The sequence below is a fragment of the Mediterraneibacter sp. HA8405 genome (assembly GCF_056148955.1).
This window is the reverse complement of record NZ_CM148758.1, coordinates 2,016,305-2,073,975: the sequence shown is the minus strand read 5'-3', so window position 1 is coordinate 2,073,975 and position 57,671 is coordinate 2,016,305. Positions and strand designations below refer to the sequence as shown.

Below are 57,671 nucleotides of genomic sequence, written 5' to 3'. Positions count from 1 at the left end.
CCAGACCATCAATAATCTCCTGATATCTTTCTTTGATTTTGTCAAGCAGCTCTGTGAACTTCTTCTCTTTCACTGCCGCGGCATAACAGCTGTACAGCATATCCGTCACCTTTGTATCGTCTGAAAAACGTTTACCGGGCGCGGAGGGAACCACATATCTTCTGGACGGATCCTTCCGGATAATATCCCCGACCTTTTTAAACTGCTCAGCACTGGCAAGGGAGCTTCCGCCGAATTTTACTACTTTCTTCATCTTCCATCTTCCTCCAATGTAAATTATCATTCATTATTCTATACCGTATAGTTTTCCGGCTTATGTCCGGAAAATACAGCTTCCCGACATACTTTCGAAACCATATTATAACGCCTGAAGGGCGGGTTGTAAATGATAATTTCCGGCAAAATGCACTTATTTGCAGCAGATTCGGATGTTTATATCCACAACAACATTTCTATTTCGGATAAGCCGTCAGCATTTTCTGTTTCAGGCTGTTCCAGGCCTCCAGCCCTTCTTCATCCGCTGAAAAGAATTCATTATCCTTCACCTGGGAATAAGGTACATAGGTCGGGCCTTCCCCTACGGGAATAATTACATTTTCCATATTTTCATAGCAGAAAACCGGTGTGATCATGGAATTGCTGTAAAGTCTGTATACCGGCAAGACATCTGATTCCGTTCTGACCTTTTCCGTTAAGAATACCAGATACTCCTTCCCTTCTTTCATTATATTAACAAAGGAACACTCCAGAGCCGAAGGCTGAAGCCCGACGACGATTCTCCACTGACTGGAAGTCAGATATATTTCATCCCCTTTCTGCAGCCCATTCCCGGCATAAACCTCTTCTACCTGTACTTTCTGACGGCTTGTTGCAAAAAGATTCTCAAATTCGCCGGCCGGAGATACACGCAGGATATAGGGGACGTCCGGAAGTAACTGTTCAAGATCGCTGCAGCTGTTTTCTGTAAGGGGTGATATGGCCTCAGCGACATACAGGCTGTCAAGATAATTTTCCTCACTGCACAGATCAGTATAGGTCTGACGTTTTACCAGGCCAAACGCTGCAGCTCCTATAAGAATGACTACTGTAGCTGCCGTTAATATCCGCATTTTCATCTTATCTCCCCCTTTCCCTTCACTTCCCGTAGCGTACCATTGTTGATCCGGTATACAATGTCCGTCAGAAGGCTGATATCACTGCTGTTATGACTTGCAAGCAGGATCAGGGCACCTCTTTCTTTTTCTTCCAGAATCAGTCGGCGGACAATTTCCACGCCTTCATCATCCAGTCCATTTGTCGGTTCGTCCAGCATAATGACATCCGGTTTTTCCATTACGGCCTGTGCAATGGCAAGCCTCTGCTTCATGCCGAGAGAATACTTCCGGTACGTTCTTCTGTCGTCCGGGTCAAGACCGACCCGTTTCAGAGCTTCCCGTATTTCTTTATTATGAATTTTCCCTCTGATGTCGGCCAGATATTTCAGATTCTGAAAACCTGTCATATTTGGATACAGACTGACATTTTCAAGAATAATTCCCAGACTGGGCAGAACGGAAAAATCCCGGCGAAGCACTCCGCCGTTCCAGCGGATTATCCCTGAATCAACAGACATCAGACCGGACAATGCACGGAACAGCATGGTCTTTCCGGAACCGTTAGGACCTGTAAATCCGTAGATTTTCCCGCCTTCTAACTCAAGGCTGATTTCTGATAAGATCTTTTTTCCTCTGATTGTTTTACTGATATTTTCTGCAATTAGTTTCACATTACACACCTCCCTCGGAATCTGCTGTTAAAAAATCATGATGTTTTACGATAAAGGCCCCTGCCACAGCCGCCGCCAGAGCAGTTCCTGCTGTTACCAGAAAGGAAACAGCGAAATAAAGTCCTTCATAAGGCGCCTGAACAGTTTTGTCAAGCATTGGGACAACACTGCTGTGCCATCCGATTACCAGATGAGCCATAGGATTCAGATTAAGAAATCGTGTTACAAAAGGCCTGTTTTCTTCAAACATATTAATAAAAATCAAAAGCGATGTGAAAACCAGCTGCGCGCCGCAGACAACAAAGAAAGCAGCGTTGCTTCCCAGATAAACAGCAAGCAGATTGATGATAAGCGACATAGCGAACAGCCAGAATGTATAAAGAATAATATGATACACAGCCAGAACCACCCCGGCCTTATCTATATAAAACGGATGCATAAGCGCAGCCGCTGCTGACGCAGACACGACAAGAATAACCTGGAACAGCAGCGCCGCTCCGGCCAGGCTGGTTATCTCTCCCAGATACCATCGGATCCGTCTGGGTGTACGGGAGAAGATATAGATGCTTGCTGTACAGAAACTGCGGTAAACCTCGATTCCCATATAAATCTGAAATACATAACAGGGAACCAGTACAAGCGTAAGCGACAGCAGCTCTGAAATTACAGGAGTAAGCGGAAATCCCGGCGCCCTGCTTCCGCTCAGACGCATGACCAGATCTGACAATCCGATATTTCCCAGTACTGTAGGCTGCATATACATCACAGCAAGATATATTCCGCCTGATATACCGGTTACTGCGGAGACTGTAATCCGGCTGTTTATCGTACGCAATCTTTTCTCCCTCCTATATATGCTCCCGCAGCAGTCAGAAGGATAAGCAGAAGAACGGCGAGAGCAAATACCGGTCCATATAGTGTTTTACTGTCAGCAAACAGCAGAAAATAACTGTACCAGGCGGCCGAAACAGACGAATTCTGCATATGGAACCAGTCCGATATCATAATGGTAACATTCAGAAGTGCAAATACGGGAAGAAACAGCAAAATCCGGAACTTTATGTAGAACAGGGATGAAACTGCTGCTGTAAAAGCTCCCAGGATGCCGGAAAGTATGCCAAATAAAAGTGTGAGAACCAGAGCATATATATACGGTGAAACCTGATACAATCCTGTAAACAGATAGCTCTCGGTCATTCGGAAATATTCCTCCTGATAGCAGTTCAGATTCATCAGATCTCCTGTTGCAGTCAGCGGAAACGCCAGACAGTTCAGAATAATTTCGATGAGAAACGGAATCGTAAAAACGATCATTGTTACTGCAAATGCAGCCAGTATTTTACTGAAACGATACCGGATATTCCCCAGCTTTGCCGCCAGCAGAATATCTTCACCGGTCTGTCGTTCCGAAGCCAGTGCAAAGCCTGCCGGACATACGACCAGAAGGGGATACAGCTGGATTAAGAACAGCGTCCGGTCCGGCGTCAGATAGGTCTGATTCCAGCTGAGCAGAAGAAGCTTCATCGGGTGATACATTTCAATTACATCTTTCCCCTGAAAGACAAGTACGTTTGAAATGAAATTAAAAAGTACCATTGCCAGAAGAATAAAAAAAGTTATAATTGCGCCGTTTCGTTTTAAAAGAAAGCGAATCTGCGCGGCAGTAGTTTTTATAAACATGTTTTGTTCACCTCCCTGTATGAAACAGATATTATAAAACCGTGCATTTTGTTATTGATAGAATAAAATGGAAAACTAAAGAATAAATTCTGAAAAATATAAAGAAAAACTAAAGAAATCAGAAAAAAGAATGTAAAAAAGTCGTCCTGATACCGCGGCATCAGGACGGATCTTTAGCTAAGATAAATCCGATGAAGTGTTCTGTATATAACTCTGATCAGCAGTTTTCTTTTTTACCTGTTCGTACAGTGGTTTATGGACTTTCTTCCGTGTTACTTCTACCAGATTGAGAGGGGTAATATCTACCAGTGTTGTCTGGATCGGGTCTTTTGCAAGACAGGTGCGGAATTCCCGCATGAGGCATTCTACATTTTCCTCTGCGTCCATATTGATAAAATCTATAATGATTATGCCGGAGAGGTTTCTGAGGCGGATCTGCCGGGCTGCTTCTCTGGCAGCCTCCAGATTGATCTTCAGGATTCCTTCTTCGTTTTTCCCTTTTCCTGTAATGCTCTTTCCTGAATTTACATCGATTACAGTAAGAGCTTCTGTAGGCTGTATAATAAGATAACCGCCGGTTTTCAGCCAGGCCTTTTCACGCAGAGCTTTTTCCAGTGCTGTTTCAGTGCTGTACAGCTTCCCGAGAGGGAAGCCGGCGTCGTCATACAGTCGGAGAAGCCCGCTTCTTTCCGGCATTTCCATGTCAAAATAGGAGTGTATCCGTGTATACAATTCCTTATCTCCTATCAGAATTTCTTCCATGCCTTCCATATAAACGTTTTTCAGATCTGATATGTAAGAAGGTGGCGCTGACTTCAGACAGGAAAAGCAGGTCCTTGTGGGAGCGATGGCGGCAATATGCTGATATTCGCTGCGGAGCGTCTCGATCTCATCCAGCACGTCCTGAAAGGAAGCATCTTTCGCGTTTGTCCGGACAATGATACCAAAGCTGTCGTTCTGGTATTGACGCAGCTTTTCTTTATAATCATCCCGCAGGCTTTTCGGAAGTTTGGAAGATACGCCGATTCTTGTATTTCCGTGGGTCAGCACAGCATATCTTCCGGTAAAACTGATATTGCCGGTTACAGTAGGTGCCTTTGTCTTTACAGCCTCTTTGCTGATCTGTACAACCAGTTCGTCACCGATGCAGAGCGGCTTTTTTCCGATCTTATTCGTAAAAAGAGCCTGAGAGACATCTTTCATATCATAGTAACAGCTGATTCCGTTTTCAATCTCAACAAAAGCAGCGCCGATATTGGGGACAATATTTTTTACCTTTCCGATATAGATATCGCCAAGACGGTGGGCGCCCGTCCGGTCTCCATCTGCATCTGCGCAGTGGATCTCTGCGATATCCCCGTCCTCCAGAAGAAAGGTCCGTATCTGTCCTTCCGCTTTTTCAATCAATATCTTTCGTTTCATTTCCCGTCCTCATTTCTCTTTTCTGTTTCTCCGGCAGAAAGCTGTATATAGAAGCCTATGATTTATTATTCAATTTCTGTTCCGAGAGATTCCAGTGTAACCAGTTTTTTCTCCGTATCTGTTCCTGCGTCTGCATACATTTCAAGACGGTGGTATGAAAAATCTTCCGGACCGGCAGGAGCCTCCGATGTGTCTGCCGCAGGATCCAGATACCGGCAGAACGCTTCCATTACCAGATCCGGTTTCAGATTCTGTGAGCTGCCTGCCGCAAGCTGCAGATAAACAGTATCATCCTGAACAGACCAGCTGTAGATCATGGGGCGAATGTCCACTTCCTTTTCGCTTCGCTTTGTCTGCTTGATAATCCGGATTTCCGGCTGAGCAAGAAATGCCTCGAAACGGGAAGTCCAGTCTTCCGGAAGAATGCAGCGCCGGTTATGGGGCTGTACCAGATAGTCGGCGGCTGCCAGAATGGTCATGCCTGTCATTTTCTTTTCTTCTGAAATCTGCCGGAAACTTAAAACTTCTATCCCTTCCACACAGGCTTTGTTCATTCTTCGCATTGCCTCACTGCTGCTGATGGGGGCGGTGAGTTCGATATCAAAGTATTCCCCGTCGCTGCTCAGCCCGATTCCCAGAGGGCTGGCAAAGGACATAATCATATGGGGACTGTAGCCTCCGGTGAAGGCGATGGGAATATCGGCTCTTCTCATTACCTTCTGGAAAAATCGCATTACATCCAGATGGCCGATAAACCGCAGAGCGCCGTATTTTCTGAATTTAATTCTTGCCTTCATAGCAGACACCTCCTCCGAAACGCGCGGCACCGCAGCCGGAACACTGCTGACGGCAGTTGGGGGTTACGGTTTCTTTCATGGCGTTTTCCCACTCACTGCGCAGAAATTTTCTGGTTACGCCTGTGTCGATAAAATCCCACGGAAAGAGCTCGTCCTCTCCTCTTTCCCGCAGGTTATAAAAGGCAGGATCAATGCCGGTATTTTCAAAAGCCTGCATCCACAGATCGTTGTGAAAACTTTCCGTCCAGGAGTCAAACAGACATCCCAGCCGGTATGCTTCTTCTACAACTTTTCCTATTTTCCGGTCGCCCCGGGCCATAACGCCTTCCAGTACGGTAATCTGTGCGTCGTGCCAGTTGTATTTCAGGCTTTTCCGGTTAAGCTGTGCATGAAATTCGTCTTTTACAATTTCTGCTCTTCGCATATATTCCTCTGCAGTGCACATGGAAGCCCACTGAAATGGAGTAAAGGGTTTTGGCACAAAAAAAGAAGAGCTTGCCGTGATCTGGCATTTCCCGTTTCTCCGGTCTTTTGGGATTTCATAATATCTGCGGGCCACCCGGTCAGAAAGCCGGGCTATCTCCCGCATATCTTCCTCTGTCTCGGTGGGCAGACCAAGCATAAAATACAGTTTGACCTTTGTCCAGCCGCCTTCAAATGCCTGTCCGGCGCCGTCCAGGATGTCTTCCTCGGTAAGCCCTTTGTTGATCACATTTCGCATGCGCTGGGAGCCTGCCTCCGGAGCAAAAGTAAGACTGCTCTTGCGGATATCCTGTACTTTGCTCATTACATCCAGGGAAAATGCGTCGATCCGCAGAGAGGGCAGGGATATATTAATTCCCTTTCCTTTAAATTCATTAATCAGAAATGTCACCAGTTCTTTCAGTTCAGAATAATCACTGGAGCTGAGGGAACTGAGGGAAATTTCTTCGTGGCCGGTAGTTTTCAACATCGTGCGGGCATATTCCTTTAACTTATCCACATTCCGCTCTCTTGTAGGACGGTATATCATTCCTGCCTGGCAGAAACGGCAGCCGCGGATACATCCCCGCTGAATCTCAAGAACGACCCGGTCCTGGGTTGCTTTGATAAAGGGAACGACAGGTTTCATTGGATAGGATGTGTCCGTCACATCCATGACTACCTGCTTTTTTACTGTGTCCGGGGCGTGCATGTTGTTCGGTGTAAAAGACTTCAGTGTACCGTCAGTATTGTACTCCGGGTCATAAAAGGCGGGCACATAGAGGCCTTCGATCTGTGCCGCTGTTTCAAGAAATTCTTTCCGGCTCTTTCCGGAATTTTTCCAGACCTTGTATGCGTCCAGAAGTTCATCATAAACAGTCTCCCCTTCTCCGATATAAAAGATATCAAAAAAGTCTGCCAACGGCTCCGGATTGTAGGTACAGGGACCGCCTCCGATCACAATGGGGTCTGCCTCCGTCCGTTCCGATGCATGCAGGGGGATCTGACTCAGATCCAGGATCTGCAGAATATTTGTATAGCACATCTCAAACTGAATGGTAATGCCGAGAAAATCAAAATCCTGTATCGGATCCTGAGATTCCAGGGCAAAAAGAGGGATATTTTTCTCATGCAGTATTTTATCTAAGTCAGTCCATGGAGAATAGACCCGTTCACACCAGGTATCCTTCCGCCGGTTAAACATATCGTAGAGGATCTGAATACCGAGATGGGACATACCGATTTCGTACACGTCCGGGAAGCACATGGCGAAGCGGATGTCTACCTCTGACGGGTCTTTCATGACTGAATTGACTTCTCCGCCGATATACCGGGCCGGCTTTTCAATCTGCAGTAAAATATCATCGCTTAAAGCAAGTTTTCTCATTTTAAAACACCTTTCGATTGTAGGATTTATGCAACTATAAAGTCCTGTATTTTTTACTTTTTATATGAAAGCTGAAAATATTTGCGATAATTCCTATAAATTGTACTATACGGTATTTAAAATGTCAAAATGTAATCATCTTATATAACTGCAAACTTCTTTTCTATATATGCCTGTTTTTTCAACCTATCAGCTGTTATGTTTAATTCCGATTACAACTGCAATAATGCCGATATATTATAATAAATAAAGCGTGTCACATATGGGGTAAAAATTTTCCCTATGTATAACACGCTTTTTACTTTACAATGCTTTCCACACTTCTTTAATTGTATCGGCATCCATATTTTTTTCAATCTGGTTGACAATGGCCCTGCTGTCTACATCTGCTACTTTTACCTTGCTCTGGTCCATATAGACAAAGCAGACAAAACAGAGAATGCCGATTGCAAGCCGTATGTAAAAGCTGCCGCCGGATGATCCTTCCGGTTTTTCATTGTCTTTGTACAGATCCTGATATATTCTGCCGTATCTGGGATGAATGGCCGGAATCTCTCTTTTTTCATCATAAAGCTTCCGGGTCTGCCGGAGCAGTTCCCTTCTGCGAGCTTCGGAATCATTCATAAAAATACCACCGCATAATACTTGTTTGTGATATCTTATGATTCGTCCGATCAGGATATGTCCTGTTTGCAGGCAGAAAATATCAGCGGTCTGCCAGCTCGTTCGTAATGTCTTCCCAGGTCACGCCCCGCTCTACCATAAGCACCATTGCGTGATAGAGGAAATCCGAGATTTCGTATTTGATCTCTTCCGGATTCGGATTCTTTGCGGCAATAACAATTTCAGTTGCCTCTTCTCCCACTTTCTTCAGGATCTTGTCAATTCCTTTTTCAAAAAGATAATTTGTGTAAGACCCTTCCTTGGGATGGATTCTCCGGTCTTCGATTGTGCTGTACACGGATTCGAATACCTGGAGCGGATTTTTCGCGTCGTAATCTGCACCCACAATTGTGGTGTAGAAGCAGGAACGGTTTCCTGTATGACAGGCAGCTCCTACCTGGTCTACCTTTGCCAGCAGAGTATCCTTGTCGCAGTCAATGGCAAGGGATTTGACATACTGGAAATGTCCGGATGTTTCTCCTTTTACCCACTGACACTGTCTGCTTCGGCTGTAGTAAGTCATTCTTCCGGTCTTGACCGTATTATCAAAAGCCTCTTCGTTCATATAAGCCATCATAAGCACTTCGTTTGTTTTGTAGTCCTGAACAATAACCGGAATCAGTCCGTCGGAATTCAGCTTAAATTCACTGAAATCCATCATACTTTCAAAGGAAGTCATCTGAATGCCTGCGTCTGCACAGATTTCCTTAAATTCATTGAAATCCATATTCAGGCTGCTTACAAACATTCCGGATACGCCTTTAACGCCGCTGCATTTCAGAATTCTCAGAATTTCACTCTGCTCCATCGTATCAGTCAGCACAACACAGGGAAGCTCCGTTATATTCATAACAGAAGCCAGGTCAAGTCTGTGCATAAATACGATTTCCGTACTGAATTCTTCAATCAGATGCTGCTGTTTGAAAAGTGCGTCAAAATCGTTCAGTGATACGGCGATCCGCTCTTTTCCGAAGCGTTTGGATACCTCTTCAATGAGATCAATAGAAAGAGGCTTGGAAAAATTCAGAATCGCTCTTTTTGCTCCTGCATACAGGATTTTCTTTACATCTTCTGTCCTGCGGATATTTCCTCCCGCAATCATCGGGATACTGATTACCCGGTTAATCTTTTTAATCAGGTCAATGGCTTCGTCATGTTCTTCGTCCGAGTCTGACAAATCAAAGACAATCAGTTCATCGGCTCCCCGGTCACTGTACTGTTTGGCCAGTCCGACGACATCAATGGACAGAACTGTGCTGTCGTCAAACCATTTTACTGCTTTGCCTCCGTCAATAAAAATGCACGGAGTCAGTCGTTTATAACTCATTGATATTTCTCCTTCTCTATCGTGCGGCCGGCTTCATGCGTCTGTGATATAAGACTATAAGGTTCCTTTTGTAGACCACACTTCTTTTATCCTGGGTTCCTCTGAGGAAGCCATGTCAAGGGCTTTCCCGAAGGCTTTAAACAGCGCTTCTGCCATATGGTGATTGTTTCCGCCGTCCAGAATCTTCAGATGCAGATTCATAGAGGCGCTGTAAGAAACAGCATAGAAAAAGTCCTGTATCATTTCTGTATCCAGGCCGCCGATTCTGGGAACCGTAAATGCGGCGTCATACTTAAAATAGGGTCTTCCCGACAGATCTGCCGCGCACAGCGCCAGTGTTTCATCCATAGGCAGAATAAAATATCCGTATCGTTTTATCCCTGCTTTGTCTCCCAGCGCCTCTGCGATGGCCTGTCCCAGTACAATTCCTGTATCTTCTACTGTGTGGTGGCAGTCCACGTCCAGATCTCCCTTTACTTTTACACTTAAGTCAAATAGTCCGTGGCGGGCAAATCCGTCCAGCATATGATCAAAAAACGGGATTCCGGTATCAATCTGGTTGTTTCCGTTTCCGTCCAGACAAAGAGTCAGCGTAATATCCGTTTCCTTCGTTTTTCTTGTGCAGACTGCAGTTCTGTTTTCCATACAGGCACCTCCTTTTACTCTTCCGGGAAACGAACCCGGATAGAATTGGCATGAGCAGTCAGATGTTCTGCTTCGGCAAAAGCCTCGATATCTCCGTGAATTGCTTCAAGGGCCTCTCTGGAATAAGAAATGATGCTTGATTTCTTGATAAAATCATCTACAGAGAGCGGGGAGAAAAACTTTGCGGTGCCGTTTGTCGGCAGCACATGATTCGGTCCCGCAAAATAATCGCCCAGAGGCTCGCTGGAGTACTCGCCGATAAAAATTGCTCCCGCATTCCGGATACGGGTCATTACATCAAACGGATTGGCGGTCATAATCTCCAGATGTTCCGATGCAATTTCATTTGCTGCGTCAATCGCGTCCTGCAGCGTGTCCGCTACCAGAATATGTCCATAATTATCCAGAGATTTCTGAATGATCTGACCTCTGGAGAGTTCCCGGACAAATTCATCCACCTGTGCAGATACTTTCTCTGCCAGTTCCATACTTGTTGTCACCAGAATGGCGCTTGCCATTTCATCATGCTCTGCCTGAGAAAGAAGATCGGCCGCTACATAGCGGGGATTTGCCGTATCATCAGCCAGCACCAGAATTTCACTGGGACCCGCAACTGAGTCAATGCTGACATAGCCATAAACGGATTTCTTGGCAAGAGCCACATAAATATTACCCGGTCCTACAATTTTATCTACTTTTGGTATGCTTTCTGTTCCGAAAGCAAGGGCGGCAATTGCCTGGGCGCCGCCCACTTTGTAGACTTTATCAGCGCCGGCTTCATTTGCGGCCACCAGAGTAGTCGGGGTAACTTTCCCGTCTTTTCCGGGAGGGGTAACCATAATAATTTCTTCCACTCCGGCTACTTTTGCCGGCATGATATTCATAAGAACAGAGGAAGGATAAGCGGCCTTGCCTCCGGGCACATAGACGCCTACTCTGGCAAGAGCTGTGACTTTCTGCCCCAGAATCGTACCGTCCGGTTTGCTGTCAAACCAGCTGTACTGGCGCTGCTTTTCATGGTATGCTTCAATATTTTTCTTTGCTTTCCGGATGACGGCAAGAAGAGAATCGTCCACAAGACTGTAGGCTTCCTTGATCTCCTCCTCTGTCACCTGAATATTGGAAGCATTAATATCCGCTCCGTCAAACTGCTTTGTATATGCAAAAACAGCCTCATCTCTTCTGTTCTGTACATTATCCAGTATTTCTTTTACACTGGCTTCATATTTCCCATAGCTGTTGGGGCTCCTTTTGAGGAGATCTTCCAGCAAATTCTTTTTTGTACTGCTGTCCAGTTTTTCTATATGCATATCTAATCCTCCCTGAGCAGATCCCGCAGGCTGCTGATCAGTTCGCGGATCCTGTCATTTTCCATTCTCATGCTGACCGGATTGACAATCATCCGGGCAGACAGCGGACACACTTCGTCCAGAACCACCAGGCCGTTTTCTTTCAGTGTAGAGCCTGTTTCCACAATATCCACAATAACTTCAGACAGACCTACGATAGGCGCCAGTTCAATAGATCCGTTCATTTTAATAATTTCTACAGTCTGATGCCGTTTGTTGTAAAAATAGTCTTTTGCGATATTCGGATATTTTGTGGCGACCCGGATCAGTTCATGATGTTTCAGAAGCTCTGCCGCGTCTTCGTATCCGCAGACACACATCCTGCATTTCCCGAACTTTAAGTCCAGAACTTCATGTACTTTTCTCCCGGTTTCAATAATCGTGTCTTTGCCCACGACACCGATATCCGCCGCGCCGTATTCTACGTAAGTGGGCACGTCAGGGCCTTTGGCAAGGAAAAATTTCAGCTTCAGCTCCTCATTTGTGAAGATCAGTTTTCTTGAACTTTTATCCTTCATTTCATCACAGGTAACACCCAGTTTTTCCAGCATTGCAAGGGTCTTTTCGGCAAGTCTGCCCTTTGTGAGGGCAAATGTCAAATATCTCATAAGTAAGCCTCTTTTCTACTGTTTTTTTGCAGTCACAGTTTTTTCTTCTCCGGTAATCAGATTGAGCATTTCAATCTGATAGTTATCCTGAAGATACAGCATGCTCATGATCGAAGAATTTCTGGCATAATCTTCATATTTCTTTCTGTCATCTTCCGGTTCCCGTTTTATGATCTCTATATTTTTGCCTTTCGATCGGAAATTCATGGCAAGAGAGACCGCCCACTCTTCTGTAGCCTGTGTATATACGATCAGATTGCGGTAACTTGTCTCAACCCGGATCTTCTGGCGGTTCAGAGCGCTCATCAGTTCATCCACAATAATGGCAAATCCAATGGATGGCGTGCTTTTTCCGAATTTTTCCAGAAGATGATCATATCGTCCGCCTCTTACAACGGCATCTCCCGTACCATAGGTATAGGCGCGGAAAATAATGCCGGAATAATAGCCGTAGCTTCCGATCATGCTCAGGTCAAAAGTAATATGATCTTCTGCATGATATAATTTCAGCAGTTTGTAGATCTGCTGAAGCCTTGTAATTGCGAGTCTTGCATTTACATTCGGCGCCAGCCGGGCAGCCTGCTCCAGAATCTCAGGCCCGCCCATCAGCTCAGGAAGAATGTGAAATGCTTCTTTTACACTTCCCTTTACGTTTTTATTGTCCAGAATCTCATCCACGCCAAAGTAATTCCGGTTTGTAATGAGAGTGCGGAGTTCCTCCATCTCCTCTTCTTCAAATCCGGTTGTCTCCAGAAGACTCTGGATAAAGTCTACATGTCCGATGTTTACCTGAAATTCTTTCAGTCCGGTCTGTTTCAGTCCATCCACAACCATTGCAAGCATCTCGGCGTCCGCTTCAATGGAATCCAGACCGATCAGCTCTGCGCCGAGCTGTGTGTTTTCCTTTAAACGTCCCTGATAGCTTGTATGGTTAATAAAAGTATTACCTGCATAACAGAGGCGAATCGGCATATCTTCTCCCTCGAACAGCGTTGCCGCGGCGCGGGCCACTGAAGGGGTAATATCAGGACGCAATGCCAGAATATTGCCGTCTCTGTCAAAAAACTTATACAGTTCACGGGTAGAAATCGACCCGATTTCTTTTCGGAAAACGTCATAGTATTCAAAGGTCGGCGTCTGTATATCCTGATAACCATACAAATGAAGTACGGTGCTCAATTTTTTCTGCAGTGCAAGTTTGATTTCACATTCTTTGCTGTAAATATCCCGGACTCCTTCCGGAGTATGTAATTTTTGTTCCATTGAAAATCTCCCTTCACTTTACCGTGCTAACACGTTAAAATCCTTTTGTCATTATACAAAGTTTCTCTCTCCCTGTCAATCTCTGTCCGGCAATCCCGTTTTCCTAATCTTCACAAGAGGAATCTCTGCGGTCCAGGTCCTGCTGCAGACATTCCAGATAGGGAACAAAATATCCGTTTTTCAGAGAAAAAAACCATCCCGGTTCCAGCTCGTCATAGCGGAAGCTTTTCCGTCCTCCTTTTACAGATCTGTCCCAGAATTTTCTGATCTGAGTATAGGTCATATAATAGAGTTCCTCCCTGCCGGTATAATATATAAGGAGGAAGGAAATTCCGCCCTGCTGTTCGAACTTCTCCATAAAGCGGACCTGATGTTCATGAATATTCTGAAGCGGAAAGGTGTCGGCACTGCATTCTTTTGCGTCAAAGCAGACGGGAATTCCCTGAACTGCTCCGATATAATCCACAGTACTGATTTTATCAAAGTATGCAAGTGTAATATGTCGATGCTCTTTATCAATTTTTACCGGAGTTATGGGCGTAGGAATCTTCTGAATCAGAGCAAGCCCCATTTCCGAATACCGCTCATTTGTCCGGTTTATCAGTTCTTCCAATGTGGATCCCCGCAATCCCCGTGAATTCCATGTAGCCATCTTACATCACTCCCCTGTCACGGCAGATTTTTACAAACAGATCCGGCGCGTCAGCCAGCAGTTCTTTTTCAGAAAGGAGCGCCAGTTCGCCGGTACACCTGGGAAAACAGAGCCTGTAAGAATGGAGCATCTGGGACTGAAGTCCGTAGGAGCGTTTGAACCTGTCATTTATCTTCCGGTCTCCATATTTATAATCCCCGATCAGGGGATGGCCTTCCGCGGCCAGATGCGCCCGGATCTGATGCGTTTTCCCGGTGATCAGATGAACTTCAAGGAGAGTCGTTCCGCCTGCGGATCTGAGCGGACGGTACTCTGTCTCTATAAAGGCCCCGGAATGGTCCGGAACTGCTCCCTCTTTTCTGACTGTCACACGGTTTGTCCGTTGATCTTTTTCCAGATATCCTTTTAGTCTGGCTTTATGCGCCACAGTTCCACTGACAAGGCACAGATAGTATTTGCGTATGCTTCTGTCCCGGAACATCGCGCTTAATTTCTGCAGCGCGGCCAGGGATTTTCCGGCAGCCACAATACCGCTTGTATTTCTGTCCAGCCGGTTGCACACCGCAGGATGAAAGGTACGGAGTTCATCCTGCGTAATCTGGCCTGTGGACAAAAGATAAGACGTCAGATATTCCACCAGAGAAACGTCGTCAGGCCGGGCTTTCTGGGAAAGCATTCCGACAGGCTTGTTAATAAAAAGTGTATGCGCGTCCTCATAGATTATGTCCGGCTTCAGCGGATTTCCGACAGATGAGCTGTCCGGCCCCTGACCTGTAAATTCTTTGTGTTCCGAAAAGCTGTGAATGGTATCATCGGAGAGAAACAGTTTTACCGTGTCACCGGGGGCAAGAATTTCTCTGCCTTCCGCTTTTTTTCCATTGAGTGTAATGTTCTTTTTCCGCAGCATTTTGTAAAGGAAACTTTTTGGAGCGCGGTTCATGTATTTGGTCAGAAATTTATCCAGCCGCTGACCGGCCTCGTTTTCACGGATTGTCAGTTCTTTCATCCATACTCTCCTTTTCTGATATTTACCTTTCGTGTTTCTCTGACCGGTGAAGAACATTTTACGGAATGTTAATTACAGAGAAACATTCAGAAGTATGGCGCAGATTTTTTTATCCTGCGCGACAGTGTCGGCTTTTTCTACAGCGGCAATGTGATCCAGGCCTTCTGCTCTTGCCAGAAAGGGTTTGTATTCTCTGAGAATACGGACTGTAAATCCGGTAAAGCCGTTCTCATCCAGAATGTTTTTAATATGCTTCTGCGTTTCTTCCGGATCGGTTTTCGCATAATGTGTATAACCGAAAATTGTGCTGCCGGACACTACAATGCAGTCGACGGCCATAATTTTCTCCGTGCTGGTAAAGACCAGGTCGTAGCATGCAGTAAGATTTCCGGCTTTTTCGGAAAGATCCGATACGATTTTTTTGTCCACAGACCGGTAAGGAAGGCGGACGATTACGCCGACCAGCGCTTTGGCGGCAGGCAGACAGCCGAGAACGGCTGCTACAGTAAACAGATTCAGCCGGGTTTTGGTCTGAAAATAACCCAGAAGAAAAATAGCTGCTACAATTCCAAAATATATAATGGTACGGATAATCTCGATTCTTTTTTTATAAGAGAGATATCCGGGCGTTCCTTTTTCTGTTTTTTTCATGCTTTTTCAGTATCCTCTCATATATTGCCGGGTATGGTCCGGCTTTTTCAGAAATCCTGTTCAGGCAAACAGCCGGATAATCAGTCTGTGGGGAAGTATTTTTGCGCCCAGCCTTGCGGCTTTTATGGCTGCTCCGTAAACAGACAGTTCTTTTTTCGCCAGACTGTCTTTTAATGCTTTCTTTACAACTGCCGATGCATCTTTTGCAAAACGTTTTTTCAAAGGGCTGGAAGGCCCGCCGCTGATCCGGAAAAACTCTGTATTTACCGGTCCCGGACAAACAGCGGTTACAAAAATTCCCCGTTTCCTCAGTTCTCGGTTCAGCGCTCTGGAAAAGCTCAGCACATAAGCTTTCGTTGCGGCATAAACGGCAAAAGAAGGCTGCGGGCAGAACGCTGCCGCAGAGGCCAGATTAATAATCCGGCTGCCTCTGTGCAGAAACGGCAGGCAGATTTCTGTTATGCCGGTCAGAGCGCGGCAGTTTACGTTTATCATGTCTGTCTGCGCATTTTCTTCTTCTGCGGCAATTTCTTCCACAGTTCCGGTTTTCCCGAACCCTGCCGCATTGATCAGTACCCGGATGGCCGGTCTTTCATTCTGCAGCGCGGTTTTCAGAGAATGCCGGATTTTCTTTTTCGTAATATCTCCTTCAAAAATGCGTAAAGGAACCGGACACTTAACCGCCAGCTGTTCCAGACGTTTCCGTCTTCTGGCCAGAACCCAGATCTCTTCCAGATCCGGGCAGAATGTATTCAGCTGCATTACAAACTCTCTGCCCATGCCGGAGGAAGCGCCGGTTACAACGGCAATCCGCTTCATTTCATTCACTTCTTTCTGTGGATATTTCGTATGGTTTTCTTTTTCCGTTTCCCGGTTCTTTTCTGCCCTGTTCTGTCCCTGTCTGCTGCTGGCCCGCTGTTTTCAGGTCTGTTTCCGGTCCTGTTTTCCGGACGTATCAGGCATTTCGGCCCGTATCCGATCAGGTCCGTTCTTCCGGCTTTCTCCAGAGCTTCGTACACCAGAGGACGAAGCTTCGGGTTCCGGTACTGAATCAGCGCTCTCTGCATCGCTTTTTCATGAGGATTCTTCGGCACATAAACCGGTTTCATTGTCCGCGGATCCAGACCGGTATAATACATACAGGTGGACAGTGTGGAAGGCGTAGGATAAAAATCCTGTACCTGTTCCGGCATGTAGCCCAGATCCCGGCAGTACTCCGCCAGTTTTACCGCCTCTTTCAAAGTAGAGCCGGGATGGGAGGACATCAGATAAGGAACAAGATACTGCTTCTTTCCGATGGACTGATTCATCTTGTCAAAGGCACGGACAAAGGATTCATAAACCTGATGTTCCGGCTTCCCCATAAGAGACAGAACCGGAGCGGCCACATGTTCCGGTGCCACCTTCAGCTGGCCGCTGACATGGTACATGCACAGTTCCCGCAGAAACTCTTTGCTCTTGTCAGCCAGGAGATAATCAAACCGGATTCCGGAGCGGATAAAAACTTTTTTTACACCCGGCAGTGCCCGCAGTTTTTTCAGCAGAGCAACATAGTCGGAATGATCTGCGTTCAGATTGGCGCATGGTTTCGGAAAAAGGCACTGTCTGTTCCTGCACACTCCCCGGGACAGCTGTTTTTCACAGGAAGGATGCCGGAAGTTTGCAGTGGGCCCGCCCACATCATGAATATAACCTTTGAAATCTATCTCTTCAGTCATGGCCTTTGCCTCTTTCAGAAGAGATTCATGGCTTCGTGTCTGTACAATCCTTCCCTGATGAAAGGTAAGGGCACAGAAACTGCATCCGCCGAAACATCCTCTGTTGCTGATCAGACTGAATTTTATCTCAGAGATGGCGGGAACTCCGCCCAGCTTTTCGTAAGAAGGATGAAAAGTACGGGCATAGGGAAGATCGTAAACATCGTCCATTTCTGTCTGCGTGAGCGGTTTGGCCGGCGGATTCTGTACCACATACAGGTGATCGTTATACTGTTCTGCCAGCCGGCGTCCGGTATAGGGATCTGTATTCTGGTACTGTGTGTAAAAACTTTCGGCATAGGCTTTTTTTGACTGTTTCAGCTCTTCAAAGGAGGGCAGGAATTCAGCGTCGAAAATATCTTCCCGGTTTTTTATTTTGACAACAGTCCCGTCAAGATAAGTCAGATCTTTCACAGAGATGCCGGAGTCCAGGGCTTCAGCGATTTCTACAATGGAGCGCTCTCCCATTCCATAAGAAATGATATCGGCTCCGGAGTCCAGAAGCACCGAACGTTTCAGACGGTCCGACCAGTAATCATAGTGGGCAAGCCGGCGCAGGCTGGCTTCAATGCCGCCCAGAATAACCGGAACATCTCTGTATGTCTGACGGATCAGATTGCCGTAAACCACACAGGCATAGTCGGGACGTTTTCCCATTTCCCCGCCGGGGGTATAGGCATCGGTTTTTCTCTTTTTCTTTGAAACGGAATAATGATTTACCATGGAATCCATATTGCCGGCTGATACGAGGAATCCCAGGCGGGGCCTTCCGAAAACGTCAATGCTTGCGGGATTTCTCCAGTCGGGCTGGGAGATAATTCCCACCCGGTATCCGTGGGATTCCAGCACCCGGCTGATTACTGCATGTCCAAAAGAAGGATGATCTACATAGGCGTCCCCGATAATATAGGCGAAATCCACCTGATCCCATCCTCTTGCCTCCATATCCTTCCTGCTCAGGGGCAAAAATGTCTGTTCCATGAATTAATGTCTCCTGCATCTTTCATAAGTATTGTCTCTGATTTCATAATAATCATGAATAAAATAATCAGCCAGCCTTTTCTTTTCTTCTTCGTCCGGCCGGGAAAAGGCATCGTCCACGGCACATACTTCCATGCCCGCGTTTTTTCCCGCCAGGATCCCGTTTGGCACATCCTCAAAAACGAGACATTCTCCCGGTGAGACCCGGAGATCATCGGCCACTTTCAGATACACATCCGGGGCGGGTTTCCCGGCAGCCACTTCGCAGGATGTACGCACGGAATCAAAAAAGCCGGCCAGATTCCGGGCGTTCAGAGCCGCTTCGGCAATCTCCCGGTTATTGCTTGTAGCGATGCCAAGCTTTACTCCTGCGCGCCGCATGGATTCCAGAAATTCCACGGCTCCGGGTTTGGGGAAGACTTTTGTCGCATAGAGCCGGATGGTCATATCCCGCCACTCCTTCATTACCTGTTCTACCGTACGGTCCAGAGTAGAAAATGTATCCACGAAGTACTGAGCTGTTTCCGTATAGCTTCGTCCTTCGATATCTTTATGAAACGTCTCCGGCGGAGACAGATGATATTTTGTCATATAAATCCGGTCCACTTCCGGCCAGATCCACATCGAATCCACAAGGGAACCGTCCATATCAAAGATAACTGCCTTTTTGCCTTTTAACATAATTTTTCAACCTCTTCCTTTGTCAGCCTTCTGTATTCACCGGGGCTGAGCTTTTCATCCAGCTTCAGGGAACCCATCTGAATCCGCTTCAGAAAAAGCACTTCTTTTCCCGCCGCATGAAACATTCGTTTCACCTGATGGAACCGGCCTTCCCGGATCGTCAGCAGAACTCGGGACCGGTCTGCCGATGAGAGAATCTCAAGGACTGCCGGCATGGTCTTTTTCTCATCTCCGATGTCTACTCCCGCAAGAAAATGTTCTGCATCTTCCCGGGTTACTTTTCCGTCGATTTCTGCATAATATACTTTATCTACATGTTTTCCCGGAGCCAGGAGACGGTGAGCCAGATTTCCGTCATTTGTAATCAGAAGAAGACCTTCTGTATCTTTGTCCAGCCGCCCTACCGGGAAAAGGTCTTTCCGTTTTCGCTCCTGGAGCAGATCCAGCACGGTGCGCTCCTTTTTGTCTTCGGTTGCGGACACCACCCCGGCCGGTTTATTGAGCATAAAATATTCATACGGCTCATACGCTGCCTTTACGCCGCAGTAAAAGACCGTATCACTGTCCGTCTCGATTTTCAGCTCCGGACGGACGGCAGAAGATCCGTTTACTGTAACACTTCCTCTGGCAATCTGCTGTTTAACCTGAGATCTTGTGCCGAATCCCATGTCTGCCAGATATTTATCCAGTCTGATTTTCATGCTGACATCCACCGCCATCCGGGAAGATATTTGTTTTTCAGCGTCTGGTTTACAAGTTTTCCGAATCCCAGCGGATAACCGTCTACGCAGACCAGATACCATCCCTTTTCCTTTGGAGAAACCAGGTCTTCCACATCCAGAGTCTCTCCTTTCAGATATTTGATTACCCGTTCATCCCGGACGGAAAAATCCAGAGTATGGCGGTACTCCTCCTTTTTCAGATTCATGGCGAGCGCCTGACTGGGCTCAAAACGGTTCTTTTTCAGTTCTCCGAGGAGAAGTCCGGTTCTCAGGAAACGGATGCCTTTCATGGACGGCAGTCCGTCCGGCATAAAGTATACTTTTCCTCCCCTGATCTCTATCCGTGCAGGATCAAAATCCCTGGAGACAAGAGAAAGAAAATCCGCCAGTTCTTCGGGAAGTCTGTCTTTTCCTTTTCCTGAAGAAACCTGCTCTGCGCGCAGAGGCTTTTCGCCCTCTTTTTTCAGCAGCGCCAGATAATGGCCCTCGCCCTCCATCCGGTGGGGAAAGATACGTACCGTTCTGGCAAGCTCGGGGTTTTTGCTGTCGGATTCCTCCGGAATGCCGGAAGAAAATCCGCTGTAGGGCCGGATATCGCAGATCCTGAATTCGGGATATTCGCGAAGTAGATACTCGACCGTCTTTTCATTTTCTTCCGGATCAAAGGTACAGGTGGAATACAGAAGCATACCGCCCGGCGCAAGCATCTGCGCTGCCTGTGTTATGATGCTTTTCTGAATTTTGGAAAAATATTCCGGCCCATGTTCTTCCCAGGCCCGTATCATTTTTTTGTCTTTGCGGAACATGCCCTCGCCGGAACAGGGAGCGTCAATAAGAATTTTATCAAAGTATTCCGGAAAGCGGGACACCAGTTTGCCCGGTTCTTCGCTGAGCACCAGCACATTTCCGATTCCGAACAGTTCCAGATTCTTCAGAAGTCCTTTTGCTCTGGAACTGCTCAGATCATTGGCCGCAAGGATTCCGGTCCCATTGAGTCTGGCTCCCAGTTCTGTTGCTTTGCCGCCCGGAGCAGCACATACGTCAAGTACTCTGTCACCGGGATCAACAGGCAGGCGGTCGGCGGGAGTCATGGCACTGGGTTCCTGGAGATAGTATAAGCCTGCAAAATAGTAAGGATGTCTGGCAGGCTGATAAAGCTCCCCATCAAAATAAAAACCATTTTCAATCCAGGGTACAGGGCGCAGCGGCCAGGGAGCGATTTCCAGAAATTTTTCGACCGAAATTTTCGCTGTGTTTACACGGAGGCCGTAATGGCGCGGCAGATCAAAACATTTTTCGTAATTCTCATAATCGCCGCCAAGCAGCCGTTTCATCTTATTGACAAACGTCTCCGGTAAATTCATCTTATTTCCTCCGATTAAATATGTAATGTATGTTTCTCTGACGATGCAGAAAAAACTCAATGTAGCTAGTATATCACGATTTGCATTTGCGGAAAACCCTTCATTGCGAAAAACGGTACCGGATCCTGTGCTGCTCTGTATACTTCAGAACAGGATAGGGATTTACGCTGATTTCCTGTCCGCTGTCATACAGATAAATCCCAAGGTGAAGATGAACGGGGAAATTCCCTGTTGTACCCTCCACAGTACTGTAACCGCTGTCTCCCATATATCCCAGCAGATCTCCTGCTTCTACCCGGTCCCCTTCTTTCAGATCCGCATAAGAAGCAAGATGCGCATAATAGAAGTAAGCGCCGCCGGGGGCGTCAATACCGATGCGCCATCCGCCCAGTTCCAGCCAGCCCATACTTCTTACAGTCCCGTCCGTCATGCTGACAACGGGATACAGCCCTCTTTCATCAACAGAGGGCATAATATCTGTCCCTTCATGCTGTCTGCTTCCGCCATAATCTCTGTCAAACATCCAGGAATTGACAAAAGATACCGTCATATCTGTACGGTTGGACGCCTCTGCCACCGGAAAATACTCCAGATCATCCCAGACTGCCCTGCAGGCAGACACATAGCTGTCCCATCCGGGACGCTGTTCCCACCTGTTCTTTCCCTCCCGCATCTGTTCCAGTGTTTTCCTTCTGTCTGTTCTGCCGAAATCTGTCTCCAGCATACAGATACCGAGCATTTCGCCCGGAAAATCCATTTCTTCCGCTTCCTGAAGTATTTCCTCGTCCAGAGGCTGGCTGCGGAAATCCATGGAAAATACAGTGTCTTCTGTCAGCCGTGTAATCTGGGCGGATTCTCGCAGCCGGCCGAGAAAAATACCGGAAAACAGGAGGACAGAAAACAGAAAAACCGAATATCTTTTTATTCGTTTCAAAAAAACCCCCTTTTTCTTTTACTATATGATTCGTACATAAAAGGCATGCGCGGATCATATAACTGAAATAATCATGCAGGAAAAGGCAGGTTTCTCCTTTGAAACATTTTTCAACTACTGTGCTGATCACACTGATATTCGGGACAATGCTTTTGTTCCCGAGAGCTGTGTTTAACGGGGCAAGCGAAGGGCTGCTGCTGTGGTTTCAGATTGTTTTCCCCACCTTATTTCCCTTTATGCTGATTACGAATCTTTTGATGGAATCCGGAGGTCTTGCATGTATCTCCCGTATATTACGCCGGCCTTTCCGCCGGATATTCGGTGTGTCGGGAAACGGCTCTTTTGCGGTTCTGGCAGGATTTCTGTGCGGTTATCCCATGGGAGCAAAAGTAACTGCGGATCTGCTGCGGACAGGCAGAATTACCGGAAATGAGGGACAGTACCTGCTTTCTTTCTGCAATAATACAAGCCCTGTCTTTATTATAAATTTTATTGTATGGAAGACACTGGGGAAGGACCGGCTCCTTCTTCCCTCTCTTATTGTACTGATGGGAGCGCCTGTTCTGCTGAGCTTCATTTTCCGGAAATTTTATCTGGAAAAAGGGAGCCGCTTTTTCCAGGAAACTGCCGCTTCAGAAAACGGTCCGGGACGGCAGCAGGACTTTTCTCTGATAGATACCTGCATGATGAACAGCTTTGAGTCTATTGTAAAAGTAGGAGGTTATATTATACTGTTCTCCGTTATTCTTTCTCTCCTGTCAGAATCCGGACAGCACAGCCCGGTTTTTACAACACTGGCAGCCGTCCTGGAAATGACGAACGGAATTCTTATCATAGACAGTCTTGATGTGCGGCTGTCTCTGTCCTGGGCTCTGATTATGGCGCTTACATCTTTCGGCGGACTGTGCTCTGTGGCGCAGACACAATGTATGATACAGGATACCGGTCTGAAAACATCTCACTATATTATACAAAAACTGGCTGCCGCAGGGGCAGCCAGTCTTCTGGCAGTTTTTTATCTGAATTTTTTGCAGCCTGTTTTCTAGAAATTTTCATCCTCTGATGAAGAATAGTCATCATCTTCCGGGATATCCAGCTCTGCACGATTGGAACGTACAGTATCATAGCACTCCTGAAGAGAATTGATCAGGCCGTCATATTTTGTTGTATAACTGTCCAGTGTATGTCCGATAATACTCTCGGCATTTGCAAGAAGATCATCCGTGTACTGAATTGCTCCGATGCGAATGGCATTTGCGTCAGACGTGGCGTTGTCGATTATTTCCTGCGCCTGAGCGGTAGCCTGAGTTACGATCTCATTGGCCTGGGCATAAGCCTGCTGCATAATCTCATGCTCACTGACAAGCTCTGTTGTCTGTACCTGAGCCTCCTCAATCATGGAATCCGCCTTTGCCTTCGCGTCGGCAAGAATGGCGTCCCGGTTTGCGATAATCTTCTGATATCTCTTGATTTCTTCCGGAGTCTTCAGACGGAGTTCTCTCAGCAGTTCCTCCAGATGCTCCTTATTAACAACAATCTTAGTCGTAGACAGCGGCTGATATTTACAATCCCTGTCGATGTACTCTTCGATCTCATCAATAATCTGTTCAATGCGGCTGCTCATGATTACACTCTCCTTTTGTATTCATCTTTTTCTTAAGTTCCACAGCGACCGCTTCCGGCACAAACTGTGACAAATCTCCCCCAAAAGCGGCAATTTCTCTTACTGTGGTGGAACTCAAATACGAATATTGTATACTTGTAGTTAAAAACATGGTTTCAACCTTTGGTTCCAGTTTGTGATTCGTCTGTGACATCTGAAGTTCATATTCAAAATCTGTGATCGCTCTCAGTCCTCTGATGATCAGCCGGGCATCCATGCAGGATGCAAAATCAACGAGCAGGCCGTCGAACGGCACAATTCTGACATTTGGCAGACTTCCCGTCACTTCCTTTAACATTTTAACACGTTCTTCTACAGAAAACAACGGCATTTTCGCTTTATTATTCAGCACTCCGACGATTAATTCATCTACGATTTTGCAGGATCTCTGTATAATATCACAGTGCCCGTACGTAACCGGGTCAAAGCTTCCCGGATAGATTGCTCTTAACATATTTCTTCCTTCCCTGCCTTCTCAATAAAGACATGTTTATTTGTCTTATATACTTTTTCTCGGAAGACGTGCAGTCCCAGTTCATTTACATAGGAAAAATCCGTATCTTTCGATGCCTCGACAATGATCATCGTATCTTCATATATAAGCCCGGATTCTGCCAGATATATGAGCACGTTCTTTTCATAGTCTCTGTCATAAGGAGGATCCATGAAAATGATATCAAATACTTTTTCTCCTTCCAGTCTGTACAGTGCATCCATCACATCTCTGGTAATCGTAACAGCCCTGGTTTCCAGGCGTGTGAATTTCAGGTTTTCTTTGATGCAGGACATAGCTCTGGGATTTTTTTCCACAAAGAAAGCTTCTTTTGCTCCTCTGCTTAAGGCTTCAATTCCGATTCCGCCGCTTCCGCTGAAAAGATCGAGAAAAACACTGTCGTATACAGACGGTCCGATAATATTAAAAAGCGTTTCTTTTATCCGGTCGGTGGTAGGTCTTGTCTCCATGCCGTCCAGGGTCTTTAACCGCAGGCTTCTGGCACTTCCGGCGATTACTCTCATATGGCGACACTCCTTTTACTATAACTATGCTGAATTTTAGCAGAAAAAAGCACTCAGGTCAATCCCGAGTGCTTTTCTCTCATTTTCTGTCAGACAATGGTTATTTGCCTGCCATCTGTTTTTCCTGCTGTTCGATCATTTTCTTGACCATATATCCACCTACAGATCCGTTCTGCTTGGACGTAAGGTCTCCGTTGTAACCGTCAGTCAGCGGTACACCGAGCTCATTTGCAACCTCGTACTTGAATTTGTCCAGAGCGCCTTTTGCCTCCGGCACTGCTGCTCTGTTGGATGAACGACTTGCCATGATCTTTTTCCTCCTTCTGCAACTTTGTAACAGTACTGTTACTTTTTCTGTGTTCTGTAACATATTCTTCCGGCTGCATCTGTATGTAATCTGCCGCTTTGAATGCAGCCGGTTACGATACATCTGCTTCCGTTTCTTCATGTTACGCTCTTAGTATATGGAGGATTTGCAGCTTTAGTCTGGAAATTCATAGCAAAAATACAGACTGTCCGTCTTCATTTTTATAATGCATTTAAAATATATAATCTTGAATCAAAATCACGGCAGGGAACATCTGTTTCCGCCATTTCTCCACAGGATGCATCCGAAGTAATCAGGCCGATGTTCATCAGCTCATCGCCATAGTGAGTATTGCTGTCTCCTTCGATACAGTATCTGGTTCCCTCGTCCAGCCCTTTCAGAAGAAGACGGGTGTAAGGCGCGTTTGTTTCACTGAGCGTCCGGTAACATCCTACAAGAGCCTGCTTTTTGTCCGGTCTGACGACCATCCATGCCGACCGGTTATTTTCAAAAGGACTTAATAATCTGTAAAATGTACCGAACTGGATCAGTTTCCTGTACTGTTTCATAAACGCAACCTGAGCTTTTACTTCCTCCTGTTCCCTTCCGGAGAGTTTATTCAGATCCAGTTCGTAGCCAAAGGTTCCGAAATAAGCCACATTTGCCCTTGTGGAAAGAGGTGTGCTGCGGTTAAGCTGATGGTTTGGCGACACAGATACATGACTTCCCATGCTGCTTACCGGATAACAGTAAGAACTGCCGTACTGAATTTTAACCCGCTCTACGGCGTCCGTATCGTCACTGGTCCATGCCTGGGGCGCGTAATAAAGCATTCCCGGATCGAATCTTCCGCCTCCGCTGGCGCAGGATTCAAAAAGGACTTCAGGAAAACGGCCGGTCAGGCGCTCATACAGATTATATACTCCAAGGATATAGCGGTGGTAAACTTCTCCCTGCCGGTCAGCCGGAAGAGCTGCAGAGTAACATTCTGTAATACTGCGGTTCATATCCCATTTTACATATGATATCGCTGCATGGCTGAGAATATCCGCCATCATCTCATAGATACAGTCCACCACTTCTTTTCTGGAGAAATCAAGAACATACTGAAATCTGCCCTGGGAAGAACGGCGTCCCGGCGCGGAGAGAATCCAGTCCGGATGACGGCGGAACAGATCTGAATCCCTGTTCACCATTTCGGGTTCGAACCAGAGACCGAACTTCATACCGATTTTATTAATTTTTTCAGCAATTCCGGCGATGCCTTCCGGAAATCGATTCCGGTTTGCGGTCCAGTCGCCAAGCCCGGCATGCTCGGAGCTGCGTTCCCCGAACCATCCGTCATCCAGAACGAAAAGCTCAATTCCGCTTTCCTTTGCTTTCTCTGCAATTTTAAGCAGACGTTCCTCGGTAAAATCAAAATAGGTTGCTTCCCAGTTATTAATAAGAATCGGGCGTTCTCTGTCTCTCCAGTATCCCCGGGCAAGCCGTTTCTGATAGAGCCGGTGAAATGTCTGGCTCATCTCATTCATTCCTCTGTTGGAATAAACCATAACTGCTTCCGGAGTCTGGAATACCTGCTCCTTTTCCAGTTTCCAGTCAAATCCTGACGGATGGATTCCGGCCAGGATCCGGGTTGTATTATAGGTGTCAACCTCTGCCTGTATGAGAAAGTTTCCGCTGTAAATCAGACTGAAACCGATGACTTCTCCCTGAAACTCGTCGGCTGTCGGACGTTTCAGTATAACAAACGGATTGTGATTATGGGAGGAATGGCCCCGCAGGCTTCCGACAGACTGGATGCCCTGTTCCAGGATCCGTTTTTTCGGATACCGTTCCCGCGCCCATGCACCGGAAAACTGAATCCATTCATAATTGCTGTCCGGAAGGTCCATGCACAGACTCATGGCAGTTGTCAGATGAAGGGTTTCCTCTCCCTGATTTATAAACCGGACGCTTCGGGAAAGAATTCCTTTTTCCGCAAAAATCGTATAAAGAAGTTCCGCCGCCAGTCCGGTTACCGGGTCTTTTACGGTTACAATCAGTGTCCGGGCCTCATCATCGGACTCAGTATAGGTGGCAGGAAGTCCTTCCAGTCCGGGTTTGCCCGGAAGAATTCTGTATGTCTGATACTGAAAATCACTGATCCGGCTGCCATTTTCCTGTACTACTTCTAGGGCAGGAGATCTGAAATCCGTTGTGCCGAAAACGGCATATTCCTGTTTGATGTGCTCCAGAGAAAATTTTTTATCTGTATCAAAAACACAGGAAGCCATCGGCCGGCTGCAGGTTTCAAGAAGGAAGGAAAAGTCGTCACGATCCCGGACTGCTTTTCCAAAATAGAGCTGCCCCAGCTGGCCGTTGGGAAGAACTGTCAAAATATAGCTGATCTGATCATTATAAAGATGAAATGTTCTGCATGATTCATGGAATACAATATTCATATCATTCCCTCCTGTATGCGGTTGGCTTATTCTTTCCACTATTATAGGGAAAAAGTATAAAAGCAACAGGCGGAAATGTTTTATAAAACAGTCAAAATGTTTACTGATTTACTTTCCGGTACCGGGTGGGCGACATCCCCGTACGGCGTTTAAATGCTTTTGAAAAGACAAGCGGATCTTCGTATCCGCAGGACTGGGCAATTCCTTCTACGGGAAGGTCACTGATGACGAGAAGCTGGGAAGCTCTGGTTATTCTGTAACTGATCAGGTATTCCTGCGGTGAAAGACCAAGCGTTTTCAGAAAAAGGGTGTAAAGGTAACTTCTGCTGACCCCTACATAGGCTGCCGCGTCAGCCACATTGATGCCGTAAGAATAATTGTTCTGAATGTATTCTACGGCTTTCCTTACATACATATTCTCGCTTTTCTGTCTGACCGGAGCGTTCAGTTCCATACTGTGCGCAAGCACTGCGAAGAAAGAACAGAGGAAGCTTTCGCTCAGAAAATCATTTTCCACACTGTAGGTGCTGTTTTCCAACTGCTTCTTCATCATTTCTTTCAGTTTCGCGCCTTCTGTACAGCTGAAAGTCAGGCGATTGCCGCCAAGGCCGATCTCTTTTAGATAGTCCCCTGCCCTGGCGCCGTTAAAGCCGATCCAGAGATAAGTCCATGGTTCCTCAGCATCTGCCTGGTAGAAAGTTCTCACCTCCGGCTCAATCAGAAATCCCTGACCGGCCTCCAGCTTATAACGGTCTTCTCCCACCTGGTATATGCCCCTGCCTTTTACAATATAATGCAGAATATAGTTAGGCCTGACTGCAGGACCGAAACTGTGAAGCGGCCCGCATTCTGAATAGCCGCAGAAACATAAATAAAAGTCAGGAAATTTTCTGTTTTTCATCTGAAATACATTTGCATTTTCCATTTTGCCGCTTCCTCCTGAATCAATTTGTCTCTCCGTATATCCGGCTTTCCTGCTGTATGCTGCCGTTCTTATAACGGAACCGGCAGATCACAAAGTAGTCTCCAGCATGATCTGCTGCAGTTTATTTTCAATGCATCTCTTTAATCCGGCATGTTCAGGTAAGGCGAGATCCGGATCCTCAGCAAGAATCTTGTCTGCCGCCGTACCGGCTTCCTGGAGAAGCCTTGCATCCTGAAACACATCAGCGATCTGAAAATCCAGAATTCCGCTCTGGCGGATGCCGAACAGGTCTCCGGGTCCCCGCAGGCGCAGATCTTCTCCCGCAATAAAAAATCCATCGTTGGAATGGTTCAGTATTTCCAGACGTTCCTTCGTTTCTTTTGATTTTGAAGGGGACATAAAAATGCAGTAAGACTGATGCCTGCCTCTTCCCACACGGCCCCGGAGCTGGTGCAGCTGGGCCAGACCGAAACGCTCTGCATTTTCAATCAATATAACGGTAGCATTCGGCACGTCGATTCCGACTTCCACTACGGTAGTAGAAACAAGAATCTGGACGTCATTCCGGCCGAAAGCATCCATAACGGCATCTTTTTCCTGCTGTTTCATACGTCCGTGCAGGCACCCCACACGGATCTGCACGCCCATCTCTTCCGAAAGCATGGATGAATAATCCATTACATTTTCCGCTTCCAGACTTTCACTTTCCTCTACCATAGGGCAGATTACGTAACACTGTCTGCCTTCCAGCACCTGTTTTTTCATAAAGCGGTAAGCGGTTTCCCGATAGCTGGTATCCACCACGCAGTTTTTAATAGGGAGACGGTTTTTCGGCAGCTCATCAATTACCGAGATATCCAGATCCCCGTATAAAATGATGGCCAGCGTCCGGGGGATGGGGGTGGCGCTCATTACCAGAATGTGAGGGGTCCTTCCTTTTCCGGCAAGCGCCTCCCGCTGGCGGACGCCGAAACGGTGCTGCTCGTCGGTTACAACAAGAGACAGGTTCTTGTAATTCACTTTTTCCTGGATTAACGCATGAGTTCCGATTATGATTGAAGCACTGCCGTTTTCTATCCTTTCATAGGCCTCCCGTTTCTGCCGTGCTGTCATAGAGCCGGTGAGAAGTTCTGCCTTCAACGGGATGGAGTATTCTTCAAGCATGCCTGAAATTGTCTCGAAATGCTGTCTGGCAAGCACTTCTGTCGGAGCCATCAGTGCGCCCTGGCAGCCGTTGAGACCTGCAAGAAGAAGTGCGAGCAGGGCGATGACCGTTTTCCCGGATCCTACGTCTCCCTGGACCAGGCGGGACATTACTGCGGGTCCCTGCATATCTGCGCGGATTTCTTCCCACACGCGTTTCTGCGCGCCGGTCAGCTGATAGGGAAGACGCTCCAGAAATCCGGTAAGCAGAGGGGAATCCGGCAGATAAAACTGGTTTTTTGCTCTTGCCTCTGCGTGTTTCATCCGGCGGAGGGCCAGGACAAATATAAGGAATTCCTCAAATGCGAACCGCTGCCTTGCCTGGATAAAACTTTCTTTGTTTTCCGGAAAATGCATCATTTGTACAGCCTGGGCGTAAGGTGGAAAATGATATTTCACTTCCAGTCCGGAGGGGAGAATATTCTGTTTTTCGCTGACATACTCTAGGGCCTGTTTTACTGCTTTTATTACAGCATTATTGGTCAGCCCGGCTGTCAGAGAATACACGGGCTGCATGGAATGTTTTTTCTCCTCATATTTCACAGAAGGATAGTAAATCTCCGGATGTTCCATTACAAGCCCTTCTCTCTTTCGCACAACTCTGCCTCTGAGGGTAAGCGGGCCGCCTTTTCCCAGTGTGTTTCTCAGAAAAGGCATACGGAACCAGATGACTTTAAGTGTACCTGTTATATCTTTCAGATAGAGAGTGGTAATCTGCAGGGGCTGATTTCCCGACACCTGTATCCGTCCAAAGACCGCGCCTGTTACAGCGGCGGTTTTACCCTCTTCCAGCTGGCTGATGGGAACCGGATCTTCAAAAATGTCATATCCTCTGGGATAATAACGGATCAGATCCCCGATTGTATTTACTCCGATCCGATGGAACAGTGCTTCTGTCTTTTCCCCGATTCCCTTAAGTTTTCCGATACTGTTTTTTTCGTTCATTTTCAGCTGCTCCTGTTGTTATTATAAAACAGGGCATTCTCCCTGTCGGGAGAACGCCCCGTTCTCTTCGCGTTCTTATTCTGCCGGATCTTTACTCTACGGAAAGCACATAATAATAAATCGGCTGTCCGCCGGAATGGAGATCAACATCTACATCCGGGTACTGTTCTTCGACAGCCTGAGCCAGTTTCTCGGCGTCTTCAGCTGTCACATCCTGTCCATAATAGAGGCTGATCAGTTCAGCGTCTTCATCTACCATCAGTGCAAGCATTTCTCTGGCCGCTTCTTCTACAGACTGGCATACCGACAAAATTCCTTCGTCACCAATTCCCATAATATCACCTTCGTGGATTTCCTTATCATCAATATGGGTATCCCTTACAGCATAGGTTACCTGTCCGGTTTTTACATGAGCAATGCCTTCATTCATTGCATCAATATTTGTATCCACATCCGCTTCCGGCATGTAATTAATAACAGCCGTGATTCCCTGAGGAACCGTCTTTGTGGGAATAACAATAATATCCTTATCTTTGGTTAATGACTGTGCCTGGTTTGCCGCGAGGATAATATTTTTGTTGTTCGGGAAGATGAAAATGTGATCTGCATTTACATGATCAATTGCAGTCAGCATATCATCTGTGCTTGGATTCATAGTCTGTCCGCCTTCAATAATATAATCCACACCAAGTTCACGGAAAATTTCATTCATTCCCTCGCCGATGGAAACTGTAATAAATCCGACCGGCTTGCGCGCTTCTTTCTTTTTCTTAAGCTCTGCCGCCTGAGCCTGCTGCTTCGCCACCTTTTCTGCGTCGCGGATCAGTTTTTCCTGATGCTCTTCCCGCATGTTGTCAATTTTCATCCGTGAGAGCTGTCCGTATGTGAGCGCCTTCTGAATGGCAAGACCGGGATCATTTGTATGAACATGGATTTTAACAATATCATCATCCGCAACACAGACAATAGAATCTCCGATGGATTCCAGATAACCTTTGAACTCGGTTTCATCCTTTGATGTAAAAGGCTTGTCTGTCATAATAATAAATTCCGTACAGTAGCCGAATTTGATATCTGCCTCTGCCTGCTGAGAAGGCTTTACCATTTTTGTCCCCTCTCCCGCGTCGATTGCCGAATAGTCAATTTCCTTACCTGAAAATGCATCGTAGGCACCATGGAGGATCTCCACAAGTCCCTGCCCGCCGGAATCAACCACTCCTGCCTCTTTCAGGACAGGGAGAAGTTCCGGGGTCTGTGCAAGCACATCTTCGGCATGGCGGATAACCTCCGGAAGGAACACTTCAAGATCCTCCGTTGTTTCGGCAAGTTCTCCGGCTTTTTGTGAAATGCCTTTTGCCACAGTAAGAATTGTACCTTCTTTTGGTTTCATAACAGCTTTATATGCTGTTGCGGTCGCTCTTTCACAGGCTCTTGCCAGAACAGAGACGTCAATCTCCTCATAGTCACGGATTTCTTTTGTAAATCCTCTCAGAAGCTGTGAAAGAATAACGCCGGAATTTCCACGGGCACCGCGCAGTGAGCCGGAGGAAATTGCCTTTGCAGTAGAAAGCATATCCGGGTTTTCAATGGCCTTTACTTCTTTTGCCGCTGACATAATCGTCAGTGTCATATTAGTGCCGGTATCTCCGTCCGGCACAGGAAATACATTTAATTCATTGATGAATTCTTTTTTTGCTTCCAGATTTGCCGCACCGGCAAGAAACATCTTCTGAAGCATCTGTGTATTTATCGTCTTAACAGCCACGATAAAATCCTCCTTAATCTATCACTCTCACACCTTCAACGAAGATGTTGATTTTCTCTACCGACATTCCGGTGAACTCTTCGACCTTGTATTTCACATTGCTCATCAGATTATCGGAGACGGAAAGAATATTTACTCCGTAAGAAACGATTACATGGAAATTAAGGGTGATGGCATTGTCATCTGAGATCTCAACCTGAATCCCGTGTGTAAGGCTTTCTCTCTTCAGAAGACGCACCAGCCCATCCTTCATATTAACAGCCGCCATTCCTACGATTCCAAAGCACTCAACCGCTACGGAGCCCGCATATTTGGCGATTACTTCAGGATTGACTGTAATGATTCCAAGATCTGTGCTCATGCTTCCTTTCATCATATATTACCTCCAGTCCTTATATGGATTTTTACCATAAATAACATGATTATTATACTATCACTTCATAAATTTTACAATACGGATTCGTTTTTTTTAAAAAATACTTGCAATGGTAAAATCTTTCTGCTAGAATATCATTGTTATGAGTCTATAAGACCAGTTCAGATTGTTAGGAGGTGCAGTCATGGCGAAATGTGCTATTTGTGAAAAGGGCGCTCACTTTGGTAACAATGTAAGCCACTCTCATAGAAAAACACCGAAAATGTGGAAATCAAATGTGAAATCCGTCAGAGTAAAAACAGAAGGCGGTTCCAGAAAAATGTATGTTTGTACATCATGCCTGAAGTCAGGACGTGTTGAAAGAGCATAATTTTCCACAGAAGCAGAATGAAAATTAAACCCGTATCTGTTTTGACAGATGCGGGTTTTTTCTTTCTCTTCTCAGCAGCAGAACAGACGATATCCCAGTACTACAAAGATCAAAAGCAGGATGACCCCCCATACCAGATTGGGGAGAAGCATCATTATAAACATGCCTATGGCAATCCAGAACAGCGCAAAACCGCATACTTTTTTCATACTTCTGCTCCCGGGTATCCTATTGATTTATTCTATGCGCAGTATTCGGCTCCTATTCCGCTGTGTTTCACATTTTTGCAATTCTGGCCGGATGGATTATAAGATCCCTTTTCAGTCCTGTTCATCTCCGTCGGAATCCAGAATATCCATAACATCTTCTTCAGTCATTTTTTCTTCTTTTCCGGAAGTAAATCTGTCTACAACATCAGGAATCATATCAAGGATTTTGGTAATCGTATCCTGATTTTTAATATTTACCAGTTTCGTTCTGCCGTCCTGGATTACGATTACAGCGCTGGGAGACATTTTTCCGCCGATTCCGCCCATTCCTCTTTCCTTCTTTTCGCCGGTAAATGAACCGGCTCCGATTCCGAAAGATACATCAACCAGTGGGAGGATAATTGTCCCATTAATATGAATGGCGTCTCCTACTACCGTTTTGGATGAAATTACTCCGTCCATTCCCTGGAACAGTGACTCTACTGTTGCCTTAAAGTTATTGTTTCCTTCAGCCATACTTCATTTCCTCCTCTTATTAACTATGACCTGTCTTTGTCAATTCTGTTTATTCTGTTTAATCTGTTTATTCTCTGCCGGTTATAATTTAAATCTTCGCAGATGTCTGTATGTCACTTTTACGTTTCTGTCAAAGAACAGATTCCAGGCCGGAATAAGCACATAAAGCAGACGAAGTTTTCCTTCTGCCAGCAGGGAACCATTCAATACTTCATGTTCAAAGTCAGCCCGGATATCCACATATTCTCCGATCAGCGGATAAATTATGCTGATTCCGGCAAGCAGATATCCGGTATGTGCCGGATCCTGAAAGCCGAATTCAATATTTCCTTCCAGCTTTTTCGGCCGGAGATAACGGAGCAGTCTTTTCAGCTCTTTTATTGTCCGGGAAAAAGCTTTTTTATGGATCTCATTTGTAAGAAAGCGCTGAAGCTTTTCTTTTTTCTTTGTCAGCGATTTTATATTAGCACATATTTTTTGAAATGTATATTTTATCTTGTCCCGATATGCAGATATTTTTTCAAAAAAAGAGGCTTTTTTCACCTTTTTTTCTTTCTCTTCCTTTTCCTTTGGAATATGTTGTTCCGGTATCGGCTCACGGGAAATATTATGCTGTACGGAAGAACGGAGATGCGGCGTTTTCTCAGGACTGCTGACGGATTTCTCCGGGTTCTGCCTGTCTGTTTTTATTGCTTTTTTCACGCCGCTTCCCGCTTCTTTTACTGTACTGTTGTTCTTTTCCGGCTTTACATAAGTATCTGTGCCGTATTCTCCGGCGCTGTCCGATCGCTTCCATGCCGCGCGGAACTTCCAGATCAGCGTCCCATTTTCGTAGACGGCTTCTCCGGAAATCAGATGAATCAGCCAGTGAAACTTTACTCTCCATTTGAGCGATTCGGCAGTTCCATTCCAGGAGAGGGCAGCCTTATAGTGCGCGGGAAGCAGAATCAAAGCAGCAAGCAGGAGAATAACAATGCCAAAGACAGCAAGCAGCACAAATCCCAGTATTTTCAGTATGAGAAAAATTATATGTAGCATCTGTTTTACCGCCCTGTTTTTTCAAATTCTTCCTGCCGTTCCTGAATAAAACGGCGGATGTCAGCCGTACCTGTTTTATGGTACGCGTTATCTGTTATCTGTTCTACAAGGAAAAGCGCCTCACTATAGCCATCAGCCATACCTACTACAAAGAGTCCGGAATGGTCAAATACATGCTGTCGCAGCAGAACAGAAGAGAAAAACTCAAGCTGATTCTGCGATCCCTGCGAAAGTGCAATGATATAAACGGAGGGAAGCAGTTTCTTTTTTTTCAGCTTTCTCTTCAGTGTGGCTTTTTTCCGCTGCCAGCCCTGGCTGACATACAGATCACAGTAAAATTTTACATGCATATCTTTTCCCCGCCTGTCAGTTATAATAGGAATCCAGAATCTGTCCCGCCAGAGATACTGCTCTGCCGCTGGCGCTTCCGTCTGATCCCTCTGTGATCACGGTAATAACCAGCTCCGGGTCATCTACATTAGTAAAACCGATAAACCAGGAGTGGGTCCGGTCTTTGTCGGACATGCTGTACTCAGCCGTACCTGTTTTTCCGGCTACGGTATAAGACTTTCCGCTTAATACGGACGCAGTTCCTTCCTCAACTACCGCAGTCATATATTCCTTAAGCTGTGCAGCCTCTTCGGAGGTCATCAGTCTTCTGTAGCTTTTCGGTACATTTTTTCGGACCTCGCTTCCCGTATAATTGGTAACACTGTCTACCAGATAGGGTTCCATCAAAGTGCCGCCGTTGGCGATAGCCTGGGTAATCAGCGCCATATGATAAGGACTTACCATTGTATTTCCCTGTCCCATAGCTGTCATCATGACTTCAGCAGAGCCGGAATCCTCTGTCAGAGTAAAGGAACTTTTTGTATAGTCCAGAACACCGGGCAGCGATTCGTTAAAAAGAAGATCCTCCGCGGTTTTTCTGTATTCCGGAATATTCAGGGAAAGACCGATATTGGAGAAGGAGGCATTACATGAGTTTGCCAGAGAGCTCTCCAGATCCTCATGTCCGTGTACGCTTCCGCCTGCACAGTGAATCGTTGTATCTCCTACTGTAATTCCTCCGGTACAGTCATAGGTATAATCTGCATAGTTACTGTTCTGCCGCATAAACGCAAGAGTCGTAACAACTTTGAATGAAGACCCGGGGGCGTAGGATCCGTTTGTGGCGCGATTCAGAAGAGGACTGTTTTCCTCATCTGAATTCAAGGTTTCCCAGTTCGTCCGGATCTCATTCGGATCAAAAGTAGGTTTTGAAACCATAGCCAGAATCTTTCCTGTATCTGCCTCCATAACAATTACAGCGCCTTTATTATCTCCAAGAGCATCATATGCTGCCTGCTGCAGATCGGCATCCAGCGTGGTTACTACTGTGTCGCCCATATTTTTCTCGCCGCTGAATTCATTCTGAATCTTTTCTACAAAAAATGCGTTTGATGTAAGCAGTTCAAAATTTTCCACCGATTCCAGACCTGTTTTTCCAAGTTCTGTATCACTGTAGCCGATCACATGCGCAAAAACAGAACCGTAAGGATAATTTCTGGTCTCTGTGCCGTCATCAGCCACTAAAGTTTCGGCAAGTACATTTCCGTTTCTGTCTACAATATCACCCCGCACTACAGTTTCCGCAAACAGATCCTGACGTTTATTATACGGACTGTTCACAAAACTGCCTGCGCGGATGATTGTGAAGTAGACAATATAAATCATAAGGGCAATAAAAAGAATTACAAAGAAGTAAGTGACTCTTGCAAATTCTTTATTTCGAGCGCGTTCTCTGCCTCTGCCGCGGTCTCTGTTTCGGGACTTCTTCGAATTTCGACCCGCTTTTCGCTGTCTTTCGCCCGGTACTTCTTCCCAGTTCATTTCTCAGCTCCCTTTCTTTTTTTCGTTCTATCTTCTCCTCTTCATCTTCTCTCAGTATATACAATCCCTGAATGATGCCAAACATAATCATAGTGCTCAGCATGGAACTACCCCCGTAGCTTACAAAGGGCAGGGTCATTCCGGTAGACGGTATAAATTTGGTTACGCCTCCGATCTGCAGGAATACCTGGAAAATATAGCAGGTTCCCAGTCCAAGAGCTACAAGTTTATAAAATGGATTGCGCAGTTCCATGGCAATATTCAGAAACATGACATAACAGCTTACACAGATCAGGATCAGGCATAATGCATAGATCACTCCCATCTCTTCCGTAATTGCGGAAAAGATAAAGTCCGTTTCCGATACCGGAATCATGTCCGGCTGTCCTTTAAAAAGTCCTGTACCAAACCAGCTGCCCGTACCAATAGCAAACAATGACTGAGCCACCTGATATCCGCTTCCGTTATAGGACGCAATTGGATCCTGCCATGCTTCCACACGGACCTGAATATGGGAGAACAGATGATACCCTGCTACAGCAGCCAGACATCCTGCGGCAATTCCGGCCAGGACATATAAAGGCTGTCTTGTAGCCACATACAGCATGACCAGATATACAACAAAAAAGATCAATGCAGCTCCCAGATCAGTGGAAACAACCAGAATCAGTACATGTGCCGCAGCAATAATTGTTGTAACAACAACGTTTTTGAATTCCGTAGATTTATACAGGCTTGCGGCCACAAAGAAAACAAAAAGTATCTTTACAAATTCAGAAGGCTGAATGTTTACTCCGAATAAACTGAAGCCAAGCTTGGCGCCGCCGGATGCAGTGGCAAAAACTGCAACCACAAGAAGAGCCGCTCCGCCAACTCCTGCATAAATATATGTCCACCGGTCCAGAAAAGTGAGCTTTCTTATCAGTATGGGAACGACCAGTCCGAAGATAACTCCCAGGATAACAAAGGCCATCTGCCGGATGGCGGAACCATAAGCAGCTTCGTTATCCGCGGACAGTCTTGTAATCATAATCATTCCTGCCGTAATCAGCATACACATATTGTTGACAACCAGCCGCGATACATTCGGATAAATCAGATTGTACAACAGAATTACTGCCAGAAGCACGATAAAAAGCGCTCCGCAGATAATAAGAATCCGCATATCATCTGTAGCAAGAAACATAACCCCGAAAGCAGCTGCCTGAATTAAGAACATCAGTACATTCTGCCGTATCAGAACCCGGTTTTCTTCATCTTCATAACTGCGTGTAAAAATAGAAAAACAGGAAAAGGTGTATGCAGCCATAAGTATTATTATGATGTATTTCGATAATTGAATCGTTATATTTACCACTTTTTCACCCGCTTTATATTATTCCTCTCTTAAAGTGTCCCTGTGTAAATGAGAAAGGCGCTTCTGTACAGACCGGACTGCCTCCGTCGTTTCCCTCAAATAATGGAAGAATCTCTCCCACCTGCTTTCTGCTTTCCACAGAAAACTGAATACGAAGTTTTTCGGGAGCAATCTGTCTGAGTGATTCCTGCTGATTGCCCAGATACACCGGAAGTGTATTGTAGATTACATTATAGCAGGAACTGCAGTTGTTTTTTACAGGAAATCTGTTGCGGAACCTGTCTTCAATAAAAGTAAGGCCGCTTTTTTTCCGGCAGCTTCCAGCCGCGGAAGAAATACACTGGGCAGATATCATAACCGGAATATAACCGTAGACAATCAGCTCCGCGGAAGCAAGTCCAAGTTCTGAAAGTTCTTTACAGCTAAGCTCTGCCGGAGCCGTAAACTCCGTGATACCGTGCCGGGCCCAGAATTTCTTCGCATACCGGTTAAACATATATAGATTATGGTCCAGAATTATCGTTTTGTCAAATCTGCTGTTAAGCAGAATACTGACTTCTTCACAGCTGCGCAGCAGCATTCCGTCCATCGGAAAATGAATAAACTGTTTTGCGTCTTCTGCCAGCCGGATCCGGTCGTTTTTCCTGAATACATGAGGCATGGCAGGAAAAACTTTTTTTCCTGCGGAACGGAGTCCTGACAGCAGGGAGATTACTTTTTCGTCCTCAAAAAAACGGCTGCTTATCCGGCAGTCTGCATAGATCCGCCGGATTCTGCTGGACGGATGAACAGAGAGATATTCTGCAATTCCTTCCAGCTGTTCCAAGGTTTCCGCCAAAACAGTAAGAACAGGCTGTTCGCCCGTAAATTTTGTGCCGCTGTTCTGCCTCTTTGAGACAAACGGTGCACTTTTCTGTTCCAAATTATCTTCTGCAGAAATACTGTCTGTATCTATATTTTTATCCGGATTTTCCGAGCGGTAAAAGGACGACACGATTTTCTGCCGCAGTTCTTCCAGAGCCGTCCTTCGCATATGATTCAGCTCCTGCACAGGCAGAAATACATCTCCGTCCATCTGAACTTTCAGTGATGAAAAAAAGAAATCCGATTCTCCGGTTTTTGAAAGTCTTTTTTTCAATTGTTCTGCCTCCAATGGACGGTTTTCCGCATTCTGGACATTTACTTCCGAATTTACGGATACGCTTTGCCCGCCGCCTTTTACTGTCAGACGGGCAGGCGATCCGGGAACCAGAGAAAGGAAACCTTCTGCCTCTCTCTGCGGTCTTGCTGAAAGAAAGTTTTTCCGGATCGTCTGAATCAGGCTTTCACTGCGTACCCGGGGGAATGTTGTTCCCTTTTCCGCTTTTCCGTCCTTCGGAAGTAAGAGGGAAACAGAAGCTCCCTTCGGCAGATCTGTTCCCAGAGTATAATTACTCTTTTTTCCGGCCCCCAGTTCCAGAACATCTCCTTTTTTCAGATCTGTAAGAGCGGTTCCTTCTATTTTCCGGCCACGGCGGCTGTTCACGACAACTGCCGGAACGCCGGCATGGTTCGGCCTGTCCAGACTAAGCATGTTCCTGCCGTTATGCTGCTTATAGTATCCGGTATGGAATCCGCCCCTGTTGTATAAATCCAGAAGCATTTCCCGGTCTTCAGGGTCAATTTGAAATCCTGCAGTTCCCTTTTCCAGATAGAGATCTGTGTATTTTCGATATACAGACGTGACAGCGGCAACATATTCCGGTTTTTTCATCCGGCCTTCAATTTTAAAAGAATCAACTCCGGCTTCTATGAGATCCGGAATCAGATCCAGCGTACACATATCTTTCAGGCTCATGTAATATTTCCGGTGACCGTCTGTTGCCCACGGAAGCCTGCAGGGTTGAGCACACTGTCCTCTGTTTCCGCTTCTGCCTCCGATCACGCTGCTCAGGAGACACTGTCCGGAATAACTGTAACAAAGGGCTCCATGCACAAAACATTCGATTTCCAGATCAGTATGTTCCCGGATTTCCCGGATCTCTGCCAGAGATAATTCTCTGGCAGGAACAACACGAACAGCGCCTGCCTTTTCGAAAAATGCCGCTCCCGGGTATCCTGTAATTGTCATCTGTGTACTGGCATGGATATCCAGTTCCGGGAATTCCGATTTTATATATTCAAGTACTCCGACATCCTGAACAATAACAGCGTCCAGACCTTTTTCATAAAGTGGAGAAAGATATCCGGAAAGCTCCTTTATTTCATTGTCCTTCAGCAGAGTATTGACAGTGAGATAAAGCTTCTTCCCAAACAGATGGGCTTCTTCTATAGCCCGGATCAGCTCTTCCTCTGAAAAATTATCTGCGTATGCTCTGGCGCCGAACCGAGAGCCGCCTGCATAAACCGCGTCCGCGCCCGCAGAAATTGCAGCGCGGAAACAGTCATATGAACCTGCCGGGGCAAGGACTTCAACTTCTCTGTTTCTCATGCTTTCTTCTCCTTTATTATTTCTGAGACAAAATATGCCGGAATATCCCATAACATGAAGCAGGCTGTCGTTTCTGACAGCCCGCCCCGTTTTATCTTCTGCGATTTTTCATTTCTGTCTCCAGCTTTACGATCTGCATCTGAAGATCATTATTCTCTTCCTTCATCTTCGCCAGTTCCTTCTCCGCATTCTCAAGTCTGATCTGTGCGGAAATCAGCTCATGTTTCAGATCATACATTTCTTTGTCTTTCAGCTCAATATCGTTTTCAAGGGAGTCTCCCTGCTTTTTGGCTTTAAAATAGTCGTCTGCGATATTCAGCGCGAGGAGTACGTTTCTTGTATCAGCACTCTGCTTTCTGTAGCCCTCGCTGTTTGCACACTCTGTTATCTTGTGGTTCAGATAGGAAGATACTTTCTGCAGATATTCCTCGCCTTCGAACCCGCTTAAGGTATATACCTTCCCCCCTATTAATACTTCTGTAAAATGTTTTGCCGAACTCATAGCATCCTCCTCGCATTTCTTACATGCTATTATAAACTATTTGCCAGTAAAACCCAACTGTTTTTTGACAAAATCATCCCTCCTGAAGAGGGGATGGAATTCCGAGATGCCGGTACGCCAGTTCTGTTACAACTCTGCCCCTGGGCGTTCGCTGAATAAAACCGTTCTTCAGAAGATAGGGCTCATAGACGTCTTCCAGTGTCCCGGCGTCTTCTGAAACAGCGGCGGCAAGCGTGTCAAGCCCCACCGGTCCGCCCTGGAATTTTTCGATCATAGTAAGCAGAATCCCCCGGTCAATATGGTCCAGACCGTATTTGTCCACATCCAGCAGATCAAGCGCATAATTTGCCACTTCCTTCGTGATCACTCCGTCATATTTGACCTGAGCGAAGTCACGCACCCGTTTGAGCAGCCGGTTTGCAAGACGAGGGGTTCCCCGGGAGCGCCTTGCCAGTTCCAGAGCTCCCTCTTCTTCGATCTCTACATTAAGAACTTTTGCGGAACGGAGTACAATTGTTTTCAATTCCTGATCCGAATAAAATTCCAGTCTGTTTACCACGCCAAACCGGTCTCTGAGAGGTGCTGTAAGCATACCGGCTCTTGTAGTAGCTCCTACCAGGGTGAATTTAGGCAGATTCAGACGGATTGACCTTGCGCCTGCGCCTTTTCCAATCATAATATCAATGGCATAATCCTCCATAGCCGGATAGAGAACCTCTTCTACCTGACGGTTCAGGCGGTGAATCTCATCGACAAAAAGCACATCATTTTCCTGAAGGCTGTTCAGTATTGCTGCCATTTCTCCCGGCTTTTCTATTGCCGGTCCGGAGGTTACCTTCATGTTCACCCCCATTTCATTGGCGATAATTCCGGCAAGGGTCGTTTTTCCCAGGCCGGGAGGTCCGTAAAAGAGTACATGATCCAGCGGTTCTCCACGCTCTTTTGCAGCTTTTATATAAATTTCCAGAGTTTGTTTTGTCTTTTCCTGTCCGATATATTCCTTAAGAGAAAGGGGCCTTAGCTCTCCTTCGATTTTGATATCTTCTTCCAGATTCTCTGTTGTGATAATTCGTCTTCCCATAGTTTTCCTCTGTCCTGCTTTGATTTGCTGTTAAGCATAAAATACCGTGGTCGAAAACCCAATATATATATATTAAAAAAGATATTTCAGAGCTTCTTTGAGCAGTTCTTCTACTGTAACACAGTCCGGTGAAGCCCTTTTAACTGCTTTCATGCTTTCTGTGCTTCCATATCCAAGGGCTACCAGTGCCTGGACAGCCTCTGCCTGAATTCCTTCTTCAGCAGGATTCTGCTCCTGGAAGCCTGCCTCTTCTCCATGTGCGGCGCGGTTTAGCATATCCTCAATATTTATCTTATCTTTCAGTTCCACTATCAGTTTTTCTGCTGTTTTCTTTCCGATTCCGGGCGCTGCGCTGATTGCCTTAGCATCCCCGGACATGACGGCAAAGCGAAGTTCATCCGGGCTCATGGCAGACAGGATATTCAGTCCTCCCTTCGGACCGATTCCGCTGACACCGATTACCAGCCGGAATATCTCGAGATCATCTCTTGTAAGAAATCCGAAAAGCTGCATCGCATCTTCCCGTACACTGAAATAAGTGTATATTTTTACTTCATTCCCCGGCTGCGGAAGCATGGCAAGCGCCTGATTGGACATAAAAACGCCGTAACCTATCCCGCCTACATCCACGATGGCCTTGTTTTCTTCCACCGCAGCAAGTTCACCTCTTATATATGAAATCATAGTTTTCCTCTTTCTTCTGTTTCTTTATTTCAGTTCAGTACAGCCAGATCAAGCCGTTTCAGCATCTCTCTGCCGGCAATGCCAATCAGAGTACCGGTGATCAGTCCGGCAATCAGCAGCACAGGCAGATAATATCCGACAGCGTAAGTTTCTACAACCAGCATAGCCATAATCAGCTGTCCCACATTGTGGCTTACTCCGCCTGCCATACTGACTCCGATTATACTGAAAGCCCCGGACCTTTTCAGAAGCGCCATTACAGCGAGGCTGAGAATTCCCCCTGCCAGGCTGTACAGAATCCCGAAAAGATTTCCAAACAGAAATCCTGCCAGAACGATTCTGACAACAGACAGCAGCAAAGCCTCTTTCCAGTCAGTTTTGTAAAGGACGATAATAATCACCAGATTGGCCAGGCCGAGCTTTGCCCCCGGGATCCCGAAATTAATGGGAATCAGAAGCTCTACATAACTGAAAATTAATGCAAGAGCAGTAAAAACTCCGAAAACAGCCACTCTGCCTCTTTTATTTTTCACATGTGTTCCTCCCTTTCAGAAAGCGGCTATTGTGCCAGGCCATCAATTCCAGATCCAGTTGAATTGCCGTTCTGTACGGTAACCACTACCTCATTGGGCAGGCAGATAATGCTCTCTCCGTCTCTTGAAATTTGTCTGTGGTTAACACAGATCTGATCGGGACAGTCTGCCCATTCCATTTTTGCGGTTCCGTTTTCTATAATCAGACGATTTGTATCGTTGACGGAGATGGTCCGGTCTTCAGCCAGGCTGTATACGCCGTATTCTTCTCCTGAAACAGAGATTATGACCTGTCCTTCTCCTTCCTGTGTCCGGAAAAACCGGAAAATGAGGAGAACAATGCAGACAAGAAAAACTCCTCCGGCCAGTATCCAGTCGTTCTTTTTCATATTTTTTACCTCTTTCGTCAAATATCATAGCACACCCATTTTCATTATGCAACCACACGTTCGATTATAAACAGGTTGTGATTTGAAAAAGAACCAGATATAATATGCAGGAAAGGAACGGATATAATGAAAAAAATTATTTTACTTTTAACTGCTGTGTCCGTTATACTAAGCGCCTCGGCATGTTCATCCCCGCAGAAATCGGAATCTCTGTCTGTGACAGGCATGTACTTTGATACCGTTGTGACGGTAGAAGCCTGGGGTACGGACAGAGAAACTCTGGAACACTGTATGGAGATGTGCGGAACTTATGAACAGATGCTGAGCGCGCATATAGAGACAAGCGAAGTTTCTGCTATTAACCGGGCGGAAGGAAAACCCGTTACCGTATCGGAAGAGACGGCAGATCTTATTGAGCTGGGATGCAGTTACGGACGTCTGTCCGGGGGGCTCTTTGATATAACAATTGCGCCGGCCAGCAACCTGTGGAATTTCCATAACAGTGAAAACCCCTGTATTCCGGATGCCGGAGAACTTTCTGAAGCGGTATCCCATATTGACTACCGATGCGTTCAGGTTGACGGATGTACTGTTACACTGACAGATCCTGAAGCGGAAATTGACCTGGGAGGAATTGCAAAAGGTTATATTGCAGACCGGATAAAGGAATATCTGGAAAGTGAAGGTGTTGAACACGCGCTGATCAATCTTGGCGGCAATATGCTTGCTGTGGGAGGAGGGTATGATGGAACTGACTTTCAGATCGGCATTCAGAAGCCTTTTGCTCAGACCGGAACAGTGCTTGCCGCTGTTTCCGTATCAGATCAGTCGGTTGTATCATCTGGAAATTATGAGCGGTATTTTGAACAGAACGGGAAAATTTATCATCATATTCTGGACCCCGGCACCGGGTATCCGGCTGATACCGGACTGTATCAGGTAACGATTATCTCGGACAGTTCTGCCCAGGGTGATGCCTTAAGCACTACCTGCTTTCTTCTCGGACTGGACAAAGGAATGGAGCTGATCCAAAGCCTGGACGGCGTGGAAGCAGTATTTGTAACCAGCGATATGGAAATACATGTAAGCAGCGAGAATATTCCTGTTCAGATTTTATAGGAAGCCAGACATCAGGGGCAGAAAACATATAAATATATAAAGAATATTGCAGGGCAGACATAAAAGAACGCTCTTCTTTCCGGGAATACCCGGCGGAGGAGCGTTCTTTATCTGGTTTCTGAAATTCATCCCCGGCTGAAACAGATCCGGAGAAGTTCATTCCTTACATATCTCAGGTTAGTCTTCCTGTAATCTTATTATTTTTCTCGGACATTTTTCTGCGCAGACACCGCAGTTTGTGCACTTTTCCGGATCAATGCGGGCCAGGAAGTTATTCACAGTAATTGCCTGCGCTTCGCAGTTTTTTTCACAAAGGCGGCAGCCGATACATCCTGACTGGCATACTTCCATCAAAGATTTTCCTTTATCATTGGAATTGCACTGAACAAAGGTTTTCTGCTTATATGGAATTAATTCAATCAAATGTTTCGGGCAGACCTTCACGCATCTGCCGCAGGCTTTGCAGGCTTCTCTGTCTACCACTGCTATGCCGTCAATAATGTGGATCGCGTCAAAGGGACAGGCTTCCACGCAGGAACCATATCCGAGACAGCCATAGGAACAGCCCTTTGCGCCGCCGTTCTGCATCTGAGACGCCATGATACAGTCTTTGATCCCTGAATATTTATATTCATCTTTTGCTGTCTCGCAGGTTCCTGCACATTTCACAAAAGCAGTTTTTCTTTCCTGCGCAGAAACATCAACTCCCATGATTTCTCCGATTTTCTCCGCAACCGGAGCGCCGCCTACCGGACAGGCATTTACTTCCGCCTCTCCGGCCACAATAGCGGTAGCGAGACCGGAACATCCGGCATAGCCGCATCCGCCGCAGTTGTTGCCCGGAAGAGCATCCACAATCGCCTCCCATCTTTCATCTGTTTCCACGGCAAACTTCTTTCCTGAGATTCCAAGAAAGACGCCGATGAATAATCCTGTGCCGCCTACAATAACGGCCGCCAAAAGAATTCCTGTTATACTCATATCTGCCGTCCTCCTATATTAATCCTGAGAATCCAAAGAAAGCAATCGCCATCAGTCCGGCGGTTACAAGAACAATCGGAGTTCCCTGAAAAGATTCTGTAATATCATTGTGCTCGATTTTCTCCCGGATTCCTGCCATAAGAACAATAGATACAAGGAAGCCGGCCGCTGTGGCGAAACCGTTTACCACGCCTTCCAGAAGTCCGTAGCCATCCTGGACGTTAGTCAGAGCCACGCCAAGCACCGCGCAGTTTGTAGTAATCAGAGGAAGATATACGCCAAGCGCGTTATACAGCGGAGGCATAACTTTTTTCAGAAACATTTCTACAAACTGAACAAGAGCCGCGATGACAAGAATAAATACAATTGTATTCAGATATTCCAGCTCACCGCCCATAATGTTCGGATTGCCCAGTATATACTTGTAGATCAGCCCGGTAACGAAAGAAGAGATGGTAATAACAAACACCACTGCTCCGCCCATACCGGCTGCGGTTTTTACATTCTTGGAAACACCGAGAAACGGACAGATCCCAAGGAACTGGCTTAATACAACGTTATTTACAAAAGCAGAACCGACTGCGATTAATAATAATTCCTGCATTTATACGTCCTCCTTTTCCGGTGTGTCTGACACAGGATGTCCGCCGCAGATGCCCCTGCTGGCACAGGAAGCGCATCCTTCTCCGCATCCCGCTGAAGCCGGGACTTTCCTGCCTTTTCTGGCCATACTCTTCTTTACCTTGTTCTGAAGTGCCACAAGACATGCCAGAACAAAGAATGCGCCCGGTGCAAGAATGAAAATAGTAAGCGGTTCGTAAGAATCCGGCATAACCTGGAACCCGAAGATCTGTCCTGCTCCGATAAGTTCTCTGACAATACCGATAGAAGTCAGGCCTACCGTAAATCCGAGCCCCATACCCACTCCGTCGAAGATTGAGGGAAGCACAGGATTTTTAGATGCATAACTTTCTGCTCTTCCCAGAATAATACAGTTTACGACAATCAGTGGAATGTAAAGCCCCAGAGAGGAATAGAGATCCGGGACAAATCCTTCAAGAAGGAAGTCTACAATAGTTACAAATGAGGCAACCACTACAATAAATGCCGGCATTCTGACAGAATCCGGTATGATTTTCCGCAGTATGGAAATCAGCATGTTTGACATAATCAGTACGGCTGTAGTCGAAAGTCCCATTCCTATACCGTTTATGGCGGATGTGGTAACTGCCAGAGTCGGACACATTCCAAGCATAAGTACAAAAGTTGGATTTTCTTTTACAAGGCCGTTATAAATTCGTTCTGTACATTTATTCATTGCTGCCGCCTCCTAACTCATTCTGAAAATATACCAGCGCTGAGTTCACAGCGTCAGTGACAGCGCTTGTAGTGATTGTTGCACCGCTGATCGCGTCAATTTCGTTATCTGCAGATGCTCCGTTTTTTGTATAGGAGAATTTTTCTACATTTTTATCTTTGAACTGATCCTTAAACTCGGCCTCATCCGCTTTCATTCCGAGACCGGCCGTTTCATTGATTGACAGCATTTCAATACCGGATATTGTTCCGTCATTCAGTATTCCGACAGAAATCTCGATATCTCCGCCATATCCGGAATGAGAGGTGACATTCAATACATATCCTACTGTTTCACCGCTGTCTGATTTGCCGGCCGCAACTTCTGTAATATCATCAGTATATCCGTTATCCTTAACTAACGCTGCCGCTTCTTCCGCATCGAAATTTTCATAATTTTCAAAAGAATCTGCATCCGGCAGAACCGTGCGATATGCCTCCTGTTTTGAATTTTCCTGCGCAGCAGCAATCGGTTCCTTTGTAATATCGTATACGATTCCAAGCAGAAGTCCGGACACTACTGTAATTACAGTCAGGATCAACGTGTTTTTGATAATTTTATTCATGCTTTTCCCCTCCTTTTCCAAATGGTTTCGGAAGAGTGATCTTCTCAATCAGCGGTACCAGAAGGTTGCTGATTATGATGGCATAAGAAACTCCTTCTGCCGAGCCGCCGAAAATACGGAACAGACCGGTGAGCAGTCCCATACAGACGCCATAAATAATTTTTCCCGATGAAGTAATGGGGGAAGTAACATAGTCAGTGGCCATAAACCATACGCCCAGCATCAGTCCGCCGCCGCACAGGTGCGCTGTAATATACTGAGGATCGAATCCGTGACCTCCGAAAATAACAATAAAAACGACAAAGGACACAAGGTAAGATGCCGGTATCTCCAGTTCAATTACACCCATAAGAAGGAGAAACATTGCTCCAATCATTATTGCAATCACGGATGTTTCACCAATCGTTCCGCGAATATTTCCAATCAGCATATCCATTGTATTAACCGCTTCTCCTGCTTTCAGCCGGGCAAGCGGCGTAGGACCTGTAACACCGTCATAGACGAAATATGTCATCCGTCCCGCAAAACAGATAAGCAAGAAACAGCGGGCAGCAAGAGCCGGATTCATAAAGTTCTGTCCCAGACCGCCGAAAAGCTGTTTTACTACAATGATAGCAAATACAGAACCGAGAGCTCCCATCCATAAAGGAAGGGTGGGCGGAAGATTCAGCGCAAGCAGAAGTCCTGTAACTACCGCGCTGAAATCACCAATAGTAACCGGTTTATGCATAAGCTTTTCCCATATGTATTCTGACAGAACTGCCGCGGCAATCGTAACTATTACAAGAAGCCAGGCACCTTCTCTGCGGAAATTCCAGATTCCGAAAAAAGTAGCCGGAAGCAGTGCAATCACTACCATGAGCATAATATTGCTGCTGGTAATCCGGTCACGGATATGCGGCGAAGATGACACGTTATAATTTTCGTTCATTTTTTCTAACACCTCTCTTCATTCATCTAGTTATTTCTTTCTGTTAGCCAGTGCAGTTTTCCGCATGGAACCAATAGCCTGTTTCAGCTGTCGCTTCGCCGGACAGACATAACTGCAGGAGCCGCATTCTACACATTCCAGTCCGTTCATAGCTACAAAGGAAACTTCATCATGCCGTTTTGCATAATCCGCAAGCCTGGACGGAATGATTCTGCTTGGACATACCTGCACGCAGCGTCCGCAGTTGATACAGGCTGATTCCCGAAGCTGTGAAACCGCATCTTTTTTAAAGGCAAGCAGAGAAGAAGAAGTTTTCGTAACCGGCGCATCAAGCGTAATCATTGCAAATCCCATCATTGGGCCGCCGGAAATCAGTTTTTCCGGCTCAGCCGCAAAACCGCCTGCTGCTTCTGCAAGCTCACGATGGCTGGTTCCTAAAAGGACTTTAAAATTCCCCGGATTATTTACCGCATCACCGCTTACGGTAACAACTCGCTCTACAAGAGGTTTCCCTTCAATCACTGCCCGATGAATCCCGATCAGGGTTTCCACATTATCTACAATGCATCCTGCGTCTGCCGGAAGCATAGCCGAGTTAATCGCACGATTTGTAACGGTATAAATGAGCTGACGTTCTGCTCCCTGGGGATATTTAGTCATCATGGCCTTTACTTCCATACGTTCATCTGCCTGTATGAACTCTTCCAACTTTTCAATACAGTCCTTTTTATTATCTTCCACGGCAAAGATTCCCTTTGCGTTCGGAAAAATTGTAAGAAGAACTTTCATTCCGCTGATCAGCTCATCTGTATTTTCCAGCATTCGGCGATAATCCGCGGTAATATACGGTTCGCATTCCGCGCAGTTTGCAATTACATAATCGATTTTTTCCGGCTCCTTTGGAGAAAGCTTTACTCTTGTAGGAAAACCTGCGCCTCCCATACCAACAATTCCGGCATTCCCGATTTTTTCGATAATCTCTTCCCGGCTCATCTCGCCAAGCGGTTTCACAGGTTCATATTCAATCTCTGTATACTGCTCATCATTTTCAACTATAATACAGTCTACTTTTGTTCCTGCCGGATTGAAACGCGGTTCAATTCCTTTTACTGTGCCGGACACAGAAGCATGTACCGGCGCCGATACAAAACCGCCGGCCTCAGCAATTACCTGGCCCTTTAAGACGAAGTCGCCTTTCTTTACTACCGGTTTTGCCGGCGCGCCAATATGCTGGGAAAGAGGATAAACCATCTCTCCATGAGGCATGACAGGCTCAACTTCACGGTCTTTTGAGAAACGTTTTCCATCATCCGGATGAATTCCGCCTGAAAATGTCAAAAGTCGCATTCTTTCTCATCCTTTCTTTTCCGGCGGACAGGCTGTTTTTTGACAAATCATAACCTGTGCCGCCCATTCTCACAATAAATCTATTGTACTAAAATGTAACAGTAAAATCCAGTAATCTTCTGACAAAAATTGCATCTTTCTGTGAACATTTTTTGTCCTTAACGGATTAATAAAAAAATGCCGGGATAAAATCCCGACATTTTTTACAGATTGTTAACCTATTATGATATTGATTAATTTTATTCTTCTGCGGACTCTTCTTCTTCAATCGGAGCTGCTTCAGAAGCCTCTGTATGTTCCGGCTCAAGAGCTTTCATACTCAGGCTGATCTTTTTCTCAGCTTCATTAAGATCTACAATCTTTGCTGTGATCTCCTGTCCGATAGAAAGTACGTCTGACGGTTTGTCAACATGTGCTCTGGAAATCTGAGACACATGAAGAAGCGCATCTACGCCAGGAGCAAGTTCTACGAAAGCGCCGAAATCTGTCATACGGGCAACCTTTCCTGTAATTACGGTTCCAACTGCAAAATCTTCTGCCGCATTTACCCATGGATTTGTCTCCGGGAATTTCAGGCTGAGAGCAATCTTTGTATCATGAATATCCTTAACAAGCACTTTCAGTGTCTCTCCAACATGGAACATTTTTTTCGGATTATCAACTCTGCCCCAGGACATTTCAGAAATATGAAGCAGACCGTCTACGCCGCCAAGATCGATAAACGCACCAAAATCGGTCACATTTTTTACTGTTCCCTCAACAGTATCTCCGACTTTCAGTTTTGCAAAAAGTTCTTTCTGTTTCTCTGCGCGTTCTGCAACAAGAAGCTGTCTTCTGTCACCGATCACGCGGTTTCTGCGGGGATTGAATTCGCTGATTACAAATTCAATTTCCTTGCCTTCGTATTTTCCAAGATCTTTTTCATAAGAATCAGAAACAAGACTTGCAGGAATAAATACTCTTACTTCATCTACCATGGCACAGATACCGCCGCCCAGAATCTGAGTAACAGTAGCCTTTAATACTTCCTTGTTTTCGTAAGCTTCACGAAGTCTTTCATTGCCTTTCTCAACAGCAAGTCTCTTGTATGTAAGAAGAACCTGTCCCTCTCCGTCATTTACTTTCAGCACTTTGACTGTCATAGTATCACCTACTGAAACAACTGTTGTCAGATCAAGTGACTGATCGTTGGAATACTCATTTTTTGTGATAATACCGTCTGCCTTATATCCGATATTCAGGATAATCTCGTCCGGCTTCACATCAATTACGGTACCCTCGACTACCTCTCCGTTGCGGATTGTTTTGAATGACTCGTCTAACATCTGTTCAAAAGATAATTCTGACATTATTTTGAACCTCCTCAATTATATTGTTGGGCGTGGATGCCCCTGCTGTAATACCTACTGTTTCCACTGACCCTAATTGATTCAAATCCAAATCGTCAAGTGTCTGTATATAGTACGTATTGTTACATGCCCCGCGGCATATTTCAAATAACTTCTGGGTATTGGAACTATGTTTGTCACCAATCACTATCATAGCATCCACCGATTCTGCAATGCTTTCTGCCTCTGTCTGCCGCTCTTTTGTAGCATTACAGATTGTATTTAAAACAATTACATCATAACTCTTTTCAGAAATAATTTCAACTAAATCTTTAAATTTATTGTAATTAAATGTCGTCTGGGAAACGATACAGATTTTTTGATTTCCTTTCGGGAAAAAACTTTCTGCCTCCTCTGCATTCTGAATTACAGCTGCATTTTCTCCTGCCCGGCTGAAAATTCCCTGAACCTCGGGATGTCCGGGATCACCGATAATTACAATCCGGTCTCCCTGCGCGCTGTGCTCCTGAACAATATTATGTATTTTTTTTACAAAAGGACAGGTTGCGTCGATAATCTTCAGATTCTTTTTCTGCATGATATCAAAAATATCCTTTGTGACTCCATGTGAACGAATAATTACAGTACCGTTTTCGAGAGCCTCAAGTTCTTCCCGGGAATTCAGTACGATTACGCCTTTTTCCTCCAGATCCCGCACCACTTCTCCGTTATGGATAATCGGACCGTAAGTGTATATCTTTCCCCCGCTGTTCTGCCGCACCTGTTCATAAACGGTATCAACCGCGCGCTTTACGCCAAAACAGAATCCGGCAGTTTTTGCTTTAATTACCTGCATGTTCTTCTCCTGTTATCCCTGCAGAAACCGCTACCTGCAGTAACTGCATATTTTCTCCACGACTTCGGGAATCGTCATATTGGAGCTGTCAACCAGCACAGCGTCCTCTGCCTGTTTCAGCGGAGCGATTTTTCTGGTCATATCCCGGTTATCACGCTCTTCAATATCCCGGGAAATAGATTCCAGATCACAGTTCTCTCCTTTGGCTTTCAGTTCATCGTACCTGCGCTTTGCCCGGGTTGCCACGCTGGCGGTAAGGTAAATCTTCACGTCTGCGCCGGGAAGAATATTGGTACCGATATCCCGGCCGTCCATGATTACATCTTTTTCTTTTGCAAGAGAGCGCTGAAGCTCCAGAAGCTTTTCACGCACTTCCGGGATAGCAGATGTTTTTGATGCCATATTTCCGACTTCTTCTGTACGGAGCATTGATGTTACATTTTCGCCGTTTAAATAAATCTGCTGAACTCCGTTTTCGTATTCAATAGTAACTTCTGCATCCCTGCATGCATTTGCTACGGCTTCTTTATCATCGGGACAGATACCTTCTTTCAGAAAATGAATTGCAAGCCCCCTGTACATTGCTCCTGTGTCAACGTAAATATATCCCTTTTCCTTCGCTACCAGTTTTGCGATGGTACTTTTCCCGGCCCCGGCCGGGCCGTCAATAGCCACGTTATACCCCATTGTTTTCCTCCTCAATTTTTCTCATTGTATAAAGTATAACCTGTTCTTTATTTTCAGACAAGATTTTTAAATAGATTTCATTTCTATGTTACCCGGCGACAGTCACAATTGCGTCTGACCTGCATGAGCTCCGGCAAGAAAACCGGTAGACCAGGCAATCTGCAGATTAAAGCCACCGGTTACTGCATCCAGATCCAGTACTTCCCCTGCAAAAAAAAGGCCTTTTATCAGTTTTGATTCCATAGTTCCCGGATCTATTTCTTTTACGGATATGCCGCCTCTGGTAATAATTGCTTCACTATAGCTTCGAAGACCGGTGAGCGTCATGGTAAAATCTTTGATCAGATCTGTAAATTTTTTCCGTTCCTCCTTTGTGATTTCATTGACTCTTTTTTCTTCCGGAATTCCGGAAAGATCTACCATAACAGGCAGCAGTTTTGCCGGGAAAAGACCGGCTACAGCATTTTTGAACTGCCGGTTATGATTTGATTCGAATTCCCGCAGCACACGTTTATCGAGCTGTTCTTTTGTGAGTGCCGGCTTCAGGTCAATATGCAGGGTGAGCTCCTTCTCTTTCAGACGACTGCCTGTAATGCTGCTGGCACTTAATATAACTGGTCCGCTTACTCCGTAATGAGTAAAAAGCATTTCTCCAAAATCCTGATACAGTTTTTTTGAACCGTCTGTTATCGTAATGCCGATATTGCGAAGAGAGAGACCCATAAGTTCTTTCGCATACCACTCTTTTACCTCCATCGGCACAAGAGCCGGTGAAAGCGGCGTTATTTTATGGCCGCAGGATTCTGCCATCCGATATCCGTCTCCGGTAGAACCGGTTGAAGGATATGAAAGTCCTCCTGCAGCTACAATTACGGCATCTGCATCCGTCCTTTTTCCGGACGCCAGTAAAAGCCCCCGGACGCTTCCGTTCACGGCCAGCAGTTCTTTTACTTCTGTATTCAATACTATATGAACGCCGAGGCGGTTCAGTTCCCGTTCCAGGCCACGGATTACATCGGAAGAATGATCCGAAACAGGAAACACTCTTCCGCCCCTTTCTACTTTTGTTTTTACGCCAAGTTCCTCAAAAAAGGCAATCGTCTGCTCGTTGGTAAAGCTGTAGAAGCTGCTGTACAAAAATTTGGGGTTGCTGACAACTGCGGCGAATAACTCTTCCATGTCTGCTGTATTTGTCAGGTTGCATCGTCCCTTTCCGGTAATAAACAGCTTCTTTCCCAGCTTTTCATTTTTTTCATACAGATATACTTCATTCTCATTTCGTGCTGCAAAGACCGCGGCCATCATTCCGGCAGCTCCTCCGCCCACAACAGCTACTTTACTCATCTGCATTTCCTTCCATTTCCCGGGATCCGTCGTCTCCGGCAACAGATAGAGACTGATTTAATGGATTCAGTTCATCTCCGCTGTATACCTGATATTCGTCCCATATTTTCTCCAGTGTTTCCAGTGTCGTAACTACTTCCGTCTGTTTTTTCATGCACAGAGCTACGATAAGAGCATTTATTACACTCAGAGGGGCGACCAGAGAATCTACAATAGAAGCCATGTCCGATCGGGCAATCAGGTTGCAGGAAGAATATAAATTCATAGGGGAATGTACACTGTCAGTCAGTGTGATTACTTTTGCTTTCCGGTTGCTGGCAAATTCCAGTGCTTTCAGAGTCCGCATGGAGTACCTGGGAAAGCTGATTCCTATAATTACATCATTACTTCCGATCCGGATAAGCTGTTCAAAAATTTCGCTGGAACTGTTGGTTGTAACTGCCGTTACATTTTCGCAGACAAGATTGAGATAAAAGCTCAGAAATGAAGCCAGCGGCGCGCAGCTTCGAATCCCAATCACATAAATTTTCTCTGCTCCCAGTATTGTGTCAATAGCCAGATCAAATGCTTTATGATCTATGCCGTTCAAGGTAAGTTTTATTTTTTCTATATCGGACTGAAGAACAGTCTGCAGGATCTCACTCTGGGTAATTCTTCCATAGGTAACTTCCATTCTCTGAATGGAGTTCAGTTTGGTGCGGACAAGTTCCTCCAGAGCTTTCTGAAATCCCGGATATCCTTTATACCCCAGCTGAGTGGCAAAACGGACTACCGTAGATTCACTTACGCCTACAATTTCTCCGAGTTTTGCCGCAGTAAGGAACACTGCCTTGTCGTAATTCTTGCAGACATAATCTGCCAGACGCTTCTGTCCTTTACTCATTTTTGGATATTTTTCTTCAATCCTTATAATCAGTTCATTTGTTGTATTTTCTGCTGTTTCCATAGTTACTTTCCTGCCGTTTTCTATATTGGTCTGGTCGCATACCGCAGCCAGGCTTTTTCTTCCTCATTCAGATAAGGAGAAATCTTTTTATATACATTTTTATGGTAAGTATTGAGGAGATGTTTTTCATCTTCTGACATAGATTCCGGAACCAGAGCATCCAGATCAATGGGAACAAATGTCAGAATTTCAAAACGCATAAACTGTCCGTATTCGTTTTTTACATCTTTGCGCACAAGCAGTTCATTCTCCAGACGAATGCCGTGGGAACCTTCTATATAAATACCAGGTTCATCGGTTATTACCATATTTTCTTCAAATATCCGAGAAGGCTGTGCCCCTTCCCGCCAGCGGAAATTGATGGGCGGTTCATGGATATTCAGAAGATAGCCTACACCATGTCCGGTTCCATGATTGAAATTGAGCCTCTCCTTCCAGAAAACCTCTCTGGCCAGAGCATCCAGCGTTACTCCGCTGGAGCCATAAAGAAAGACCGCGTTTGCAAGACGGAGCATTCCGCGGGCAACAATTGTAAAATGCTTTTTCTGCTCTTCCGGAACATTACCAAGCGCTACTGTCCTTGTAATATCGGTAGATCCCTCCAGATAATGGCCTCCTGTATCGCTCAGGTACAGAGTGCCTTCCTGTAATTCCATATCAGAATCTTCCGTGGCACTATAGTGGACAATAGCTCCATGACTGCCTGCCGCACTGATCGGCGCAAAACTCGGCCCCAGAAAGCTTTCCTGTTCAGCCCGGAACTCTTCCAGCTTTCTGGCAGCAGAAATTTCGGTAATGGGAACTTTCCCGATACTCTTTTTCAGCCAATAGAGAAATCTGGTGTGAGCAATCCCGTCTTTAAGATGAGCCGTGCGGATGTTATCCGCTTCCGTTCCATTTTTAATTGATTTCATTAAAATTGAAGGATTTTCCGCTTTTATGATTTCTGCAGTATCCGGAATACTGTAATATAAATGGTAGTTTGTACGTTCCGGATCAAGAAGAACTCTGCGTCCGGACAGATTTTGTGCTGCGGCATATACAGACTCATAAGAGCTGACTGTAATATTATTCCCTTGCAGCATATTCAGAATACCGACCGGGAATTTCTCCTTGTCGGCAAAAATCCTCCCTCCGTCTTTTTCAATTATGGCAAATGCGAGGACGACCGGACAGTATGCCACATCATTTCCGCGGATATTAAAAAGCCAGGAAATATCGTCCAGACTGGACAGCAGATGGACATCTGCTCCATAAGAGGTCATCTTCTTTCGTATCCGCTCAAGTTTTGAAGGCACACTTTCCCCCGCATATTTTTCATCCAGAGACCAGACTTTTTCTCCGGGAAGAGCGGGACGCTCTTTCCAGAACCGGTCTGCGAGATCAAAATCCGCCAGAACATGTCCGCCTTTTCGTTCTGCAATTTCCTTATATTTGTCTCCGACAGCCAGTTCTGTAACCTTTCCGTCAAACCCGATCACCCCTCCGGCGGGAAGTTCTTTTTCCAGAAACTCTTCAATCGTGTCAGTATCCGGTTCTCCCATACGGTACAGGTGTATGCCGTTGCCTTTCAGCTGTTCTTCTGCCTGAATATAATATCTTCCGTCTGTCCAGAGACCGGCCTTATCCCGCGTAAACACTGCCGTCCCGGCAGAACCGGTAAATCCGGTAAGATACTGCCGTATTTTAAAATAATCTCCTACATATTCACTGCCGTGGCAGTCTGCCGACGGAACAATATAAACATCAATGCCTTCACATGCCATCTCTCTGCGCAGGCATTCTATCCTGCGGATAATATCCATAAAAAATCCTCCCGTATGCAAAATCATATCCATAATACCACCAAATAAGAAATGTTGCAAAAACAATCTTTATAAAAAGGCCCGGAATAAAAGCTGTTTCTCACATGCATTTTATTCCGGGCCCGAATCCGGACCGGCTTATGGAATCTAACACAATATAATTTCTGAATTCCTGTATATTATGCAGAGTTTGGTAAATTTTTGTGTTATACAGAATTACGGAAGAAGAAACCCAGATAGTCGGGTGTTTCCGGAACATCGGAACTGTTCTGCCCGGAGGATTCATCACCGGGCTCATCCCATGATAACTGAAGCGTAAATACAACTTTCCCCAGAAGCTCCGGTATTGTGTTCCCCTCGAACAGGTTATCGTAATATGCTGTCTGATCTCCGGAACCGTCATTTTCTCCGGTTACAAACATAAGCATTTCATCGTATTCGTCTGTACTGAAATCAAATATCATCATATAGCTGTCCCGCATATAAGATGTCATGCCTTCCAGTCCGATACTGTCCAGAAAATCCGCCATTTCCTCCGCGTCCGGATCTCCGTAAAAATCAGAGCCGATAACAGGATCATCATATCCGGCAAGCTTTGTAAATGTATTTCCGTCATATGTCAT

Annotated in this window: 60 protein-coding genes (2 of these 60 running past the window's edge); 3 read left to right on the top strand and 57 right to left on the bottom strand. The window is 45.8% G+C overall.

The window, feature by feature from the left end:
* The 23 genes from AC0QUU_RS09750 to AC0QUU_RS09640 form a co-directional block, all read right to left on the bottom strand.
* Positions 1–253, bottom strand: partial view of an aspartate kinase gene (locus AC0QUU_RS09750; protein ID WP_474542427.1) — the 5' portion only. It extends 1,067 nt beyond the left edge of the window; 253 of the gene's 1,320 nt are visible here — the first part of the coding sequence; it begins with the start codon at positions 251–253; the stop codon falls past the left edge of the window.
* Positions 254–452: 199 nt separating this feature from the next.
* Positions 453–1,115, bottom strand: coding sequence for a hypothetical protein (locus AC0QUU_RS09745; protein ID WP_474542425.1), 663 nt, complete (start codon positions 1,113–1,115; stop codon positions 453–455).
* Positions 1,112–1,765 (bottom strand): ABC transporter ATP-binding protein, encoded by a 654-nt coding sequence (locus tag AC0QUU_RS09740; protein WP_474542423.1) that lies wholly within the window; start codon positions 1,763–1,765, stop codon positions 1,112–1,114. The genes AC0QUU_RS09745 and AC0QUU_RS09740 overlap by 4 nt, the downstream gene beginning before the upstream one ends.
* 1 nt (position 1,766) lies before the next feature.
* Positions 1,767–2,600, bottom strand: a complete 834-nt coding sequence (locus tag AC0QUU_RS09735) for a hypothetical protein (RefSeq protein WP_474542421.1) — start codon at positions 2,598–2,600, stop codon at positions 1,767–1,769.
* A complete protein-coding gene (locus AC0QUU_RS09730) occupies positions 2,588–3,445 on the bottom strand; it encodes a hypothetical protein (protein WP_474542420.1) in 858 nt (285 codons plus the stop codon). The genes AC0QUU_RS09735 and AC0QUU_RS09730 overlap by 13 nt, the downstream gene beginning before the upstream one ends.
* Before the next feature lie 177 nt (positions 3,446–3,622).
* Entirely contained in the window at positions 3,623–4,867 is a 1,245-nt protein-coding gene (locus AC0QUU_RS09725) for a ribonuclease E/G (RefSeq protein ID WP_474542419.1), read from the bottom strand.
* Between the two features lie 65 nt (positions 4,868–4,932).
* A complete protein-coding gene (locus tag AC0QUU_RS09720; protein ID WP_474542418.1) occupies positions 4,933–5,664 on the bottom strand; it encodes a TIGR03936 family radical SAM-associated protein in 732 nt (243 codons plus the stop codon).
* Positions 5,648–7,513: a TIGR03960 family B12-binding radical SAM protein gene (locus AC0QUU_RS09715; protein WP_474542417.1), complete on the bottom strand. Its 1,866-nt coding sequence runs from the start codon at positions 7,511–7,513 to the stop codon at positions 5,648–5,650. The genes AC0QUU_RS09720 and AC0QUU_RS09715 overlap by 17 nt, the downstream gene beginning before the upstream one ends.
* 303 nt (positions 7,514–7,816) lie before the next feature.
* Complete coding sequence (locus AC0QUU_RS09710) at positions 7,817–8,137, bottom strand: hypothetical protein (protein ID WP_474542416.1); 321 nt, start codon at positions 8,135–8,137, stop codon at positions 7,817–7,819.
* An 82-nt stretch (positions 8,138–8,219) separates the two neighbouring features.
* On the bottom strand, positions 8,220–9,503 hold the full coding sequence (hisIE, locus tag AC0QUU_RS09705) for a bifunctional phosphoribosyl-AMP cyclohydrolase/phosphoribosyl-ATP diphosphatase HisIE (protein ID WP_474542415.1): 1,284 nt from the start codon (positions 9,501–9,503) through the stop codon (positions 8,220–8,222).
* A 54-nt stretch (positions 9,504–9,557) separates the two neighbouring features.
* Entirely contained in the window at positions 9,558–10,148 is a 591-nt protein-coding gene (gene hisB / locus AC0QUU_RS09700; protein WP_474542414.1) for an imidazoleglycerol-phosphate dehydratase HisB, read from the bottom strand.
* Between the two features lie 14 nt (positions 10,149–10,162).
* Complete coding sequence (hisD, locus tag AC0QUU_RS09695) at positions 10,163–11,458, bottom strand: histidinol dehydrogenase (protein ID WP_474542413.1); 1,296 nt, start codon at positions 11,456–11,458, stop codon at positions 10,163–10,165.
* Positions 11,459–11,460: 2 nt separating this feature from the next.
* The gene (gene hisG, locus AC0QUU_RS09690; RefSeq protein ID WP_474542412.1) at positions 11,461–12,105 is read right to left on the bottom strand and encodes an ATP phosphoribosyltransferase; all 645 of its coding nucleotides are present in this window, start codon (positions 12,103–12,105) and stop codon (positions 11,461–11,463) included.
* Positions 12,106–12,120: 15 nt separating this feature from the next.
* Positions 12,121–13,368, bottom strand: a complete 1,248-nt coding sequence (gene hisZ, locus AC0QUU_RS09685; protein WP_474542411.1) for an ATP phosphoribosyltransferase regulatory subunit — start codon at positions 13,366–13,368, stop codon at positions 12,121–12,123.
* Between the two features lie 103 nt (positions 13,369–13,471).
* On the bottom strand, positions 13,472–14,020 hold the full coding sequence (locus tag AC0QUU_RS09680; protein WP_474542409.1) for a Holliday junction resolvase RecU: 549 nt from the start codon (positions 14,018–14,020) through the stop codon (positions 13,472–13,474).
* A 1-nt stretch (position 14,021) separates the two neighbouring features.
* Positions 14,022–15,026: a pseudouridine synthase gene (locus AC0QUU_RS09675; RefSeq protein ID WP_474542408.1), complete on the bottom strand. Its 1,005-nt coding sequence runs from the start codon at positions 15,024–15,026 to the stop codon at positions 14,022–14,024.
* 72 nt (positions 15,027–15,098) lie between these two features.
* Entirely contained in the window at positions 15,099–15,677 is a 579-nt protein-coding gene (locus tag AC0QUU_RS09670; RefSeq protein WP_474542407.1) for a hypothetical protein, read from the bottom strand.
* 60 nt (positions 15,678–15,737) lie between these two features.
* On the bottom strand, positions 15,738–16,496 hold the full coding sequence (locus AC0QUU_RS09665) for an SDR family NAD(P)-dependent oxidoreductase (RefSeq protein ID WP_474545557.1): 759 nt from the start codon (positions 16,494–16,496) through the stop codon (positions 15,738–15,740).
* A 5-nt stretch (positions 16,497–16,501) separates the two neighbouring features.
* The gene (locus AC0QUU_RS09660; RefSeq protein ID WP_474542406.1) at positions 16,502–18,415 is read right to left on the bottom strand and encodes a YgiQ family radical SAM protein; all 1,914 of its coding nucleotides are present in this window, start codon (positions 18,413–18,415) and stop codon (positions 16,502–16,504) included.
* Positions 18,416–18,418: 3 nt separating this feature from the next.
* Entirely contained in the window at positions 18,419–19,096 is a 678-nt protein-coding gene (locus AC0QUU_RS09655; RefSeq protein WP_474542404.1) for an HAD family hydrolase, read from the bottom strand.
* Positions 19,090–19,797 (bottom strand): pseudouridine synthase, encoded by a 708-nt coding sequence (locus tag AC0QUU_RS09650; RefSeq protein WP_474542403.1) that lies wholly within the window; start codon positions 19,795–19,797, stop codon positions 19,090–19,092. Before AC0QUU_RS09650 ends, AC0QUU_RS09655 begins: the two co-directional genes overlap by 7 nt.
* A complete protein-coding gene (locus AC0QUU_RS09645; protein WP_474542401.1) occupies positions 19,794–21,182 on the bottom strand; it encodes an RsmF rRNA methyltransferase first C-terminal domain-containing protein in 1,389 nt (462 codons plus the stop codon). The genes AC0QUU_RS09650 and AC0QUU_RS09645 overlap by 4 nt, the downstream gene beginning before the upstream one ends.
* Before the next feature lie 100 nt (positions 21,183–21,282).
* Entirely contained in the window at positions 21,283–22,116 is an 834-nt protein-coding gene (locus AC0QUU_RS09640) for a M23 family metallopeptidase (RefSeq protein WP_474542400.1), read from the bottom strand.
* Between the two features lie 98 nt (positions 22,117–22,214).
* On the opposite strand from AC0QUU_RS09640, the gene AC0QUU_RS09635 reads away from it, so the two are divergent.
* On the top strand, positions 22,215–23,162 hold the full coding sequence (locus AC0QUU_RS09635; protein ID WP_474542398.1) for a nucleoside recognition domain-containing protein: 948 nt from the start codon (positions 22,215–22,217) through the stop codon (positions 23,160–23,162).
* On the opposite strand, the gene AC0QUU_RS09630 is transcribed toward AC0QUU_RS09635, so the two are convergent.
* The 9 genes from AC0QUU_RS09630 to AC0QUU_RS09590 form a co-directional block, all read right to left on the bottom strand.
* The gene (locus AC0QUU_RS09630; RefSeq protein ID WP_474542397.1) at positions 23,159–23,740 is read right to left on the bottom strand and encodes an ATP synthase subunit B family protein; all 582 of its coding nucleotides are present in this window, start codon (positions 23,738–23,740) and stop codon (positions 23,159–23,161) included. The genes AC0QUU_RS09635 and AC0QUU_RS09630 overlap by 4 nt on opposite strands.
* Positions 23,724–24,233 (bottom strand): pantetheine-phosphate adenylyltransferase, encoded by a 510-nt coding sequence (gene coaD, locus AC0QUU_RS09625; RefSeq protein ID WP_474542396.1) that lies wholly within the window; start codon positions 24,231–24,233, stop codon positions 23,724–23,726. Before coaD ends, AC0QUU_RS09630 begins: the two co-directional genes overlap by 17 nt.
* Positions 24,227–24,796: a 16S rRNA (guanine(966)-N(2))-methyltransferase RsmD gene (gene rsmD, locus AC0QUU_RS09620; protein WP_474542395.1), complete on the bottom strand. Its 570-nt coding sequence runs from the start codon at positions 24,794–24,796 to the stop codon at positions 24,227–24,229. Before rsmD ends, coaD begins: the two co-directional genes overlap by 7 nt.
* Before the next feature lie 100 nt (positions 24,797–24,896).
* Positions 24,897–25,103, bottom strand: a complete 207-nt coding sequence (locus AC0QUU_RS09615; protein ID WP_087160530.1) for an alpha/beta-type small acid-soluble spore protein — start codon at positions 25,101–25,103, stop codon at positions 24,897–24,899.
* 221 nt (positions 25,104–25,324) lie between these two features.
* Positions 25,325–27,547: an alpha-galactosidase gene (locus AC0QUU_RS09610; RefSeq protein ID WP_474542394.1), complete on the bottom strand. Its 2,223-nt coding sequence runs from the start codon at positions 27,545–27,547 to the stop codon at positions 25,325–25,327.
* 100 nt (positions 27,548–27,647) lie between these two features.
* Entirely contained in the window at positions 27,648–28,472 is an 825-nt protein-coding gene (locus AC0QUU_RS09605) for an AraC family transcriptional regulator (RefSeq protein ID WP_474542392.1), read from the bottom strand.
* Between the two features lie 87 nt (positions 28,473–28,559).
* Entirely contained in the window at positions 28,560–30,620 is a 2,061-nt protein-coding gene (gene recG / locus AC0QUU_RS09600; RefSeq protein WP_474542390.1) for an ATP-dependent DNA helicase RecG, read from the bottom strand.
* A gap of 91 nt (positions 30,621–30,711) precedes the next feature.
* Entirely contained in the window at positions 30,712–32,385 is a 1,674-nt protein-coding gene (locus AC0QUU_RS09595) for a DAK2 domain-containing protein (RefSeq protein ID WP_474542389.1), read from the bottom strand.
* Between the two features lie 13 nt (positions 32,386–32,398).
* The gene (locus AC0QUU_RS09590) at positions 32,399–32,758 is read right to left on the bottom strand and encodes an Asp23/Gls24 family envelope stress response protein (protein WP_474545556.1); all 360 of its coding nucleotides are present in this window, start codon (positions 32,756–32,758) and stop codon (positions 32,399–32,401) included.
* 187 nt (positions 32,759–32,945) lie between these two features.
* Here AC0QUU_RS09590 and rpmB point away from each other — a divergent pair, with 187 nt between their 5' ends.
* The gene (gene rpmB, locus AC0QUU_RS09585; RefSeq protein WP_474542388.1) at positions 32,946–33,131 is read left to right on the top strand and encodes a 50S ribosomal protein L28; all 186 of its coding nucleotides are present in this window, start codon (positions 32,946–32,948) and stop codon (positions 33,129–33,131) included.
* 71 nt (positions 33,132–33,202) lie between these two features.
* Here the strand turns inward: rpmB and AC0QUU_RS09580 are convergent, their stop codons facing one another.
* The 12 genes from AC0QUU_RS09580 to AC0QUU_RS09525 form a co-directional block, all read right to left on the bottom strand.
* Positions 33,203–33,340, bottom strand: a complete 138-nt coding sequence (locus AC0QUU_RS09580; RefSeq protein WP_474542387.1) for a hypothetical protein — start codon at positions 33,338–33,340, stop codon at positions 33,203–33,205.
* Between the two features lie 111 nt (positions 33,341–33,451).
* Positions 33,452–33,856 (bottom strand): GerW family sporulation protein, encoded by a 405-nt coding sequence (locus AC0QUU_RS09575; RefSeq protein ID WP_474542386.1) that lies wholly within the window; start codon positions 33,854–33,856, stop codon positions 33,452–33,454.
* Positions 33,857–33,937: 81 nt separating this feature from the next.
* On the bottom strand, positions 33,938–34,894 hold the full coding sequence (locus tag AC0QUU_RS09570) for a DUF2953 domain-containing protein (protein ID WP_474542385.1): 957 nt from the start codon (positions 34,892–34,894) through the stop codon (positions 33,938–33,940).
* Between the two features lie 5 nt (positions 34,895–34,899).
* Entirely contained in the window at positions 34,900–35,244 is a 345-nt protein-coding gene (locus tag AC0QUU_RS09565) for a hypothetical protein (protein ID WP_474542383.1), read from the bottom strand.
* Positions 35,245–35,260: 16 nt separating this feature from the next.
* Positions 35,261–36,610 carry a peptidoglycan D,D-transpeptidase FtsI family protein gene (locus AC0QUU_RS09560; RefSeq protein ID WP_474545555.1) on the bottom strand — a complete coding sequence of 450 codons (1,350 nt, stop codon included), beginning with the start codon at positions 36,608–36,610 and terminating at the stop codon, positions 35,261–35,263.
* Positions 36,611–36,659: 49 nt separating this feature from the next.
* Positions 36,660–38,123, bottom strand: coding sequence for an FtsW/RodA/SpoVE family cell cycle protein (locus tag AC0QUU_RS09555; RefSeq protein ID WP_474542381.1), 1,464 nt, complete (start codon positions 38,121–38,123; stop codon positions 36,660–36,662).
* Between the two features lie 13 nt (positions 38,124–38,136).
* Positions 38,137–40,593, bottom strand: coding sequence for a peptidase U32 family protein (locus AC0QUU_RS09550; protein WP_474542379.1), 2,457 nt, complete (start codon positions 40,591–40,593; stop codon positions 38,137–38,139).
* 91 nt (positions 40,594–40,684) lie between these two features.
* Entirely contained in the window at positions 40,685–41,095 is a 411-nt protein-coding gene (locus AC0QUU_RS09545; protein WP_474542378.1) for a cell division protein ZapA, read from the bottom strand.
* 73 nt (positions 41,096–41,168) lie between these two features.
* Positions 41,169–42,176, bottom strand: a complete 1,008-nt coding sequence (ruvB, locus tag AC0QUU_RS09540; protein WP_474542376.1) for a Holliday junction branch migration DNA helicase RuvB — start codon at positions 42,174–42,176, stop codon at positions 41,169–41,171.
* A gap of 72 nt (positions 42,177–42,248) precedes the next feature.
* Complete coding sequence (gene ruvA / locus AC0QUU_RS09535) at positions 42,249–42,860, bottom strand: Holliday junction branch migration protein RuvA (protein WP_474542373.1); 612 nt, start codon at positions 42,858–42,860, stop codon at positions 42,249–42,251.
* Between the two features lie 29 nt (positions 42,861–42,889).
* Positions 42,890–43,393, bottom strand: a complete 504-nt coding sequence (locus AC0QUU_RS09530; protein ID WP_474542372.1) for a Gx transporter family protein — start codon at positions 43,391–43,393, stop codon at positions 42,890–42,892.
* Between the two features lie 26 nt (positions 43,394–43,419).
* The gene (locus tag AC0QUU_RS09525) at positions 43,420–43,782 is read right to left on the bottom strand and encodes a NusG domain II-containing protein (protein ID WP_474542371.1); all 363 of its coding nucleotides are present in this window, start codon (positions 43,780–43,782) and stop codon (positions 43,420–43,422) included.
* A gap of 225 nt (positions 43,783–44,007) precedes the next feature.
* Here AC0QUU_RS09525 and AC0QUU_RS09520 point away from each other — a divergent pair, with 225 nt between their 5' ends.
* Positions 44,008–44,901 (top strand): FAD:protein FMN transferase, encoded by an 894-nt coding sequence (locus AC0QUU_RS09520; protein ID WP_474545554.1) that lies wholly within the window; start codon positions 44,008–44,010, stop codon positions 44,899–44,901.
* Positions 44,902–45,078: 177 nt separating this feature from the next.
* Here the strand turns inward: AC0QUU_RS09520 and rnfB are convergent, their stop codons facing one another.
* From rnfB to AC0QUU_RS09455, 13 genes are all read right to left on the bottom strand, one after another.
* The gene (rnfB, locus tag AC0QUU_RS09515) at positions 45,079–45,882 is read right to left on the bottom strand and encodes an RnfABCDGE type electron transport complex subunit B (protein ID WP_474542370.1); all 804 of its coding nucleotides are present in this window, start codon (positions 45,880–45,882) and stop codon (positions 45,079–45,081) included.
* Between the two features lie 13 nt (positions 45,883–45,895).
* Entirely contained in the window at positions 45,896–46,486 is a 591-nt protein-coding gene (locus AC0QUU_RS09510) for an electron transport complex protein RnfA (RefSeq protein ID WP_474542369.1), read from the bottom strand.
* Positions 46,487–47,200: an electron transport complex subunit RsxE gene (gene rsxE, locus AC0QUU_RS09505; RefSeq protein WP_474542368.1), complete on the bottom strand. Its 714-nt coding sequence runs from the start codon at positions 47,198–47,200 to the stop codon at positions 46,487–46,489.
* Positions 47,193–47,804, bottom strand: coding sequence for an RnfABCDGE type electron transport complex subunit G (locus AC0QUU_RS09500; RefSeq protein ID WP_474542367.1), 612 nt, complete (start codon positions 47,802–47,804; stop codon positions 47,193–47,195). The genes rsxE and AC0QUU_RS09500 overlap by 8 nt, the downstream gene beginning before the upstream one ends.
* Positions 47,797–48,735, bottom strand: coding sequence for an RnfABCDGE type electron transport complex subunit D (locus tag AC0QUU_RS09495; protein WP_474542366.1), 939 nt, complete (start codon positions 48,733–48,735; stop codon positions 47,797–47,799). Before AC0QUU_RS09495 ends, AC0QUU_RS09500 begins: the two co-directional genes overlap by 8 nt.
* Before the next feature lie 30 nt (positions 48,736–48,765).
* The gene (gene rsxC, locus AC0QUU_RS09490) at positions 48,766–50,082 is read right to left on the bottom strand and encodes an electron transport complex subunit RsxC (RefSeq protein WP_474542365.1); all 1,317 of its coding nucleotides are present in this window, start codon (positions 50,080–50,082) and stop codon (positions 48,766–48,768) included.
* 239 nt (positions 50,083–50,321) lie between these two features.
* Positions 50,322–51,431 (bottom strand): 30S ribosomal protein S1, encoded by a 1,110-nt coding sequence (rpsA, locus tag AC0QUU_RS09485; protein ID WP_474542363.1) that lies wholly within the window; start codon positions 51,429–51,431, stop codon positions 50,322–50,324.
* A complete protein-coding gene (gene ispH / locus AC0QUU_RS09480) occupies positions 51,412–52,266 on the bottom strand; it encodes a 4-hydroxy-3-methylbut-2-enyl diphosphate reductase (RefSeq protein ID WP_474542361.1) in 855 nt (284 codons plus the stop codon). Before ispH ends, rpsA begins: the two co-directional genes overlap by 20 nt.
* A gap of 30 nt (positions 52,267–52,296) precedes the next feature.
* Positions 52,297–52,953, bottom strand: coding sequence for a (d)CMP kinase (gene cmk, locus AC0QUU_RS09475; protein WP_474542359.1), 657 nt, complete (start codon positions 52,951–52,953; stop codon positions 52,297–52,299).
* A 102-nt stretch (positions 52,954–53,055) separates the two neighbouring features.
* Positions 53,056–54,297 carry a BaiN/RdsA family NAD(P)/FAD-dependent oxidoreductase gene (locus tag AC0QUU_RS09470; protein ID WP_474542357.1) on the bottom strand — a complete coding sequence of 414 codons (1,242 nt, stop codon included), beginning with the start codon at positions 54,295–54,297 and terminating at the stop codon, positions 53,056–53,058.
* Entirely contained in the window at positions 54,290–55,243 is a 954-nt protein-coding gene (locus AC0QUU_RS09465) for a MurR/RpiR family transcriptional regulator (RefSeq protein ID WP_474542355.1), read from the bottom strand. Before AC0QUU_RS09465 ends, AC0QUU_RS09470 begins: the two co-directional genes overlap by 8 nt.
* A 20-nt stretch (positions 55,244–55,263) precedes the next feature.
* The gene (locus AC0QUU_RS09460; RefSeq protein ID WP_474542353.1) at positions 55,264–57,048 is read right to left on the bottom strand and encodes an aminopeptidase P family protein; all 1,785 of its coding nucleotides are present in this window, start codon (positions 57,046–57,048) and stop codon (positions 55,264–55,266) included.
* A 206-nt stretch (positions 57,049–57,254) separates the two neighbouring features.
* Positions 57,255–57,671 carry the final stretch of a tetratricopeptide repeat protein gene (locus AC0QUU_RS09455; protein ID WP_474542351.1) on the bottom strand. 936 nt of this gene lie beyond the right edge of the window, so only the last 417 of its 1,353 coding nucleotides appear in the window; the start codon falls outside the window, past its right edge — the gene reads right to left on this strand; its stop codon occupies positions 57,255–57,257.

Bases quoted from the DNA above. Each gene is read 5' to 3' on its own strand.
- AC0QUU_RS09745 (WP_474542425.1), bottom strand. From the start codon at position 1,115: ATGAAAATGCGGATATTAACGGCAGCTACAGTAGTCATTCTTATAGGA.
- AC0QUU_RS09730 (WP_474542420.1), bottom strand. From the start codon at position 3,445: ATGTTTATAAAAACTACTGCCGCGCAGATTCGCTTTCTTTTAAAACGA.
- AC0QUU_RS09725 (WP_474542419.1), bottom strand. From the start codon at position 4,867: ATGAAACGAAAGATATTGATTGAAAAAGCGGAAGGACAGATACGGACC.
- AC0QUU_RS09720 (WP_474542418.1), bottom strand. From the start codon at position 5,664: ATGAAGGCAAGAATTAAATTCAGAAAATACGGCGCTCTGCGGTTTATC.
- AC0QUU_RS09715 (WP_474542417.1), bottom strand. From the start codon at position 7,513: ATGAGAAAACTTGCTTTAAGCGATGATATTTTACTGCAGATTGAAAAG.
- AC0QUU_RS09710 (WP_474542416.1), bottom strand. From the start codon at position 8,137: ATGAATGATTCCGAAGCTCGCAGAAGGGAACTGCTCCGGCAGACCCGG.
- hisIE (WP_474542415.1), bottom strand. From the start codon at position 9,503: ATGAGTTATAAACGACTGACTCCGTGCATTTTTATTGACGGAGGCAAA.
- hisB (WP_474542414.1), bottom strand. From the start codon at position 10,148: ATGGAAAACAGAACTGCAGTCTGCACAAGAAAAACGAAGGAAACGGAT.
- hisD (WP_474542413.1), bottom strand. From the start codon at position 11,458: ATGCATATAGAAAAACTGGACAGCAGTACAAAAAAGAATTTGCTGGAA.
- hisG (WP_474542412.1), bottom strand. From the start codon at position 12,105: ATGAGATATTTGACATTTGCCCTCACAAAGGGCAGACTTGCCGAAAAG.
- hisZ (WP_474542411.1), bottom strand. From the start codon at position 13,368: ATGGAACAAAAATTACATACTCCGGAAGGAGTCCGGGATATTTACAGC.
- AC0QUU_RS09680 (WP_474542409.1), bottom strand. From the start codon at position 14,020: ATGGCTACATGGAATTCACGGGGATTGCGGGGATCCACATTGGAAGAA.
- AC0QUU_RS09675 (WP_474542408.1), bottom strand. From the start codon at position 15,026: ATGAAAGAACTGACAATCCGTGAAAACGAGGCCGGTCAGCGGCTGGAT.
- AC0QUU_RS09670 (WP_474542407.1), bottom strand. From the start codon at position 15,677: ATGAAAAAAACAGAAAAAGGAACGCCCGGATATCTCTCTTATAAAAAA.
- AC0QUU_RS09665 (WP_474545557.1), bottom strand. From the start codon at position 16,496: ATGAAGCGGATTGCCGTTGTAACCGGCGCTTCCTCCGGCATGGGCAGA.
- AC0QUU_RS09660 (WP_474542406.1), bottom strand. From the start codon at position 18,415: ATGGAACAGACATTTTTGCCCCTGAGCAGGAAGGATATGGAGGCAAGA.
- AC0QUU_RS09655 (WP_474542404.1), bottom strand. From the start codon at position 19,096: ATGTTAAAAGGCAAAAAGGCAGTTATCTTTGATATGGACGGTTCCCTT.
- AC0QUU_RS09650 (WP_474542403.1), bottom strand. From the start codon at position 19,797: ATGAAAATCAGACTGGATAAATATCTGGCAGACATGGGATTCGGCACA.
- AC0QUU_RS09645 (WP_474542401.1), bottom strand. From the start codon at position 21,182: ATGAATTTACCGGAGACGTTTGTCAATAAGATGAAACGGCTGCTTGGC.
- AC0QUU_RS09630 (WP_474542397.1), bottom strand. From the start codon at position 23,740: ATGAGCAGCCGCATTGAACAGATTATTGATGAGATCGAAGAGTACATC.
- coaD (WP_474542396.1), bottom strand. From the start codon at position 24,233: ATGTTAAGAGCAATCTATCCGGGAAGCTTTGACCCGGTTACGTACGGG.
- rsmD (WP_474542395.1), bottom strand. From the start codon at position 24,796: ATGAGAGTAATCGCCGGAAGTGCCAGAAGCCTGCGGTTAAAGACCCTG.
- AC0QUU_RS09615 (WP_087160530.1), bottom strand. From the start codon at position 25,103: ATGGCAAGTCGTTCATCCAACAGAGCAGCAGTGCCGGAGGCAAAAGGC.
- AC0QUU_RS09610 (WP_474542394.1), bottom strand. From the start codon at position 27,547: ATGAATATTGTATTCCATGAATCATGCAGAACATTTCATCTTTATAAT.
- AC0QUU_RS09605 (WP_474542392.1), bottom strand. From the start codon at position 28,472: ATGGAAAATGCAAATGTATTTCAGATGAAAAACAGAAAATTTCCTGAC.
- recG (WP_474542390.1), bottom strand. From the start codon at position 30,620: ATGAACGAAAAAAACAGTATCGGAAAACTTAAGGGAATCGGGGAAAAG.
- AC0QUU_RS09590 (WP_474545556.1), bottom strand. From the start codon at position 32,758: ATGAAAGGAAGCATGAGCACAGATCTTGGAATCATTACAGTCAATCCT.
- rpmB (WP_474542388.1), top strand. From the start codon at position 32,946: ATGGCGAAATGTGCTATTTGTGAAAAGGGCGCTCACTTTGGTAACAAT.
- AC0QUU_RS09580 (WP_474542387.1), bottom strand. From the start codon at position 33,340: ATGAAAAAAGTATGCGGTTTTGCGCTGTTCTGGATTGCCATAGGCATG.
- AC0QUU_RS09575 (WP_474542386.1), bottom strand. From the start codon at position 33,856: ATGGCTGAAGGAAACAATAACTTTAAGGCAACAGTAGAGTCACTGTTC.
- AC0QUU_RS09570 (WP_474542385.1), bottom strand. From the start codon at position 34,894: ATGCTACATATAATTTTTCTCATACTGAAAATACTGGGATTTGTGCTG.
- AC0QUU_RS09565 (WP_474542383.1), bottom strand. From the start codon at position 35,244: ATGCATGTAAAATTTTACTGTGATCTGTATGTCAGCCAGGGCTGGCAG.
- AC0QUU_RS09560 (WP_474545555.1), bottom strand. From the start codon at position 36,610: ATGATTTATATTGTCTACTTCACAATCATCCGCGCAGGCAGTTTTGTG.
- AC0QUU_RS09550 (WP_474542379.1), bottom strand. From the start codon at position 40,593: ATGAGAAACAGAGAAGTTGAAGTCCTTGCCCCGGCAGGTTCATATGAC.
- AC0QUU_RS09545 (WP_474542378.1), bottom strand. From the start codon at position 41,095: ATGAGTTCGGCAAAACATTTTACAGAAGTATTAATAGGGGGGAAGGTA.
- ruvB (WP_474542376.1), bottom strand. From the start codon at position 42,176: ATGGGAAGACGAATTATCACAACAGAGAATCTGGAAGAAGATATCAAA.
- ruvA (WP_474542373.1), bottom strand. From the start codon at position 42,860: ATGATTTCATATATAAGAGGTGAACTTGCTGCGGTGGAAGAAAACAAG.
- AC0QUU_RS09525 (WP_474542371.1), bottom strand. From the start codon at position 43,782: ATGAAAAAGAACGACTGGATACTGGCCGGAGGAGTTTTTCTTGTCTGC.
- AC0QUU_RS09520 (WP_474545554.1), top strand. From the start codon at position 44,008: ATGTACTTTGATACCGTTGTGACGGTAGAAGCCTGGGGTACGGACAGA.
- rnfB (WP_474542370.1), bottom strand. From the start codon at position 45,882: ATGAGTATAACAGGAATTCTTTTGGCGGCCGTTATTGTAGGCGGCACA.
- AC0QUU_RS09510 (WP_474542369.1), bottom strand. From the start codon at position 46,486: ATGCAGGAATTATTATTAATCGCAGTCGGTTCTGCTTTTGTAAATAAC.
- rsxE (WP_474542368.1), bottom strand. From the start codon at position 47,200: ATGAATAAATGTACAGAACGAATTTATAACGGCCTTGTAAAAGAAAAT.
- AC0QUU_RS09500 (WP_474542367.1), bottom strand. From the start codon at position 47,804: ATGAATAAAATTATCAAAAACACGTTGATCCTGACTGTAATTACAGTA.
- AC0QUU_RS09495 (WP_474542366.1), bottom strand. From the start codon at position 48,735: ATGAACGAAAATTATAACGTGTCATCTTCGCCGCATATCCGTGACCGG.
- rsxC (WP_474542365.1), bottom strand. From the start codon at position 50,082: ATGCGACTTTTGACATTTTCAGGCGGAATTCATCCGGATGATGGAAAA.
- rpsA (WP_474542363.1), bottom strand. From the start codon at position 51,431: ATGTCAGAATTATCTTTTGAACAGATGTTAGACGAGTCATTCAAAACA.
- ispH (WP_474542361.1), bottom strand. From the start codon at position 52,266: ATGCAGGTAATTAAAGCAAAAACTGCCGGATTCTGTTTTGGCGTAAAG.
- cmk (WP_474542359.1), bottom strand. From the start codon at position 52,953: ATGGGGTATAACGTGGCTATTGACGGCCCGGCCGGGGCCGGGAAAAGT.
- AC0QUU_RS09470 (WP_474542357.1), bottom strand. From the start codon at position 54,297: ATGAGTAAAGTAGCTGTTGTGGGCGGAGGAGCTGCCGGAATGATGGCC.
- AC0QUU_RS09465 (WP_474542355.1), bottom strand. From the start codon at position 55,243: ATGGAAACAGCAGAAAATACAACAAATGAACTGATTATAAGGATTGAA.
- AC0QUU_RS09460 (WP_474542353.1), bottom strand. From the start codon at position 57,048: ATGGATATTATCCGCAGGATAGAATGCCTGCGCAGAGAGATGGCATGT.